Consider the following 57671-nt stretch of genomic DNA (forward strand, 5'->3'; position numbering starts at 1 on the left):
GCCCACCGAAGGCATCCAGCCGTCGATCATCAAGGACATGGCACGCACCCTCAAGCGGATCCGCGACGAGAAGGGGCTCTCGATCGTCGTGTCCGAGCAGGTCCTGAGCTTCGCGCTCGATATCGCCGATCGGGTGCTGGTGATCGAGAACGGCGAGATCGTGCGCGATGATCCGCGCGACGCCGTCGATGCCGCGCAGGTCTCGAAATATCTGTCCGTCTAACCAACCGTGTAAAAGGGGAGCTTCTCGATGCCAGAGACACTGATCAAGGTCGACCTCACCAAGTCGGCCTATGAAAACGACATGGTGCACAACCGCTGGCACCCCGACATCCCGATCGTGGCCTGGGTCAATCCCGGCGACGATTTCATCATCGAGACCTATGACTGGACCGGCGGCTTCATTAAGAACAGTGATTCCGCGGACGACGTGCGCGACATCGATCTGTCGATCGTGCACTTCCTCTCCGGACCGATCGGCGTCAAAGGCGCCGAGCCTGGCGACCTGCTGGTGGTTGACTTACTCGATGTCGGTCCGCTCAAGGAGAGCTTGTGGGGCTTCAACGGCTTCTTCTCCAAACAGAATGGCGGCGGTTTCCTCACCGACCATTTTCCGCTGGCGCAGAAGTCGATCTGGGACATCAAGGGCCTCTACACCTCGTCGCGCCACGTGCCCGGTGTGAATTTCGCCGGCCTGATTCATCCCGGCCTGATCGGCTGTCTGCCCGATCCGAAGATGCTGGATATGTGGAACAAGCGCGAGGCCGAGCTGATCTCGACCAACCCGACCCGTGTGCCCGGCCTCGCCAATCCGCCATTTGCGCCGACCGCTCATGGCGGCCGCGCCAAGGGCGACGTGAAGGCCAAGATCGGTGCGGAGGGCGCGCGCACCGTGCCGCCGCGCGAGCATGGCGGCAATTGCGACATCAAGGATCTGTCGCGAGGGTCTAAGATCTACTTCCCGGTCTACGTGCCCGGGGCCGGTCTCTCGATGGGTGATCTGCACTTCAGCCAGGGCGACGGCGAGATCACCTTCTGCGGCGCCATCGAGATGGCCGGTTGGCTGCATCTGAAGGTCGAGGTGATCAAGGACGGCATGGCGAAATACGGCATCAAGAACCCGATCTTCAAGCCGTCGCCGATCACGCCGAACTACAAGGACTATCTCATTTTCGAAGGTATCTCGGTCGATGAAGCCGGCAAGCAGCATTATCTCGACGTCCACATCGCCTACCGCCAGGCCTGCCTCAACGCGATCGAGTACCTGAAGAAGTTCGGTTACTCCGGCGCCCAGGCCTACTCGATCCTCGGCACTGCGCCGTGCCAGGGCCACATCTCCGGCGTGGTCGACGTGCCCAACGCCTGCGCCACGCTGTGGCTGCCGACGGAGATCTTCGACTTCGACGTGATGCCGTCGGCGGCAGGTCCCATCAAGCATATCACAGGCGATATCCAGATGCCGATCTCGCCGGACAAATGACGCCGCGCTCCCTCTCCCCGTGCTTACGGGGAGAGGGTCGGGGTGAGGGGCTGTCTCCGCATGAGCGGTAGCAGTGAGCTGTGTTGAACACGCATTAGGGATGATGCGATGCCGGTCTACGAATATCTCTGTGACGATTGCGGTCCGTTCAAGGATTTGCGCCCGATGGCGGAATGCGACGATCCGCAAAACTGTCCGCATTGCGAGACGCCGGCGCCGCGCGTGATCCTGACCGCACCGAATTTCTTCTGCATGCCGGCGGAGAAGCGCAAGGCGCATGCCGTCAACGAGCGCAGTACGCATGCGCCGCAGACGCTGGCGCAATACAAGGCTGCGCATGGTCCCGGCTGCGGCTGCTGCTCCACGGGCAAGACGACGTCAGACAAGAAAAAGCCCGCGCGTCTGATGACCAAGACCAAGAGCGGCGCCAAGGGCTTTCCCACCGCACGGCCCTGGATGATCAGCCACTAACTCACGCGCCAATCTCCAACAGAGCAGAGGAGCAATTCAAATGCTTCACGGTGATATTTCCAGCAGCAACGACACCGTCGGCGTTGCAGTGGTCAACTACAAGATGCCCCGCCTGCACACCAAGGCCGAGGTGCTCGACAACGCCCGCAAGATCGCCGACATGATCGTCGGCATGAAGCTCGGTCTGCCCGGCATGGACCTCGTGATCTTCCCGGAATATTCCACCCAAGGCATCATGTACGACTCCAAGGAGATGTACGAGACCGCCTCGGTCGTGCCCGGCGAAGAGACCGCGATCTTCGCCGAGGCCTGCCGCAAGGCGAAAGTGTGGGGCGTATTCTCGCTCACAGGCGAACGCCACGAGGAGCATCCGCACAAGGCGCCCTACAACACCCTGATCCTGATGAACGACAAGGGCGAGATCGTGCAGAAATATCGCAAGATCATGCCGTGGGTGCCGATCGAGGGCTGGTACCCCGGCAATTGCACCTATGTCTCCGACGGCCCGAAGGGCCTGAAGGTCAGCCTGATCATCTGCGATGACGGCAACTATCCGGAGATCTGGCGCGACTGCGCCATGAAGGGCGCCGAACTGATCGTGCGTTGCCAGGGCTACATGTATCCGGCCAAGGAGCAGCAGGTCATGATCTCCAAGGCGATGGCCTGGGCCAACAATGTCTATGTCGCGGTCGCCAACGCGGCCGGCTTCGACGGTGTCTATTCCTATTTCGGTCACTCCGCGATCATCGGCTTCGACGGGCGCACCCTCGGCGAGTGCGGCGAGGAGGAATACGGCATCCAGTATGCCCAGCTCTCGAAACATCTGATCCGCGATGCGCGCCGCAACGGTCAGTCGCAGAACCATCTCTACAAGCTGGTCCACCGCGGCTATACCGGCATGATCAATTCCGGCGAGAGCCCGCGCGGCGTTGCGGCCTGCCCCTATGATTTCTACAAGAACTGGATCGCCGATCCCGAAGGCACGCGCGACAGGGTCGAGGCGATGACACGCTCGACGCCGGGGACCGAGGAGTGCCCGATCGATGGCATCCCGAATGAAGCTGCGGCGTCCAACTACTAGCCATTGGCGGCAGAACAGGCTGAGCGGAGCTTGATGCCGGGATGATCAGCCATCGATGTGAATGGCCATCCATAGGCGTCGACGTTCTGACATGTCTGCGCATGCGCGGAATGGGAATAGCGCCCGGCAAAACCGTGGCGCGGTTGCCACATGGACCGTTGAATCGGCCCAAGTTGCGGTCCCGTTGGCGGATTCTCGATGCCCCGTAGTTCTACCGGCCATCCTCATGGCCTAAGTTCCACGCGGCGCCGCTGGGGAGCGCCGCGGGTGCGGGGAAGAGCGTGGGGGCTTGGTTGCCATCGAGTGGGCAGGGTTGCTCGCGCCGGAGCACCACGGCCATTCGCGCGGTGTTCTGGGTGAGCCTTACCTTGGGCGCGACTGTCGCGACGAGCTCCGCCGGCGCCCAGCAATTCTTCAACGGATCGCAGACCACGCCGAACGGTGCCGTCAATGGCGGCGGCGGTGTCTGGGACGCAACCACCACCAATTGGACGGACTCCTCCGGTTCGATCAGCACTGCTTACGATCCGTCGTCATCGTCTGGCACCGTGTTCGGCAGCGGGGGTCCCTCGACGCCGGCAACAGGCGGCACGGTGACGGTCACGCCAGGCGGCGTGCAACTCACGACCCAAGTGGTCTTCGACCTCACCGCCGACGGTTCGATCTATACGATTAAGGGTGGCGACCTCAGGCTGGCCCCTGGCGGCACCACGTTCTTCACCAACGATGTCACCGGCACCGGCGATCCCTCGGCCGCGATCGCGTCTCGCATCACCGGCAGCGGCGGCATCTCCGTGCAGGGACCCGGCTTCCTGGCGTTGCTCGGCGCCAACACCTATACCGGCGGCACTTTCATCTGCAACTGCGGCTCATTGCAGCTTGGCGACGCGACCCATACGGCCAGCATTGTCGGCGCCGTCACCAACGAGGGCCTCTTCAGAATCGTCAACGCCGACATGTCGAGCGTCACATCGCTGGTGAACGACTTCTCGGGCCTGACGATGTTTCTCAACGCGACCTCCGCCAGCTCGATGGTCATCACCAACAGCGGCCAAGTGTATTTCGGCGATCCGGCCGGGGGCGGGACCGACACCGCGACGGCTGGGCGGGCGACCATCGTCAATGACGGCGGCCTGACCGGCTTCTTTGCTCGGAGCAGTGCAGGCACGGCCAGCATCACCAACCAGAATGGCGGCGGCGCGGCGTTCCTCGAGCAGTCCTCGGCCGGCTCGGCGACCATCGTGAACAATGATCTCAGCGGGACCGTGTTTGGTACGCTGAGTGGATCCGACACCGCGACCGCGGGCAACGCGACGATCACCAACGAGTCCGGCGGCCGGACCAATTTCAGCGCGTTCACCACGGCCGGCAATGCCACCATCGTCACAAAGGACGGCGGCAAGACCGAGTTCTTCGACAACTCCACCGGTGGCAACGCGCGCTTCATCACCACCGGGACAGGCATTGTCGATTTCGGGGTCAGCGTTGGCCCGAACAGCGACGGCCGCATCACGGCTGGTTCGATCGAAGGCAGCGGCTTTTACTACATCGGCGGCGGCAACACCCTTGTCGTCGGCGGCAACAATCGCTCGACCGAAGTCAGCGGCGTCATCGGCGATTTCGATCCTTGTGGTTGCGGTCCCGCCGGTCCGGGTTCGCTGGAGAAAGTCGGCAGCGGAACGCTGATCCTCTCCGGCACGAATACCTACACCGGGACCACCACGGTGAATGGCGGCATCCTGCGGGTCGATGGCGATATCTCCCAATCGAGCCTGACGACAGTGAATGCGGGCGGTGCGCTGTTCGGCGCAGGAATCGTCGGCAACACCACCATCGCTGCCGGTGGCATCTATGCGCCTGGTGATGGTGGCCCGGGCTCGCGCATGCTGGTTCTGGGTGACCTCGCTTTCCAGTCCGGTGCGGTTTACCTCGTGCAGACCGGCAGCGGAGCCAGTGCGAGCTTTGCCAATGTTCTCGGCAACGCCACCCTGAATGGCACCGTTGGCGTCTCGCTGCATGCCGGCAGCACTGTAGTGCCGCAATATAAGATCATGCAGTTCTCCGGCGGTGCCACCGGCAACTTTGCCGGGGTCGCCGCTCCCGGCGGCCTGATTGGCACAACGACGGTCGGTCCCGCTGGCGTCGTCTATCTCAATTTCACACTGGACTATGGCGCGAAGTACGCTCTCAACGTCAACCAGAAGAACGTCGCCACGACGCTTCAGAATTTCTTCAACAGCAATGGCTTCCTGCAAGCCGAATTCGCGGGTCTCGGCCCCAATGGCTTGACGCAGGCCTCCGGCGAGCCGGCGACGGGATCGCAGCAGACGACATTCAACGCGATGAACCTGTTCCTCGGTCTGCTGACCGATGTCTACGGCGCGGGACGCAGCGGCACTCCAGGTGCGACGCCATATGCCGATGACGCGAGCGCAAATGCTCATGCCGCGGCCGGCAAGTCCCCGCGTGACAAGAGCGCGCGCGACGCATTCGCGTCCATCTACCACAAGGCACCGGTCGCGACTTTCGAGCAGCGCTGGGACGTGTGGGCGGCCGGCTACGGCGGCTCGCAGACCACCGACGGCAACGCCGGCCTCGGCTCGAACAACACCACCAGCAGCGTCTACGGCACGGCCGTTGGTCTCGACTACCGTTTCTCGCCGTCGACCGTCGCCGGCTTCGCGCTTGCCGGCGGCGGCACCAGTTTCGGCGTCAACGGCCTCGGCTGGGGCCACTCCGATCTGTTCCAGGCAGGTGCCTTTGTTCGTCACACCTCCGGACCGGCCTATATCACGGCTGCGCTGGCCTATGGCTGGCAGGATGTCACCACCAATCGCGTCGTTACCGCCGCCGGGGTCGACCAGCTGCGCGCCCAGTTCAATGCCAACGCGTTTTCGGGCCGCGTCGAGGGTGGCTATCGCCATGCGATGTCGTGGATCGGCCTTACGCCTTATGCGGCGCTCCAGGCCACCATGTTCAGCCTTCCGAGCTATTCAGAGTTCGCTGTGGTCGGCAGCAACCTCTTCGCTCTCAACTATGCCGCCAAGGACGTGACCAGCACCCGCACCGAGCTCGGCCTGCGCGCGGACAAATCGTTTGCCGCAGCCGGCGGTTTGATGACCCTGCGCGGCCGCGTCGCCTGGGCACATGATTACAATCCGGATCGCACCATCGGCGCGGTGTTCCAGACGCTGCCGGGAACGGCGTTTGTCGTGAACGGCGCCGCGCAGGCGCGCGATTCCGCGCTGACCACGGCGTCGGTACAGATGAACTGGATGAACGGTTGGTCCGCGTCGGCGACCTTCGAGGGCGAGTTCTCGAACGTCACCCGCTCCTACGCCGGCAAGGGCGTCGTCCGTTACGCGTGGTAGGCGCTGCCTATAGGCCACGGTGGGACTGCCATCCTCCCCCTGAAGGGGGAGGATCGGTTCGCATGGAGCGGAGCGCAATGCGAACCGAGGTGGGGTGACAGTCTCTCCGTATTTTTCACTGCCCGAGTTGAGAGATCACCCCACCCCGCTCGCGCTGTGCGCGATCGACCCTCCCCCTCCAGGGGAGGGTAAGGAAGAGATCACCGCTGCTGCTCTGGTCTGCGCGGCGGTCGCGGCGCCACGGGCGTTCCCGCCATCTTGTTGGCGGTCTCGCTGATATCGAGCAGCGAGCGGCGGATGTCCTCGAGGTACCCCGCCGATTTCTTCTTCATGGTGTCGGCGAGCTCGTGCAGCCCCTGTATCTTCTCGAACAGCTCGTCGGCCTTGCCATTGACGAAGCCGGGCACCACACCCTCGATCTTCGTGACCGCCTTGTCGAAGCCAGCGAAGGCGCTGTCGACCTTGGTCATGACCGAGTCGATTTCGCCGCCCTTGCTCCTGAGATCGGCAGTATGGTTCTCGAATGTGCGCAGGCCCTCCTTGATCGCAGGGGCGTTGCTCACGATCGTACGGTCGACACTGTGCAGGGTCTCCACGATGGACTCGGCGTCGCTGAGATCGGCGGTCAGTATGGGAATGCCGTCCGAGTCCAGCGGCACCGGCGGCGCGGAGGGGGCGCCCCCGATCAGCGAGATCGCGGCAACGCCAGTCAGACCCTGGAACTCGATGCCAGCGACGGTGTCCTTGCGGATCGGTGCGGTGTTGTCGAGCATCACGAGCGCCACGATCCTGCGGGGACTGTCCAGCTTGATCGACAGGATCTGGCCTGCAGGCACGCCGTCGAAATTGACCGGCCCGCCGCGACGCAGTCCGCTGGCGGAGCCACCTTCGAACACCACGCGCAACTGGCTGCGGCTTTGGATGGTGCGCCATTTCTGCACGCCGAGCAGGCCGCCGAACGCCACGGCGATCACCGCCAGCGTCGCCGTTCCGATCACAAGATTGCTCGCGCGTGCCATGCAGGGCGATTTTACGGCCAAAGCGGGGAAGTTGGAAGAAGCCGGGATGGGCCTTGGCCGCTATACTAGGGCAGGCGGGTTAACGACTTGTCTGCCGTGGCACGAAGTGCGAAGCGGAAGCATAACCCGCCACTTACGCACTTGCTTCACTCAATGCCCGGCCGCGCGCTTTGCCGCAGCGTTATTCAGGACAATGAGGGCATCGACGGCGACGCCTGTCTTGGTGTTGATCAGAAACGGGTTGATGTCGATCGAGGCGATCCGGTCGCCGGCATCTGCGATCAGGCTGGAGAGGCCGACGAGCGCCTTCACTGCGGAGGTCTCGTGCAGTACCGGCCTGCCGCGATAGCCACGCACCTTGATCCCGGCCTTGGTGCGGCCGATCAGCAGCCGCGCCTCGGCCTCATCAAGCGGCGCGCCGGCGAGTGCGACGTCCTTCATCAGCTCGATATCGATGCCGCCGGTGCCGAACAGCACGACCGGCCCCATCTCGGCATCGAGCGAGGCGCCGACCACGAGCTCGAGTTCGGCCTTGACCTGTTGCGCGATCAGGATGCCGTCGAGCTTCGGCTTGCCCTTCAGTTTCGCCACCCGCGCGGTGATGTCGGCGAACGCCTTCTTCACCTCGGCGGCATTATTGAGGTTCAGCACCACGCCGCCGATGTCGGATTTGTGCAGGATCTCGGCGCTGACGACCTTTGCCACGACCGGGAATCCGATCTGCTTGGCGATCTTCGCGGCTTCCGCCGCCGTCTGCGCAATTGCTTCCTTCGAGATCGGGATGCCATATGCCTTCAGAAGCTTCTTGGAGGCAACCTCGTCGAGCGCCGCGCCGTTCGCCGATTTCAGCGTCTTCTCCAGCACGGCACGTGCGGCCGGTTTCGAGGGTAAGGCGATGTCCGGCACTTCCTTGCGCAGCTTCGCATAGTCGAGCAGCGACTTGATCGCGGTCACTGCGCGGTCCATGCCCTGCATGACTGCCAGATGCGGCAGCGACTTGCGCAGAGTCTTGGTGAATTCAGTGAAGCCGATCGACATCGCGCTGATATAGATCACGGGCTTTGCGGCCCTGCTCGCCATCTCGTTGACGATGCGCAAATTGCGCTCGCGAAGCTCATGCGGCGCCTTCGGCAGCTCGGCGTCGATGATGACGACGTCGATATCGGGATCGTCGATCATCAGCTTGATCGACTTCATATAGACCGAGGGATCCACCACGGCGGCAAAGCCTGCGTCGAGCGGATTGCCGACGATCGATCCGGCGCCGAGCATCGTTGCCAGCTCCGAGCTGACATGCGGGCTCAGCGGTGCGAAGTTCAGGCCCGCGGCATAGAAAGCGTCGATCAGCATGCCGCGTTTGCCGCCGGAGAGCGTAACTGCGGCGAGCCGGTCGCCTCTGGGTGCCACGGCGTGGACGAAGCACTCGGTGCTCTCGATCAGCTCGTCAAGCCCACCGACCCGAATGACGCCTTCGCGCGTTGCAATGGCATCGAACGTCTCGATCGATCCGGCAAGCGCGCCGGTATGCGCCATCGCCGCGGCGCGGCCGCCCTCGGACGAGCCGAGCTTGAGCGCGATCACGGGCTTGCTCGCGGCGCGCGCCGCCTTGCAGGCGTCGCGGAACGCTTTGGTGTTGCGCACGCCTTCGAGATAGACGACGATCACCTTGATGCTCGGATCCTCGGCGAAATAGCGCATCAGATCCGGCGTCTCCAGCCCGGCTTCGTTGCCGGTCGTCACCATGTAGCCGACGCCGACACCTCGATCTTCCAGCGCCTGGCGAATCGCCATCACGATGGCGCCGGATTGTCCGGCAATCGCCACCGCCCCCTGCTCCATGGTGACGACACGGTCGTCGATGTTGGTGAAGAGCTTCTCGCCGGCACTCAGATTGCCGAGACAGTTTGGTCCCGTGACCGCAAGTCCGGTCTCGCGCACGGCGGCCTGCAATTCGGCGGCGAGCTTCTGGCTCTCCTCATCCTGCAATTCGCTGAAGCCCGAGGTGACGATGGTGGCCGAACGTGCGCCGGCCGCAGCGGCATCGCGGATCACCTGCACCGCAGAGCGTGCCGGCACCAGCACCAGGACGTGATCGGGCCTTTCGGGGAGGCTGGCAAAGTCCTTGTAGCAGGGGACGCCCCAGATGGTGTCGCGCCTGGCGTTGACGGGATAGAGTCCGCCCTCGTAGCCGTACTTGATCAGATTGTTCCAGATGCGCTCGGCATAATTGCCGGGCTTGTCGGTCGCGCCCACCAGCACGATGTTGCGCGGGTGCAGCATGGCATGGATGCCCTTGACCACGTCGCTGGCGTCATGTGACGGAGACCATGGGCGCGAAGAGAGGGATGCAGCAGATACGCGAGCTTCCATGGCGTGACCTCACCTGTTGTTCTTCTTGGTGGCGCGTCACTCTGTTCTATGGCGAGTTCTTCGCAGTAGCAACCACATGGTATGCCGCGTGATGGAATGAGCGATGCATCGCCGTCATTCATCAGCTCCAATCAGGACGCCATGCAGGACATAGCGCTCGGGACCGGACGTGACAGCGTCGAACGGCCAGCAGGTCGCGAGCACCAGCTCGAAATCCTCTGTCGCGGGATCGATGCCCGATGCGTCGAAACGGACGACGGCCGAAGAATCCGCGCGATAGCGGAAATGCTTGCCGTCGCGGCGGGTGATTTCGATCACGTCTCCAATGGCAATATTGCGCAAGAAGCGGAAATGCGTGTCACGATGGGCGGCATAGACGGCAATGCCGCGTTCGCCGGCATCGGCCGTCCGCTCGACATGGCCGGGTCCGAAAGCGAGCGCCTGACCGCTCGAGCCCTCCAGCACGATCGCGCTGGCGCCGATCCGCTTCACCTCGATTCGTGCGACCGGCCAGGTGTCGGCCCATGACCATGGCTTGACCAGCTCTCCCGTCGCGACGCTTCGGTCGAACGCGCGCTCCAGCAGCACCTGGGCGAGCCACGCCTTGGCATGGATATAGGCGCCGTCGCCAAACAGGATCAGGCCGATCAGCGCCAGAGACAAGGGAGACATAAGGCGGGGCATTGTGTTTCGTTTCCCGTCATTGCGAGCCACCGGATCCGCGCGAAGCGCGGCCCGATGACAGGCTCCGCGAAGCAATCCAGACCGTCTTCGGAGCGGTAGTCTGGATTGCTTCGTCGCTTCTTCTCCTCGCAATGACGATCCAAAAAAAGGCGCGCGCGGCCGTTGGTATGGGACGGGCAGCCGCGCGCGCTAACAGAGGAGTTCGGGGTGGCTCCTCTCTCAAGCGACATCAGTGAGCAAGGGCTGACGCCGATTGAACACGAACAGGATCAGGGCGAGCACGATCAGGATCAGGCCCGCGATCATCTTCAGCTCGGCCGAGGTTGCGGTCTTGGGCAGACGGATCGCATCGGGCGCAGCAGGTGTCGGCCGCCTCGCCGCCGGCTGATTGCGCGCGTCGGCATGGCGCTCACGCAGCTGTGCCGGCAATTGCTGTCGTTCGCCAAACACCTTCTCGAAATCCCAGCCGGCCGGCAGGTTGATCGGCAATTCGCTGAGCTTGAGCGGCTCGCCTTCGGGGCGGCTCGGCGTCTTGTCGACCGCGACCAGGCTGGTCAGCCGCGTGACGATCTGATGGTCGAGCGCCAGCGCCAGGATCGCCTTGTCTGATTCTTCTGGCGTCATCTCGCGCAGGGTGCGCGCAACTTCAGCATCGCCGATCTTGCGCCTGGCCCAGAGTTTCGACAGGCCCTTGCCTTCGGCCGCGTTTTGCAACGGCAGCGTCACCGACCACGGGCGATCGCCGACGCGGCCCTTGATCTCGAGCCAGCCCGCGAGCTTGTCGAGTTTTGCCGCCAGCACCAAGGGCTCGTCGCGATAGACGTCGGGAATGATCGCCGGGGTGATGTCGGCCTTGGCCTCCGAGAATTTTGCGCTGAGACCGGTCACGGCCGGATTTTCCAGCTTGGCGAACAGGCCGCGCATGCGCTCCTCCACCTGCTCGACGGAGCCGATATGGGTGAAGGCGCCGCGGCCGAGCTCGGAAGCGCGGGTCATCAGATAGGTGTTGGGCGCGGACCCGATGCCGACCATGAACACGCGCGAGCGCCCGCGCATCGCCGTGATGGTTTCGAACAATTGCTGCTCATTACCGATCGCGCCGTCGGTCAGGAATACGACCTGGCGAACCAAGCTGGTGTCGCCGAGCTTGTCGGTCAGCGCCGCGCGCATCGCCGGCACCATCTCGGTGCCGCCGCGCGCCTGCAAGGCACTGACGAAGGAGGTGGCTTCACCGACATGGGCGGCATCCGCCGGCACGGAAGCCGGAAACAGCACGTCCATGGTGTCGTCGAAGCGGATCACGTTGAAACGGTCGGTCGGGTGGAGACGAGAGAGCGCGTAAGTCAGGCTGGCCTTGGCCTGAACGATCGACGTGCCGCCCATCGATCCCGAATTGTCGATTACGAACACCACCTCGCGTGGCAGCGGTTTCTGCGTCGCCTGCTCGGCGGTCGGCGGGGTGACGAAGGCGAGCAGGTAATCGGCATCGCCGACATGCTCTCGGAACAGGCCGACCGATGGCGCTTTCGCCGCGGCCGGCTTCCAGGTCAACTCGAAATCGCGATCGGCCGGTACGGCGCCCTCGGTGAGCGTGACGACGCGCGTTGTGTTGTCCGGGCTCTCGACCTTGACGTTATGGTGGAAGCTCTTGACCTCGCCGAGCGCAAAGCCGGCCTTCAGGCGGACCGTGATGCTGGTCGGATTGACCGGCGCATTCTTGGCAGGATCCAGCACGGGAGGCGAGATACGGTCGCGGTCCGCAACCGGGTCCGAATGGGTCGCGCCCCAGCCCGAGCCGTCGTTGCGGAAGTCGACGCTCTGCACGATCGGCGCCGGATTGTAGCGCGGTGCCACCACCAGCGGCAGGCGCAGCGAATATTCGTTGCCGGATTGATGCACCGGCTCCTGGTATTCGATCTGCACCAGCACGGTTTCGCCGGGACCGATATTGGCAACCGAGTTGGTAAAGATGTTCGGCCGCTCCTGCTCGGTGAGCGCGGCCTTCTGCCCGGCGCGGCGCGCCTCTTCGTAGATCACGCGAGCCTGCTGCCGTTCCTTGATGTCGCCGACGATGACACGGTCGCCGACCACCATCTTCAGCGTGTCGACAGCGCCGTCGGTCGCGAGCGGATAAACATAGGTTGCTTCGACCCAATCCTTGGTCGGGTTGCGGAAGACCTGCGTGACCCGGCCGCGCAGCGTCGGACCGGACACTGTGACATCGATGTCGATGCCGAGGCGGATTGCTTCGGTGTAGGCGCCGTCCTGCTTCAGGAGCAGGCTTCCGGACCTGGCATCGCCGGGCTGGAGCAGGCTTGCTTGCTCCGTCGTTGCCGACCAACTCGTCCCAAAGCTGACGAGCAGGGCCACGAAAGCCATCAGCATCACCGCGATGCCCTGCGCGAGAAGAAACAGTCCGAGTTTGATCAGCCGGTTCAACATGGGGTGATCGTCGTGGTCGCCTATGCCGTAGATATCCATCTGGCCTGCTCCCGAAGGACGTTTGCTGGCTCTCAGCATCCGCCGGGAGGGCCTGATTTCGTGAGCAGAATGATCGGCAATGTTCCGCCGCGACCGGCCCCGGCTCATCGCCGCCGGGCGGCCATGTGCGGTTTTGTGCTGGTTTGTCCGCCCTGCTAGAATGGCCGTCCTGGAGCAGGGGCCACGATGCAGACGCAGGATAAACTCACCGACAAGCAGCTTTCGGACGAGCAGAGCCGCGAGATTGCCGAGACCGTTCGCGAAGAACTCGCCAGACGCCGGATCTCCCGCCAGGCGCTGGCCGAGCAGGCCAAGCTCAGCCTGTCGACGCTGGAGAAGGTGCTCGGCGGCCGGCGGCCGTTCACGCTGGCGACGACGGTCCGGCTGGAGCAGGCGCTGGGTGTCTCCTTGCGCAAAAGTGCCGTCGTGGTGACGCCACCGGCCGCAAACGATGTCGCGCCCGACAGCCTCGGCTCCTATGCGCATCGCGCGGTGACCTGGCTCGAAGACGTCTACATCACCCTGCGGCCGTCGTTCGGCGACAAAGACGCGATCTTTGCCTATCGCACCGAGATCGTGTGGGAGCCGAAAGTCTCTTCGCTGGTCTTTCGTGAGGGCGATCGCACCGATGCCGCCTATGAGCATACCGGCGAGGTCGCCGTTCCCCACCAGTCCGGCTTCATCTACCTCGTCATCATCAAGCACGGCCAGCACCGCGTGATCACGGTGTCGCGGCCGACCGTCGCCGGCGAGATGTACGGCATCATCTCGACGCTCCGCGCCGGCCCTGGCTCGCAACTCACGCCGATCGCGGCGCCAATTGCCTACGTGCCGCTCAAAAACGTTCCGAAGCCGTCTTTGGGGCGGGTAGGGCCCGATGACGCCAGCCATGCCTTGTATCGAAAGCATCTGCGCCGAACGGTGGAGGAGCCCTTTGCGCTCTTCCTGCCGGGATAGCGGCCTCTTCGGCCGCTATCTTGCTTGGGCATGTTGAGCGGATGCGGGCTAGCCGCCCGTTTCCGCGCTGATGATGTCGCCGAACAATTCCCACTGACCAGCCTTGAACCGGATCATCTTGAGCTGCTCGATCGGCGCGAAATCGTTGGCGCCGGTGTTGATCTTGATGCCGGGGATCAGCGTATCCGGCGCAAAGCCCTTCAGGCTGGCAGCCTGCTTCATCACGTTCTCCCGCGTCAGCACATCCCCGCACTGCTTCAGCGCCTGGACCAGGGTCTGCGCGGCGGCGTAGCCGTAGACGAGGTTGGTATCGGAGATGTTGGCGCCGGGCATGTACTTGTCGATGAAGGCCATGAACTTCTTCATGCCCTCGTCGTCCTTCCATTGCGGGTCGGACGCGTCCTTCAAATAGGTCGCCGACAGCACGCCTTCCGAAGCATCGAGGCCGGCGGGCTTCATCACCGCACCGATCGAGATCGACACGTCGGTCATCACATGCATCGGCTTCCATTCGAGCTCGGCGATCTTCTTGATCGCCTGTGCCGCGAATTTCGGCGTCGAGATGTTGACGAGGACATTGGCGCCGGTGCCCTTCAGCTTGACGATGTGGGAATCGATCGACGGCTCGGTGGTCTCGTAGCTCTCTTCCGCCACGATCAGCGAAGAGGCTTTCTCGCCAAAGATCTCCTTGATGCCGGCGACGTAGTCTTTGCCGAAATCGTCATTGGCATAGAAGATCGCGACCTTGGCATCGGGCTTCGCCTGCAAGATATACTTTGCGAAGATCCGCGCCTCGACGCGGTAGCTCGGCTGGAAGCCCATGGTCCAGGGAAAACCCTTCGGGTCGTTCCACTTGCTGGCACCGGTGGCGAGGAACAGCTGCGGCACCTTCTTGGCGTTGTGATATTTCTGCACGGCGGTCTGGGTCGGCGTGCCCAGCGCGTTAAAGACCAGGAACACCTCGTCGCTCTCGATCAGCTTGCGCACCTGCTCGACGGTCTTGGGCGGCGAATAGCCGTCATCATAGGAGATCCAGTTGATCTTGCGGCCGTTGATGCCGCCCTGGTCGTTGATCATCTTGAAATAGGCTTCCTCGGTCTTGCCGATGATGCCGTAGGCGGAAGCCGGGCCGGAATAGGCTTCGACATTGCCGATCTTGATCTCGGTGTCGCTGGCACCGGTGTCGTATTTCTTTTGCGCGTAGGCGCCTTGTGCTGAGAGCAATGTCAGCGCCGTTGCCGCGGCGAGCAGGGCGAGTTTCTTGTTCTTCATGGCAATTTCCTTGGGGTTTCTTGTGGGTTGGAGCAGGCACTTCGAAAAGAAAAAGCGCCCGCGAGGGCGCTTCGGTCAGGCACTGGCGACCTTGTTGTCGACTTCGGAAGCCACCGAGAACTCCTTGCGCAAGGTCGGCTTGTGGATCTTGCCGGTGGCGTTGCGCGGCAGCGCCTCGACGAAGCGGATCTGGCGCGGGCATTTGAAGCGCGCGAGATTGGCCGCGCAATGCGCGAACACATCAGCCTCGGTCAGCTTCTGGCCCGGCTTGACCGCAACGATGGCAAGGCCGACTTCGCCCCATTGCGGATCGGGAATGCCGATCACGGCGGCTTCCGCGATGGCGTCGAGCTGATGCAGGACGTTCTCGACCTCGGCCGGATAGACATTCTCGCCGCCGGAAATGTACATGTCCTTCCAACGGTCGGCGATGTAGTAAAAACCTTCCTCGTCGACGCGTGTGGCATCGCCCGTATGCAGCCAGCCGTCGGTGAATGAGGTCTTGTTGGCCTCGGGCCTGTTCCAGTAGCCCGGCGTGATGTTCGGGCCCTTGACCCAGAGCTCGCCGAGCTCGCCGATATCGGCATCGCTACCGTCGGGCCGCACGATGCGTACCTCCGTATGCAGCACCGGCTTGCCGGCGGAGCCAGCCTTGCGCGCCGCATCCTCGCGGTCGAGCACCAGCACAGCCGGCGACGTCTCGGTCATGCCATAGCCCTGCTGAAGCGCGACGCCGCGCGCTTCCCAGACTTTCAGCAGCGGCACCGGCATCGGCGCGCCGCCGACACCGCCGACGATCAGCCGGCTGAGATCGGTGGTTGCGAAGGCTGGATGCTGCGCCATGAACTGGTAGATCGCGGGCACGCCGAAGAAGACGTTGATGCCCTGCGCGGGGTCGTTGATCAGGCCGAGCGCCGTGCCGGGATCGAAGGTGCGCATGATCATCACGGTGCCGCCGGCATGCAGCACCGGATTGGTGTAGCAATTGAGACCACCGGTGTGGAACAGCGGCAGCACGGTGAGCAGCACCGACGATGGTCCGATGCAGGCGGGGCCGCCGAGATTGACGCAATTCCAGAACGTCATGCCATGGGTGATGGTCGCGCCCTTGGGATGTCCGGTCGTGCCCGACGTGTACATGATGGTCGAGACGTCATCGAGCGTGACTTCTTCGGCGCGGTCGAGCGGTTTGGCGGCGGCGATGCCGGCCTCATAGGACCCGCCGGGGCCGAGCAGCAGGCTGGTCGCGACACCGCAAAGCTTCGCCACGCTCAGCGCCGTCTCGGCCAGGTCGGCATCGTGGATCATCACCTTCGGCGCGCAGTCGCTGGTGATGAACTGGAGCTCGGGTACAGTGAGGCGGGTGTTCAGCGGCACGAAGATGGCACCTAACCGCCCGCAGGCGAACTGCACCTCCAGCGTATCGGTCGTGTTCAGCGCCAGCACCGCGACGCGGTCGCCGCGCGAGACGTTCAGCGTGTGGCGCAGGAATGAGGCGAGGCGCGAGACGCGGACATCGAGCTGCGAATAGGTGAAGCGGCGCTCGCTTGCGAGGTCGATGACCGCAACCTTGCCAGGTGTGCGCCGGCCATGATGAGCGATCCAGTCGTAGTAACGAACGGCCAAAAATCCCTCCCTCGGCGGTCTTGCCCCGCTGTGTTACTTATTGCCATGCACCAGGCCGGCGTGGCCCTGGTGGGCCAGCCGGAGTTTTGTGCACCATCTTTTTTGATCCGGAGTTGGCCTGCGAGGAGCGAAAATCGTCTTGCGTTCAGTTGCTGGGCTTACGGCTTCACGCGAACTGACCCATCCGGCCAGCCACTTGGCGCAAGTGAAACCAACAAAGTTCCGTCCATGGTGGCCGAGACGAATCCGTACGAGGCGAGAGTGCCATGAAGAGCCCATTCTATACCGCCGAGCACGATGCCTTCCGCGAAATGATGCGCCGCTTCGTCGAGAAGGAGATCACGCCCTTCGCTCATGAGTGGGACGAGGCCGGTGAATTCCCGCGCGCGCTCTATCGCAAGGCGGCCGCTATCGGCCTGTTGGGGCTGGGATTCCCTGAGGAATATGGCGGCATCGCCGCCGACCAGTTCATGAAGATCGTGGCGAGCCAGGAGCTCGCACAGGCCGGCGCCGGCGGTGTCAGCGCCAGCCTGATGAGCCACACCATCGGCTCGCCGCCGATCGCCCGCGCGGCTCGCCCCGAGGTAAGGGCACGCGTGCTGCCGCAGGTGCTATCAGGCGAAAAAATCTCCGCACTCGCGATTACCGAGCCGGGCGGCGGCTCCGATGTCGCGAACCTGCGCACCCGAGCGCGACGCGATGGCGATCACTACGTCGTGACCGGCGAGAAGACCTTCATCACCTCAGGCGTGCGAGCCGATTATCTGACCGTTGCGGTGCGTACCGGCGGCGAGGGCGCCGGCGGCGTCAGCCTGCTCCTGATCGAGGGCAACACACCCGGCCTGTCGCGCACCAAGCTGAAGAAGATGGGCTGGTGGGCCTCCGACACCGCGACGCTACATTTCGACGCGTGCCGCGTGCCCGCCGAGAATCTGATCGGCGAGGAAGGTCAGGGCTTCAAGATCATCATGCAGAACTTCAACAGCGAGCGCATGGGCATGGCCGCGAGCTGCACCGCCTTCGCCCGCGTCTGTCTTGATGAGGCGATCGCCTACGCTAGGGAACGCAAGACGTTCGGCAAGCCGCTGGCCCAGCATCAGGTGATCCGCCACAAGATTGTCGACATGGCGCAGAAGGTCGCCGCTTCGCAAGCGATGCTGGAGATGCTGGCCTGGCGGCTGGAGCAGGGCGAAAGCCCGGTCGCCGAAATCTGCATGATGAAGAACCAGGCGACGCAGACCATGGCATTCTGCGCCTCGGAAGCCGTGCAGATTTTTGGCGGGGCCGGCTTCATGCGCGGCATCAAGGCCGAGCGCATCTACCGCGAGGTCAAGGTCAACGCCATCGGCGGCGGCACCGAGGAGATCATGAAGGATCTGGCCTCGAGGCAGATGGGATTGTGAAAGTCTCCTCCGTCATGCCCGGGCTTGTCCCGGGCATCCACGTTCTTGCTGCCGGGTGACGAAGGCGTGGATGGCCGGGACAAGCCCGGCCATGACGAGCACATCAGAGATACCGAGAGCTGAGCTGACAAAAATGCTATTCACCGCCGACCACGACGACATCCGCCGGTCCTTGCAGAAATTCATCGCCAATGAGATCAACCCTCACGTCGATGACTGGGAGAAGGCCGACATCTTCCCGGCGCATGAGCTGTTCAAGAAGATGGGCAGCCTCGGCTTCCTCGGCCTGAACAAGCCCGTGGAGTTCGGCGGCTCCGGCCTCGATTATTCCTATGCGCTGATGATGGCGGAGGAGCTCGGGGCCATCACCTGCGGCGGCGTTCCGATGGCGATCGGGGTGCAGACCGACATGGCGACGCCGGCGCTGGCGCGGTTCGGCTCGGACGAGGTGCGGCGCGAGTTTCTGGCGCCGTCGATTTCCGGCGACTATGTCGCCTGCATCGGCGTCTCCGAACCCGGCGCCGGGTCGGACGTGGCTTCGATCATGACCAATGCGCGTTCCGACGGCGACGATTACGTCATCAATGGCGGCAAGATGTGGATCACCAACGGCACCCAGGCCGACTGGATCTGCCTGCTCGCCAACACCGGTGACGGTCCCGTTCACCGCAACAAGTCGCTGATCTGCGTGCCCATGAAGAGCAAGGGCGTCACCGTCGCGCGCAAACTCGACAAGATGGGCATGCGCTCGTCAGACACTGCGCAGATCTTCTTCGACAATGTTCGCGTGCCCAAACGCAACCGGATCGGCGAGGAGGGCAAGGGCTTTACCTACCAGATGATCCAGTTCCAGGAGGAGCGGCTCTGGGGCGCGGCCGCCTGCCTCAAGGCGCATGAATACATCATCGATCAGACCATCGAATACACCCGCAACCGAAAGGCGTTCGGGAAGTCGATCCTCGACAACCAGGTCGTGCATTTCAAGCTCGCGGAGATGCAGACCGAGGTCGAGCTCTTGCGCGCGCTGATCTATCGGGCCGCGGAGCAACTGGTCGCCGGCGAGGACGTGACGCGGCTTGCGACCATGGCCAAGCTGAAGGCCGGGCGACTCGGCCGTGAGCTCACCGACGCCTGCTTGCAATATTGGGGTGGAATGGGCTTTACCAACGAGACGCCGGTCAGCCGCGCCTATCGCGACAGCCGCCTGACCTCGATCGGCGGCGGCGCCGACGAGGTCATGCTGATGGTCCTGTGCAAGATGATGGGCACGCTGCCCGGCAGCAAAGGAAGTGCTTGATGATTACGCTCTATCACTGTGACGCCGCGCGCTCGTTTCGGCCGCTCTGGATGCTGGAGGAGATGGGGCTGTCCTATGAATTAAAGATGCTGCCGTTCCCGCCGCGGGTGTTCGCCAAGGACTATCTCGGCATCAATCCGCTCGGCACCATCCCCTTTCTGATCGACGGCGAGACGCGGATGACGGAGTCATCCGGCATCTGCCACTATCTCGGCATCAAATATGGTCCGACGCCGCTGATGGTGGGACCTGAGGATCCTGCCTATGGCGCGTTCCTGAACTGGATGTACTTCAGCGACGCCACGTTAACCTTCCCACAGACGCTGGTGCTCAGATACACCCAGCTCGAGCCGGAGGAGCGCCGCAATCCGCAGGTCGCCGGCGACTATGCGAAATGGTTCTTGGGACGCTTGCGCGCCGTCGAGGCAGCCACCGCAAATGGCGAAACCTTGTGCGCCGGCCGCTTCACAGCCGCTGACATTGTCATCGGTTATGCGCTCCGCCTCGCCGACAACATTGGGCTGGCCAAGGATTTTGGGCCAAATGTCGCAGCCTATTGGGCGCGCTTGCAGCAGCGCGACGGCTTCAAGCGCGCAGTTGCTGCGGAGCAAAAAGCCGGCGCCGAGCAGAACGTGGCGCCCAGGGTGCGGGCGTAGTTGTCGTCCCGGCGAAGGCCCTAGGGCATGCACATATCTGGTGCGGCGGATTGACTCGGATCGGCCTGGGAGGATTCCAGAATCAGAGTTCTGTGTGATTCGTATTGCGGCACTCCATGATTTGGACGGGGTGCCGCGATGTTGTCACGGATTGACTGGACGCTGGGCCGGTTCGGGGATCGTCGTCTCGATAAAGGGGGGCGGCGTTCGTCGAACGCATGGTTGTGGGCAAAACTGTCTGCCTTCGGCAGCTCTCCAGGGGGAACCGCGCGCTGGAAGTGCGGTTCAACCGCTTTCTTGGCCATGACAAGGTGACGGTGGAGCGGATCATCGAAAGCTGGAGCGAAAGCACGGTCGCTGCGGTAGAGGGCCGCCACGTGCTGGCCATCCAGGACACCAGCGAGATCCACTTCAACACCACACCGCAACGCCGGCGCGGGCTCGGAGAAATCGGCAAAGGCAATAACCACGGCGTGCTGCTGCATCCGCTGCTGGCTGTGGATGCCGATGACGGCAACTGTCTTGGACTTTTGAGCGGGCAGATATGGACGCGCACAGGTCGCCGCACGACCTCGCACGACGATCGGGAGTTATCGGACAAGGAATCGCAGCGCTGGATATCCACTGCCATGGCGGCCAAGCCGCTCCTCACCAAGGCCACAGCGGTGACGGTGCTGGGTGACCGCGAGAGCGATATTTTTGCCCTTTATGCCAGCTCGGCCGAGCAACACTTCCACGTCATCGCGCGCAGCATGCATGATCGCAAGCTTGCCGACCGCAGCGGCTTGTATGAGGTCAGCGATGCCATGGCCGCGGTGGATCGGCGTGCGATCCAATTGCCTGCGCGCGCCGCGCGGCCCGCCCGCCTGGCTCACCTCGAACTTCGCTTTGGCGCAATCGAGCTCGCCCGCCCACAGAGTAAGTTCCTGCGCCATCTGCCGGAAAGCTTGCCATTGGCGGTGGTCGATGTGCGCGAGATCAATGCCGAAACCGGGGTAGAGCCGCTGCACTGGCGGCTTCTCACCTCTCACGAGGTTACCGGCATCGAGGACGCCTGGCGCATCGTCCAATGGTACAAGCAACGCTGGATCATCGAGCAGTTCTTCCGCATCCTGAAGACACAAGGCTTCAAGCTCGAAGACAGCCAGATCGGAACCGCCGATCGCCTTCTCAAGCTGGTCGCGATTGCCGCTAAGGCGGCCGTCATCACAATCCAACTTCTGCAGGCCCGCAATGGCAGTCGCCAACCCATTCTCGCTGCCTTCGACAACGGCCAAATTAACGTGCTCACCGCCCTCAACCGTCAACTCGAAGCCGGGAGCAAGCGATTAAAGAACCCACATCCGCCCGATAGCCTCGCTTGGGCCGCCTGGATCATTGGTCGCCTCGGCGGCTGGGACGGCTACCCATCGTCCAAGCCGCCGGGCCCGATCACCTTCAAGAACGGCCTCGAATACTTCCACGCCGTCGCAGCAGGATGGAGCCTCAGAGATATGTGCATGCCCTAGGGCGAAGGCCGGGACCCATACTCCCCGAAACATGTTTTGCGAAGATTGGTCGTTCGGGATTGATATCGCCTACATCGATAGACCTCGCGGTATGGGTCCCGGCCTCCGCCGGGACGACCAAGAGTTCCGGGTCTGTCTTTGCCCTCCGGGAACGCCGATCTTTGCGCGTCAATGACAGCGCTATCTCACCGTGACAGCGCTCAAATTTCCGCTAAGGTGACCTCCGTCCGCAGCGGCCAGAGAGCCGCGCGAGGAGGATCCCCATGGAAGATAAAGGTCGCGAATCCGACCATTTGATGCTGATCACGCCGGAGCGGGTGTTCTATGCCGGCCTGCTCGGCCGCCCCCGCAAACGGACCCCCGGCTGCTGCCACGTCTATGTGGCGGTGAAGGGCAATCTGCATCTGACGATCGACGATGTCTTCGCCACCGGCGAGCTGTTCGTCACCCTGCCGAACCAGCGGCATTCCATCGCCAGCGACTACCGCACCGCAATCAGCGTGACGCTCGAACCCGAGAGCATGCCGGACGGCGTGCTGGAGGCCTTGGCCCAGCGGCTGACCGGACCGGACAGTGCCGTCTATGCCCGCAAGATCCTCGCCGCCTATGCGCTGCTGCGTCAGCGCCGCTACGGTGACATCACCACCGCCGAGTTCGACGAGATGTGTTTTGGCGAGGCGCTGCCGCGCCGCGTGCTCGACCCGCGGGTGACGCGCGCGGTTGCCCGCATCGAACGCTTCTCCGGCGAGCCGGTCACGGCCGATACCTGTGCGGCCGAGGCGGGCCTCTCGGCCTCGCGCTTCCTGCACTTGTTCAAGGAAGAGACGGGCATCTCGTTCCGGTCTTTCCGCGCCTGGAAGCGCGCGCGGCATTTGCTGCACTTCGCCAACCAGGATCTCAACCTCGCTCACCTCGCGCAGGACATCGGCTATCCCGATTCCACTCATTTCAGCCACTCGATCCGCCGCTTCTACGGGCTGAAGCCGCGCGCCATCTTCGTCGGCTCACGCGATCTTGCGATCTATCGCAGCACCGAGACGGTGCGGCTCGCGGAGGCTTCGTAGGGTGGGTTAGCGCCGCTCTCGTAGGGTGGGCAAGCGAAGCGTGCCCACCATTGTCACCAAGCACCGAGATGTGGTGGGCACGGCGCAAAGCGCCTTTGCCCACCCTACGATAGCTCGTCCTTAGCTAGCTTCTCCGCGCAAGAAGCCGCATGCCGCCCATCACATGATCGCAAGCGTTGAATTCTCAACCTGCGAGACATCCAAGTCATGAGCGTCAAGGCATGAGCGACAAGGCCGTCATCACCTGCGCGCTGAACGGCGTGCTCACCGATCCGAAGCAGCACAACGTGCCTGTGACGCCCGAAGAGATGGCGCGCGAGGCCAAGGCTGCGTTCGATGCCGGCGCGTCCATCATGCACATCCATCTGCGCCAGCAGGCGCCGAACAAGGGACATCTGCCGTCCTGGGAGGTCAGTGTCAGCAAGGAGATTCAGCAGGCGATCCGCGAGGCCTGTCCGGGCGTGATCATCAACCACACCTCGGGGGTGTCAGGGCCGAACTACTCAGGCGCGCTCGACTGCATCCGTGAGACCAGGCCGGAGATTGCGGCCTGCAATGCCGGCTCGCTGAACTATCTGAAGGTCAAGGCCGACAACACCTGGGCCTGGCCGCCGATGATGTTCGACAACGCGGTCGAGAAGGTGAAGGACTATCTCGACGTCATGAACGCGGTCGGCACCATCCCCGAGTTCGAATGCTTCGACGTCGGCATCGTCCGCTGCGTCGGCATGTACCATCAGGTTGGCATGTACAAGGGGCCACTCGAATATAACTTCGTGATGGGCGTCGCCTCGGGCATGCCTGCTGATCCCGAGTTGCTGCCGATCCTGATCAAGCTGAAGCGGCCCGAAGCGAATTTTCAGGTCACCGCCATTGGCCGCGAAGAGATCTGGCCACTGCACCAGCGTTGCGCCGAGCTCGGCGGTCATTTGCGTACCGGCCTCGAAGACACCTTCTATCTTGCCGACGGCAAAAAGGTGACGTCGAACGGCCAGCTGATCGAAGCCGTCGCCGCCTGCGCCCGCCGCGCCGGCCGCGAGATCGCAAGCCCCGCCGAGGCGCGGAAGATCTTTGGGACGAATCGGTAAGGTATCGCCTCACGGTCATTGCGAGCGCAGCGAAGCAATCCAGAATCTCTCCGCGGATGCAGTCTGGATTGCTTCGTCACATCAGCGCAAAATTGCTTCGCAATTTTGTCGCGAGCTCCTCGCAATGACGAGCAGGATCAAGTCATGTCTGTCATTGAAAACACCATTTTCCCCGGCAGCGCCGCCTACCACGCCAACCGCGACGGCATGCTTGCGTTGATCGACCGCATGCGCGCGCTGGAAGAGCGCACGCGTGCGGCGTCCGCCGCAGCAAAGGACCGCTTCCACAAGCGCGGCCAGCTGCTGCCGCGCGAGCGCGTCGCGCTGGTGCTCGATCCCGGCGCGCCCTTCATTGAGCTGTCGACGCTCGCCGGCTACATGTTCGACGTTTCGGATCCGGCCAAGAGCGTGCCCGGCGGCGGCGTCATTGCCGGCATCGGCTTTGTTTCGGGCGTCCGCTGCATGGTCAGCGCCAGTGATTCCGGTATCGATGCCGGTGCACTGCAACCCTACGGTCTCGACAAGACGCTGCGGGTGCAGGAGTTGGCACTGGAGAACAAGCTGCCATACGTCCAGCTGGTCGAGAGCGCCGGCGCCAATCTGTTGCGTTATCGCGTCGAGGATTTTGTCCGCGGCGGCAACATCTTTCGCAATCTCGCACGGCTCTCGGCTGCGGGATTGCCCGTCGTCACCGTGACGCATGGATCGTCCACCGCCGGCGGCGCCTATCAGACGGGTCTCTCCGACTACATCGTCATGGTCCGCGGCCGCACCCGCGCTTTCCTTGCGGGGCCGCCACTCCTGAAAGCTGCGACCGGTGAGATCGCGACCGAGGAAGAGCTCGGCGGCGCCGAGATGCATACGCAGGTCTCCGGTCTCGGCGACTATCTCGCCGAGGACGATCGCGACGCACTTCGCATCGCGCGCGAGATTATGGCGGCGCTACAATGGGAGCGGCCGGGCAGGGTGGCTGCGCAGTTCAAGCCGCCGCGCTACGACCAGGACGAGCTGCTCGGCATCATGCCGATGGACCACAAGCGCCCGGTGGACATGAAACAGGTGATCGCGCGCATCGTCGACGATTCCGACTTCACCGAGATGGCGCCGAACTACGGCCCCGCCACTGTCTGCGGTCATGCCCGCATCGAGGGCCAGGCGATCGGCATCATCACAAACAACGGTCCGCTCGATCCCGCCGGCGCCAACAAGGCGACGCATTTCATCCAGGCCTGTTGCCAGACCCGCACGCCGTTGCTCTATCTGAACAACACCACCGGCTACATGGTCGGCAAGGCCTATGAAGAAGCCGGCATGATCAAGCACGGCTCGAAGATGATCCAGGCGGTGACCTCGGCGACGGTGCCGCAGATCACCATCTATTGCGGTGCCTCGTTCGGCGCCGGCAATTACGGCATGTGCGGGCGCGGCTTCCATCCGCGCTTTTGCTTCTCCTGGCCGAACGCCAAGACCGCCGTGATGGGCGGCGAGCAGGCTGCAGAAACCATGGCGATCGTGACCGAGGCCGCCGCTGCGCGCCGCGGCAAACCGGTCGAGAAGGACAAGCTCGAGGCCATGAAGGCGCAGATCATCGGCGTGTTCGACGGCCAGATGGACGTGTTCTCGACCAGCGCGCGCGTGCTCGACGACGGCGTGATCGACCCGCGCGACACCCGCGCGGTCCTGTCAGAGGTGCTCGCAATCTGCCGCGAGGGCGATGCACGCACACCCCAGCGCATGCAGTTCTCGGTGGCTCGCCCATGAGGAACGGATCAGTGCAGCACCGGCCGTTCTTCAAGGTCCTGATTGCCAACCGCGGCGAGATCGCGCTACGCGTGATGCGCAGCGCGCGGCAACTCGGCCTCGGCGTCGTCGCGGTCTATTCGGATGCCGATCGCGATGCGCTCCACGTGCGGCAGGCGGATCAGGCCGTGCGCATCGGCGAAGCGGTGCCGGCGCACTCCTATCTCAACATCCCCGCGATCATCGCCGCAGCCAGAGCAAGCGGCGCGGACGCCGTGCATCCCGGCTACGGCTTCCTCGCGGAAAACGAGGATTTTGCGAGAAGCTGCAAGGAGGCCGGCCTCGTATTCATCGGACCGTCGCCGCAGGCGATCGAGGCGATGGGCAACAAGGCGGGCGCCAAGGACATCATGAGGAAGGCGGGCGTGCCGGTCGTGCCTGGCTATCAGGGCGTCGACCAGGGTGACGAGGTGATGCTGTCGGAGGCCAAAAAGATCGGCTTCCCCGTGATGATCAAGGCGGTGGCCGGCGGCGGTGGACGTGGCATGCGGCTCGTCACCGACGCCGCATCTTTCCCCGATGCCCTGCGCAGCGCAAGGTCGGAGGCGAAGGCCGCGTTCGGCGATCCCACGGTCATCCTCGAACGGGCCATCCTGAACCCGCGCCATATCGAGATCCAGGTGTTCGGCGACAGCCACGGCAACGCGATCCATCTCGGCGAGCGCGATTGCTCGGTGCAGCGGCGGCACCAGAAGCTGATCGAGGAGGCGCCGTCGCCCGCGGTCACGCCGGAGCTGCGCGCGAAAATGGGCGAGGTCGCGGTCGCCGCCGTGAAGGCGCTGCGCTATGAGGGCGCCGGCACGCTGGAATTCCTGCTCGATGCGAGCGGCGAGTTCTACTTCATGGAGATGAACACGCGGCTCCAGGTCGAGCATCCCGTGACCGAGGCGATCACCGGGCTCGATCTCGTCGAGCTGCAGCTGCGCGTTGCGCGCGGCGAGCCGCTGCCGGTGAAGCAGCAGGACATCCGGTTCTCGGGCCACGCCATCGAGGTGCGACTCTGCTCGGAAGATGCCGCACATGATTTCATGCCGCAGTCCGGCCGCATGGCGCGCTGGCAGGTGCCGGACGGTATCCGCATCGAGCATGCGCTGCAGTCGGATACGGAGATCCCGCCGTTCTACGATTCCATGATCGCCAAGGTGATCAGCCATGGCACCACGCGTGAGGAGGCGAGGGGGCGGTTGATCGTCGGCCTGGAGCAGCTCACGGCTTTCGGCGTGACCACGAACCAGGCGTTCCTGATGTCGTGCCTGCGTCACCCCGGCTTTGCCAAAGGCGAGGCGACGACGGCGTTCATCGGCGCGCATCGCGACGAGTTGTTGGCGCCGCGTGCGAACAGCGCATTCAGCGTCGCGCTCGCGGGCCTTCTGCTCTACGTCACCAGCCCGCAGGCACCATCGTGGCGTGATGGACGGAGCCTCGCGGCAACGTTCCCACTGCCGGCGAAAATCGAGATCGCCGGCCAGATACACGAACTCGAAGTCACCCGCGAGCGCGACGGCAGCTACACAATCGCTACCGACGCCCGGGAAGACAAATTCGAAATCGATGAGCTTGATCCCGACGCCATCCGCTTCCGCCATGACGGCGTAATGGACAGCGCAAGATTCCTGCGCGATGGCGACCGGCTCTACCTCCAGCATCGCGGTATCCCGCTCGCGGTAAATGATCTCACGCTAGCCGCGCCGAAGGCTGCCGCAAGCAATGGCGGTGACGGCAAGGTCCGCGCTGCCCTGAATGGCCGCGTCGTCGCCGTCCTGGTCAAGCCGGGCGATCGCGTTACTGCCGATCAACCGGTCATGACGCTGGAAGCGATGAAGATGGAGCACGTCCACAAGGCCGGCATTGACGGCGTGGTTGAGGCGATCGACGTCGCCGAGGGCGAGCAGGTGACCACGGGCAGGATCGTGGTGGAGATCGGGGCGGGTTAGGGCAGCGAGTGCAGCATCGTAGGGTGGGCTAAGGCGCATAGCGCCGTGCCCACCGTCGTGCGGCGGTTGCGTCTGGGATGGTGGGCATGCATCGCTTTGCCCGCCCTACGGATCTTCGCCGGGACGACATTAGAGAGGTCGCCCCGTCCCCTCATTGAGCAAACACGCCACCCGATGTCCGCCAGCCGCCTCCACCAGCGCCGGCCGCTCCGTCTTGCACCGCTCCATCGCAAACCGGCAGCGGGTATGAAATGCGCAGCCCGAGGGCGGATTGACCGGGCTCGGCACGTCGCCATCGACCAGCGGCGCAAGTTTCTTCGCGAGCGGATTGGCGACCGGTACCGAGGCGAGCAGCGCCTGCGTGTAAGGATGCCGCGGGTTGCGGAACAATTCGTCCTTGTCGGCGATCTCGACGATCCGCCCGAGATACATCACCGCGACGCGGTGGCTGATATGCGCGACCACGGCGAGATCGTGCGCGATGAAGAGATAGGAGAAGCCGTGCCGGCGTTGCAGGTCGATCAAAAGATTGATCACTTGCGCCTGGATCGAGACGTCGAGCGCGGAGACCGGCTCGTCGCAGACGATCAGCCGCGGCTCCAGCGCAAGCGCCCGCGCGATGCAGATGCGCTGACGCTGGCCGCCGGAGAATTGATGTGGGAAGTTGCGCATCTGGTCGGGTCTTAGGCCCACCTGCTCGAACAGTCTCGCGACGCGCGCCTCCAACGCCTTGCCGGTGGCGAGCCCATGCACAGCCAGCGGCTCGCCGACGATGTCGCCCGCGGTCATGCGCGGATTGAGCGAGGCGAACGGATCCTGGAACACGATCTGCATCGAGCGGCGGTGCGGCCGCAGCGCCGTCTTCGAGAGATGGGTGATGTCCTCGCCTTCCAGGCGGATCTGGCCGGAGGTCGGCTCGACCAGCCGCAGCACGCTGCGCGCCACGGTCGACTTGCCGCAGCCGGATTCGCCGACGAGGCCAAGCGTCTCGCCAATACCAAGCGCGAACGAGACACCATCGACCGCGTGCACGGTGCCGACCTGCCGGCGCAGCACGCCCGCACGCACGGGATAGTGCTTGATCAAGTCCGTGACCTCGAGCAGCGCCTCGCTCATGCCACCTCCGCCACTTCCTCCGCGCGCCAGCAGGCCGCGAGATGGCCGCCGCCCCAATCGGCGAGCGGCGGATATTCGTCCTGGCAGCGCTTGATCGCGAGCGGGCAGCGCGGCGCGAAGGCGCAGCCTTTCGGCAGCCGCACCAGCGACGGCACGGTGCCGGGAATTTCGTTCAGCCGCGGCGGCGCGGCGACGCCGGACGCCGGCACGGCTGGAATCGAAGCCATCAGCCCCCGCGTATAGGGATGCTTCGGCGCGGCAAACAGCGCTTCGACGCTGGCTTCCTCGACCTTGCGGCCCGCATACATCACGATCACGCGCTGCGCGGTCTGCGCGACCACGCCGAGATCGTGCGTGATCAGCACGAGCCCGGTGCCGAGCTCCTTCTGAAGGTCGAGGATCAGCGCCAGAATCTGCGCCTGGATCGTGACGTCGAGCGCGGTGGTCGGCTCGTCCGCGATCAGCAGCGCCGGCCGGCACGCCAGCGCCATCGCGATCATCGCGCGCTGGCGCATGCCGCCGGAAAGCTGGTGCGGATATTCCCGTGCGCGCCGCGCCGGCTCGGGAATCCGCACCAGCCGCAGCATCTCGACTGCGATATCCGCGGCCTCCCTGGCCGACAAGTTCCGGTGCAGCCGCACCGCCTCGACGATCTGGTCGCCGATCCGCATCACCGGATTGAGCGAGGTCATCGGCTCCTGAAAGATCATCGAGATGCGGTTGCCCCTGACGGCACGCATCTTCGCTTCATCCAGCGCCAACAGATCGGTGCCTTCGAGCGTGACGGAGCCGCCGACAATGCGGCCCGGCGGATCAGGCACCAGCCGCATCAGCGACAGCGCCGTGACGCTCTTGCCGCACCCGGATTCGCCGACGATCGCCAGCGTCTCGCCGCGCCTCACGGTGAAGGAGACGTCGTCAACCGCCTTGAAGAGTCCCGAATTGGTGAAGAACACCGTCTTCAGGTTCTTCACGTCGAGCACGAGGTCGGATTTGTCTGCCATCAGCCGCGCTGCCGGGGATCGAGGATATCACGCAGGGCGTCGCCGAACAGATTGGCACCGAACACGGCGAGGCTGATGGCGATGCCCGGGAAGATCACCAGCCACGGCGCAGTGCGGACATATTCGGCAGCCGATTCCGAGAGCATACGCCCCCACGACGGATAAGGTTCGGGAATGCCGAGGCCGAGGAAGGACAGCGAAGCCTCGGTGAGAATGGTCGAGCCGAGCTGGGCAGTCGCCAGCACGATCAGCGGCGCCAGCGTATTCGGCAGCACGTGGCGCAGCGCGATCCGCATCTCGCTCATACCGATCGATTTTGCCGCCTCCACGAAGGGCTGCTCGCGCAGTGCCAGCGTGTTGGCGCGGATGACGCGCGCGACGGTCGGAATCAGCGGAATGGCGATGGCGATGATCACGTTCGGCAGCGACGGGCCAAGCGCGGCGGTCATCACCAGCGCCAGCACCAAGAGGGGCAGCGCCTGGAGAACGTCGGAGACGCGCTGGAACACGAGGTCGACCCAGCCGGAGAGATAACCGGAGGTGAGGCCGACGATCACGCCGATCGAGCCGCCGAGCGCTGTGGAGCCAAGCCCGACCGCGAGCGAGATCCGTGCACCGTGGATGATGCGGCTGAACACGTCGCGGCCGAACGAATCGGTGCCCATCCAGTGCGCGAGGCTCGGGCGGGCCAGCGCGCGGGCGGAATCGACCGTCAGTGGATCGTAGCGCGCGATGAAGTCGGCGAAGATTGCGGTGAGCACGAACACCGTCATGATGACGAGCCCGGCCGCGCCAAGCACGTGCCGCTGCGCCATGAACAGCACGCGCCGCCAGCCGCCGGTCGCATGCGCCCCGGCCCGCCTCAGTTCAACGTCGAAGTCGATCGTGGCCATGCTGCTACCTTCCCCCTCGCCCCGCTTGCGGGGAGAGGGTCGGGGTGAGGGGGGCTCTCCGCGGGGGAGGTGAGAGTTGGACTCGCGGAGAGTCCCCCTCACCCGGATCGCATCTAGCGATGCGATCCGGCCTCTCCCCGCAGGCGGGGAGAGGCGAAGAATGCGCATGCGCTGAGCTGGCAAACATCATGTGGCTAATCCGTGTACCTGATGCGCGGGTCGAACACCGCGTAGAGCATGTCGACGGTGAAATTCGCGAACACGACCACGACCGCGATGAACATCACGAGGTTCTGCACGATCGGATAATCGCGCCAGCGGATCGCCTCGACCAGGAAGCGGGCGACGCCGGGGATGTTGAACACGGTCTCGGTGACGATCAGGCCGCCGATCAGGAACGCCGCCTCGATGCCGATCACGGTGATGACCGGCAGGATCGCATTCTTCAGCGCGTGGTGATAGTTCACGGCGGCATCGGATGCGCCCTTGGCGCGGGCGGTGCGGATATAATCCTGCCGCAGCACCTCCAGCATCGAGGAGCGGGTGATGCGCATGGTCAGCGCGGCGCTGCGGAAGCCGACGGCGGCGGCCGGCACGGCATAGGTGGCAAACGCCTCGAGCCAGGTCTGCGGATTGGGATTGAAGATCGGCATCTGGCCGAACATTGCCACCGATGCGGTGAGGATCAAAAGGCCGAGCCAGAACGAGGGCAGGGACAATCCGCTGAGGCTGACGACACGCAGCGCATAGTCGAGCCGGGTGCCCTGCTTCACGGCGCTGATGACGCCGAGCGGGATGCCGATGGACGCCGAGAACAACAGCGCGAGGCCAGCAAGCCGCGCCGTGATCGGAATCCGCGGCAGGATCTCCTGAAGCGCCGGCTTCTCCGAGACGTAGGAATAACCAAAGTCGCCGCGCAGAAGACCGCTGATCCAGTGCCAATATTGCACGATCAACGGCTGGTCGATGCCGAGCTCCTTCTCCAGATTGGCCTTGTCGGCGGGATCGACATAGCCGGCCGCGGCGAACAGGATGTCGACGATGTTGCCGGGGACGACGCGCAGCAGGAGGAAGATGACGATCGAGATCCCGAACAGGGTCACGAGCATCAGGAACAGGCGTCGCACCAGATAGGCAAACATGCACCGCCTCCTGTCGAACGCCTCAGCCGCCCGCGTTACTTGTCGAGCCAGACGTCCTCATAGCGAAAGCCGTTATAAGAGCTGTTCGACATGATCGTGATCCCCTTGACATAGGGCTGCCAGCAGGTGCCGGCCCGCGCATGGAAGATGATTGGGCGGGCGACATCCTCCTGCAGCTTCTTGTCGATGTCCCAGACCAGCTGCTTGCGCTTGCCAACGTCGATCTCCTGCGACTGCACGTCGAACAGCTTCTCGATCTCCTTGTTGCAATAATTGGTGTAGTTCCGCTCCGAGCCGCAAGAGTAGTTCTCGTAGAATGACTGGTCGGGATCGTCGACGGAATTTCCGGTCAGGTTCAGGCCGAGCATATAATCCTTGCGTGCGACCTTCGGGAACCAGTTCGCGGTTTCCACGACGTCGAGCTCGCCGTCGATATAGATGCTCTTGAGCTGGTCGATCAGAATCACCGCGGGATCGCGATATTCCGCGAGATTGCGTGTCGAGACCTTCACGGCGAGGTGCTTGTCGGGGCCGTAGCCGGCCTTCTGCATCAGCTTTTTCGCCTCCTCCCGGTTCGCGTTCACGTTCGGGCCATAGCCTGGAATGGTCTGAAGCTTGTCCTTGGGCATGCCCCAGATGCCCTGCGGCGGCGGCAGCATGGTGCCGCCGATATCGGCCTGGCCTTCGAACAGAATGTCGACGAAGGCCTTGCGGTCGAGCGCGAGCGCCATCGCCCGGCGGATGTCGATGTTGTCGAACGGCGCGGAAGTCGAATTGACGATGATGTTGGTCGAAACGTTGGTCGGCTCGACTGCGCAGATCGCGTTTGGCGCCTGTGACTTGATATCCTTGAGGAGCGGGATGGTGATGTGCGTCGGGAAGGTCATGTCGAACTTGCCGGCGACGAAGGCGAGGATCGCGGTCGAGCGGTTCGTGATGATCGTGTACTCGATGCCGTCGAGATAGGGCAGGCCCTTCTTCCAGTAGTCCGGGTTTCGCGTCAGCTTGATCGATTCATTGGCCTTGAATTCGACGAACTTGAACGGGCCGGTTCCGACCGGATGGGTGCGCATGTCGGCCGGCGAGACGTGACAGGGGTAGATCGGCGTATAACCGGATGCGAGCATCGCCAGCAGCGACGGTTGTGGCCGCTTCAGGTCGAAGGAGACCTCGAAATCGCCGTTCGGCCTGACGTCGTTGACCTCATTGTACCAGGCCTTGCGCGGATTCTGCCGCAGCTTCTGCTGCGATTTGCCCATCAGGAGATCGAAAGTGCATTTGACGTCGGCCGACGTGAACGGCTTGCCGTCATGCCATTTGACGCCCTGGCGCAGTTTGAAGGTCAGCTTCTTGTTGTCGCCGCTCCAGGACCAGCTCTCGGCCAGCTCTGGCCTCAGGGTATCAGGGCTGTTCTGCGCGATGTGCTGGTCATAGATGACCAGATTGTTGAACACCCCCATGAAGGGCACGTTGATCGAATAGGTCGCGCCCTCGAGGATGGACGCATTGGCCGGGCTGTCGCGATGATACATCCGCAGGATCCCGCCCTGCTTGGGCTCGCCGGCAAGCGCAATGGTCGAAAACGCCAGCAAAGATAGCGCCGCCGTCGCGGCGAGCGCCCGCACGCTCCGCATCCTCGTCCTCCCTGGACATCGGCCTTTTGGCCTGTTTGAGGGGACGATAGCGATGGGCGTGGAGGGAGGCAACCGGCAAGGCCGTCCACGCTCTCGACAATTCGGATGACGGAAGGCCGCAGGGTTCATTCTCTCACGATGTGAGAGTGCAGGTGCGAAAGGACGGTTCCTGTATCGATGTTGGGGCGCAAGCCACATCAACAAACTCCGGTGTCGTCCCGGACAAGCGCGCCCCAAGCGCGCGCCGATCCCGGACCCATAGCCACCGGGAGTGGTTTGGCGAAGACTCGGAGTTGCCTGCTCGCGCGACGATTGTTCCCTTTGGCTATGGGTCCCGGCGACCTCGTCGCGCCCCGGGACGACGGCTGAGTGTGGCTGCGCCTCACACGATCCGCGATGCCTTGTTCCCCCAGTACCTATCCCGCAGCAACCGCTTGTACAGCTTCCCCGTCGGTAGCCGCGGCAATTCCTTTTCGAAATCGACCGAGCGCGGCACCTTCTGCCGCGACAGCGATTTTGCGCAGAACGCGATCAGCTCTTCCGCCAGCGCAGGGCCCGGCACCACGCCCGGTATCGGCTGCACCACCGCCTTCACCTCTTCGCCGAGATCGGCATTGGGCACGCCGAACACCGCGGCGTCGGCGACCCTTGGGTGGGTGATCAGCAGATTCTCGCATTCCTGCGGGTAGATGTTCACGCCACCGGAGATGATCATGAAGGTCGCACGATCGGTGAGGTAGAGGAAGCGGTCCTTGTCGACATAGCCGACGTCGCCGACCGTGCTCATGCTGCCGTCCGCCGAGCGCGCCTCCCGGGTCTTCTCCGGGTCGTTGAAATATTCGAACGGCGAGGCGGTCTTGAACCAGACCTGGCCCGGCGTGCCGGTCGGGCACTCCCTCATGTTCTCGTCGAGGATGTGGAGGTCGCCGAGCAGCACCTTGCCGACGGTGCCGCGATGGGCCAGCCACTCCTCGCTGTTGCAGGCAGTGAAGCCGAGGCCCTCGGTAGCGCCGTAATATTCATGGATGATCGGGCCCCACCATTTGATCATGTCGTCCTTGACGAGGGCCGGGCAGGGCGCCGCGGCGTGGATCGCGATCTCCAGCGAGGAGAGGTCGTAGCGCTTTCGCGCCTCCTCCGGCAGCTTCAGCATGCGCGAGAACATCGTCGGCACCAGCTGGGTGTGGGTGATGCCCCATTGCTCGACGAGCTCAAGGTAACGCTCCGGATCGAAACTCTCCATGATGATCACGGTGCCGCCCATACGGATCGTGAGGTTCACGGCAGCTTGCGGCGCAGAGTGATAGAGCGGAGCCGGCGACAGATAGACCATGCCCTCGCGGTAGTGCCAAAGTTTCGTCAGGAAATCGAACAGCGGCAGATTGTGCCTTGGCGGCTCCTCCGGCAGCGGCCGCAGGATGCCCTTGGGCCGTCCGGTCGTGCCCGACGAATACAGCATCGCGGTGCCGAGCCACTCGTCTGCGATCGGCGTCGTCGGCAGATCGGCGGTCACCTCCGCAAGACCGACGATGCGGTCGCTCTCGCCCGGGCCATCGGCAACGATGCAGAGCTTGACGTCGGGGCAGGCCTGGATCGCCTCGCGCGCGATGTTGAGCTTCGCCACCGATGTGATCAGGATCTTGGATTGGCTGTTGACGAGGAGATAGGCGAGCTCGCCCGGTGTCAGGAAGGAGTTGATGCAGGTGTAGTAGAGGCCAGAGCGCTCGCCTGCGCCGCAGGCTTCGAGATAGCGCGAATTGTTCTCCATGAAGATCGAATAATGATCGAGCCGGTTCAGGCCGTGCCTGCGAAACAGATGCGCGAGGCGGTTGCTGCGTGCCTCCAGCTCGCGATAGGTAACGGTCTCGCCCGTCGCCGCCATGATGAAGGCAGGCTGGAGCGGCCGTAGGCGGGCATGCTGACCTGGGTACATCAGTCCTCCGGCTTTTGGATCATGCGGCAAGAAGCAGGATTTCACGCACCTGCGCCGGGCTGTCGATCCTGCGCGGATTGTGCGGGATCCAATTCGTCCGCATCGCCTGTTCGGCGATGGCGTCGAAATGCTCCGGCGACACGTTCACCTCGGCGAGGCTGCGCGGCATGCCGAGCGAGCGGATGAAGGCATCGAGCACGTCGGCGGCATTTCGGCCGGGAAAGCCCATGGCGGCCGCGACGATCATCTGGCGCTCCGCATTGTCGGGCGCATTCCAGCGCATCACCGCCGGCAGCATGACGCAGGAGGTGTAGCCGTGCGGCACGTCGAAGGCGGCGCCCAGCGCGTAGCCGATGCCATGGCTCGCGCCCATCGGTACGCCCGCTGCGAGTGCGCCCATCGACAGCCAGGTACCGATCTGCGCATCCATCCGCGCGTCGAGATCGGCAGGATCGGCCTTCACCCGCGGCAGCGCGTCGGCGAGCATGGCGAGGCCCTTCACCGATTGCGCATCGGCATAGGGGTGCGTCTCGCGCGAGCAGATCGCCTCGACGCAATGATCGACGGCGCGGACGCCGGTGGACAGGAACAGCCATTCCGGCGTGTGCACGGTGATCGCGGGATCGAGGATGGTCGCGCGCGGTACCATGAGCGGATGCCGTAGCATCTGCTTCACATTCGTGCTGCGGTCGGTCACGCCCGCGATCGCGCTGAACTCGCCGCCGGCGATCGTGGTCGGCACGCTGATCTGGCGCACTGTCGGCGCGGTCATCTCGGGTGCGACGCCCTTGTGCACGCGGATGCGCTCGATGCCGCCGATATCATCGATGCCGTTGGCGAGGCACAGCTGCACCGCCTTGGCGCCGTCGGTGATGGAGCCGCCACCGACGGTGACGATCAGATCCGCGTTCACCTCGCGCGCCGCATGGGTAGCGGCGATCACCGCCTCGCGCGGCGTATGCGCCGGCATGGCGTCGAACAACCCGGCGCAGCGCTCGCCGAGCGCCTCCCTGATCTTCGTGATCTCGTCGGTCTGCCGGTTGAGCGTGCCCGAGACCATCAGAAAGGCGCGGCGTGTTCCCAGCCGGTCCATCTGCGCGACGATGGCCTCGGCTGCGGGATGGCCGAACACGACCTCCTCGATCGCGCCATAAACGACACGTCCCTGGTGCACGCTTGTCCTCCCCGGACAATTCGTCTTGTTTTTGTAAGGGTAGTCTAGACGAGCAGTTGCGGCCCGTCATGCGCGAAGACGCTGGGCCTCTTCTTAACCCTCCCTGGAGGGGGAGGGTCGGCTAACATTGAGCGAAGCGAAAATGTGTGCCGGGGTGGGGTGACGGTCTCTCCGCGATGAACAGCGCCCGAGTGGAGAGATCACCCCACCCCGCTCGCGCTGCGCGCGATCGACCCTCCCCCTCCAGGGGAGGGTGAACGCAGCGTGGACCTCGCCTCCTCCATTCATGAGCCCCGCGAATAAGTCCAATCGAATTCCGCCCGCCAATCATCGCGTGCGAGGCCGGCTAATCCCCCTGTCAACCCGCCATCCGGTCAGGGCATGCGGCCGGGCATTGCGCGTGCATTGGTCTTGAAGAGTTCATCATTGCCGCCCATGTTGTGTCCCCCGCGAGTGGGCGCTTATCCTGCATTTTCCGCGGCTTTTATGCGAGGACCTGGGATGACTGGACCGGACGGAAGCGAGCAGTTTGTCAAAAAGCACGATTTCGTTCAGCACAGCGCAATCGCCGGGCTCCTCGCCGCGGCATTTGCCCTGTCCGGCTGCGACAAGCCGGCGTCACAGGCCGCTGCCCCGCCGCCGGCGCCGGTGACGGTCGCCCAACCGGTCAAGCGCACTGTCACTGATTGGGACGAGTTCACCGGTCGCTTCGAGGCGGTCGAGGAGGTGCAGGTGCGCCCCCGCGTCGGCGGCTTCGTCAACTCGGTCGAGTTCCAGGACGGCGCTATCGTGCGCCAGGGCGATTTGCTCTACGTGATCGATTCCCGTCCGTTCGAGGCGGTGGCCGCGCAGGCGGAGGGTCAGCTGTCGGATGCGCGGGCCAAAGTGGAGCTTGCCAAGCGCGAGCTCGACCGCGGCCTCAACCTGGTGCAGACCAGCGCGGTCTCGGAGCAGGTCGTCGATCAGCGCCGCCAGGCCTTGCAGGCCGCGCATGCGGCCGAGACGCAGGCCGAGGGCGCGCTGAAGGCCGCCAAGCTCAACATCGAGTTCACGCATGTGACGGCGCCGCTGACCGGTCGCGTCAGCCGCCACCTCGTCAGTCCCGGTAATCTCGTGCAGGGCAGCGACACCGGCACCTCGACGCTGCTCACCTCGATCGTCGCGCTCGATCCGATCTACGTTTATTTCGACATGGATGAAGCGACCTTCATCAAATACAGCAAGCTGTGGTTCGAGGGGCGGCGCCCAAGCTCGCGCGACACCGCGAACCCGGTGCAGGTGACGCTGGCCGGTGAAACCAAGCCGTCGCATGAGGGCACCGTCAACTTCCTCGACAACCGCCTCGATGTCTCGACCGGCACGCTGCGCAGCCGCGCGGTGGTCAAGAACACCGACCTGTCGATCCTGCCCGGCCAGTTCGGGCGCGTCCGCCTGATCGGCAGCGCGCCCTATGAGGCGCTGCTGATCCCGGACGTCGCTATCGCGACCGACCAGTCTCGCAAGATCGTGTTCGTGGTGAAGCCCGATGACACGGTCGAGGCGCGTCCGGTGGTGCTCGGGCCGCTCGATGACGGCCTGCGCGTGATCCGCGAAGGGTTGAAGGCGGAGGACCGCGTCATCGTCAACGGCATCCAGCGCGCCCGCGTCGGCGCCAAGGTCGCGCCGCAGACCGCGCAAGCCCCGGCCGGTGGCAAGTCATGAATCTTGGCCGCCTCTCCATCAACCAGCCCATCCTGGCGATGGTGCTGTCGATCGTGCTGCTGATTGTCGGCGCGATCGCCTACACCACGCTGCCGGTCTCCGAATATCCGCAAGTGGTGCCGCCCACCGTGGTCGTCACCACGCAATATCCCGGCGCCTCCGCGCAGACCGTATCCGACACGGTCGCAGCTCCGATCGAGCAGGAGATCAACGGCGTCGAGGACATGCTGTATCTCTACAGCCAGGCGACCTCGAACGGCCAGCTCACCATCACCGTCACCTTCAAGCTCGGCACCGATCTCGACAAGGCCCAGGTGCTGGTGCAGAACCGCGTCGCCATCGCGCAGCCTCGTTTGCCGGAGGAGGTGCAGCGCAACGGCGTCACCACGCGCAAGAACTCGCCCGACATCCTGATGGTCGTGTTCATGCTGTCGCCCGACGACACGTTCGACCAGCTCTACATCTCGAACTATGCGCTGCTCCAGGTCCGCGACCAGCTGCTGCGTCTCGACGGTGTCGGCGACATCCAGATCTTTGGTGCACGCGACTATTCGATGCGGCTGTGGCTCGATCCTGACCGGATCGCCAATCTCGGCCTGACCTCGGCCGAGGTGCTCGCGGCGATCCGCGCCCAGAACCTGCAGATCGCCGGCGGCCAGATCGCCGAGCCGCCGATCGCCGACCGCGCCTTCCAGCCGAACCTCACCTTCACGGGACGCCTGAAAGACCAGAAACAGTTCGAGGACATCCTGATCAAGGCCGGCTCCGACGGCCGGGTCGTTCGTTTGCGCGACGTTGCCCGCATCGAGCTAGGGGCCCTGGCGTATTCCACCAATAGCTTCCTGCTGCGCAAATCGGCGGTCGCCATGCTGGTGACCCAGCGGCCCGGATCAAACGCGCTCGCGACGGCGAAAAACATCTCCGACACGATGACGAAGCTCAAGGCGAGCTTCCCTCGCGGACTTGACTACAATATCGGCTACAACCCGACCGAGTTCATCGCGCAGTCGGTCCACGAGCTGATCAAGACTATCTACGAGGCCATGCTGCTAGTGGTCGTCGTCGTGCTGGTGTTCCTGCAGGGATGGCGGCCCGCGATCATCCCGATCATCGCGATACCGGTGTCGCTGGTCGGCACCTTCGCGGTGATGGCGGCGCTGGGCTTCTCCATCAACAATCTCACGCTGTTCGGCCTCGTGCTCGCCGTCGGTATCGTGGTCGACGACGCCATCGTCGTGGTCGAGAATGTCGAGCGGCATCTCGAGCACGGCATGAGCCGGCGCGATGCGGCGCTGAAGACGATGGAAGAGGTCGGCGGCGCGCTGGTCTCGATCGCGCTGGTGCTCTGCGCGGTGTTCGTGCCGACCGCGTTCCTGGGCGGCATTTCCGGCCAATTCTTCCAGCAATTCGCCGTCACCATCGCGGTCGCGACTGCGATCTCCTGCTTCTGCTCGCTGACGCTGTCGCCGGCGCTGGCCTCGCAGATCCTGGTGCCGCACGAAGAGAAGAAGCCGCCGGCTGCCTGGAATGTCATTGCGCGAGGCTGGGATGCCTTCACTGGCGTGTTCAACCGCGTGTTTGAGCGGCTGGCGCATGGTTATGCCGGTCTTGCCAATTTCGTGATCCGCCACTCCGTTGTGATGCTCCTGATCTACGTCGTGCTCATCGGCAGCGCCGGCTGGCTGATCGTGACCACGCCGCAGGGCTTCATTCCGGCGCAGGATCGCGGCTACGTCATCGTATCCGTGCAATTGCCGGGTGCGGCGTCACTGGCACGTACCACCGAGGTCGTGCGCGAGATCGAGCGGATCTCGCTGGATACGCCGGGCATCGTCCGCGTTGCGGCCTTCGCCGGCTTCTCCGGCGCCACCCGCACCCAGGCCGGCAATGCGGCGGCGCTGTTTCCAGTGTTCGACGAACCGGAGGCGCGGCTGAAGAAGGGGCTGTCCGCCAACGCCATCACGGCCGAGCTGCGCAAGCGCCTGTCCGCGATCCAGGGCGCGTTCATTATCGTGATTCCGCCACCGGCCGTGCCCGGCATCGGCACCGGCGGCGGCTTCACCATCCGCGTCCAGGATCGCCAGGGTCGCGGGCCTGAAATGCTCGCCGCCGCGACCGATGAGCTGGTCGCCGCCGCGCGCAAGGCGCCAAGTCTCACCTCGGTGTTCTCGCCGTTCACGGCCAACACGCCGCAGCTCTTCGTCGACATCGACCGCACCAAGGCGCAGAAGCTCGGTGTTCCCATCTCCAACATCAACGACACGATCCAGACCTATTTCGGATCGACCTATGTCAACGACTTCAATCTGTTCGGCCGCACCTACCACGTCACCGCGCAGGCCGATTTCCCCTACCGCAAGGAGCCCAGCGATCTCGCACGCCTGCGCACGCGCAACGCCTCCGGCGACATGGTGATGCTCGGCAGTGTGGTCGAGTTTAGGGATGTCTCGGGTCCCGACCGCGTCGCGCGCTATAATCTTTACGCGGCGTCCGAATTGCAGGGCGAGCCGGCGCCGGGCACCAGCTCGACCACCGCGCTCAACACTATCAAGAAGCTCGCGGACGACACGCTGCCGAGTGGCTTCAGCTTCGAATGGACCGACCTGTCCTATCAGCAGGTCACCGGCGGCAATGCCGGTCTCTACGTGTTTCCGATCTGCGTGCTGTTCGTCTATCTCGTGCTCGCCGCCCAATATGGCAGCTGGACCTTGCCGTTCGCGGTGATCCTGATCGTGCCGATGTGCCTGCTCGCTGCCACCATCGGCGTGCGCATCATGGGGCAGGACGTCAACATCCTCACCCAAATCGGCTTCGTGGTGCTGGTGGGATTGGCGGCAAAGAACGCGATCCTGATCGTCGAGTTTGCGCGCGATATCGAGAACGAAGGCAAGCCGCGGCTCGAGGCCGTCATCGAGGCCTGCCGATTGCGCCTGCGGCCGATCCTGATGACGTCCTTCGCCTTCATCCTCGGTGTCTTGCCGCTGGTGATCTCGAGCGGCTCCGGCTCGGAGATGCGGCAGGCCGTCGGCGTCGCCGTGTTCTTCGGCATGATCGGCGTCACGCTGTTCGGACTTCTGTTCACGCCGATCTTCTATGTGGTGGTGCGCAACCTGGCGGAGGGGCGGCGGGATAAGAAGGCGGAGGTCGCGGGCTGACCATCGTCGGGAGTCCATCAGCGTAGCCACAATCACGCTGTCGTCCCGGACAAGCGCAAGCGCAGATCCGGGACCCATAGCCACAGGATCGAGTTTGGCGAAGACTCGCGGTGACCAGCTGCGCGCGATAACTGCTCCCTGGGGTTATGGGTCCCGGATCTACGCGCGCTTGAAGCGCGCTTGTCCGGGACGACAGCATTTGTGTGGAGCGCGCCCATACTAACGGCCTACGCCGAAATGGATGGGCACGCCTGGGGTTCTTCACTACTATCCGCGCGATTTCACAACAGAAGACTGTCGGGAGATAACATATGAAATCAGCATTCTTGGCCGCCGCGGCCTCGGTCGTATTGTTGGCGGTGCCTGCCTCGGCGCAGGGCGTCAAGATCGGCATCCTCAACGACCAGTCCGGCGTCTATGCCGACTACGGCGGCAAATGGTCGGTCGAGGCCGCCAAGATGGCGATCGAGGATTTTGGCGGCGAGGTGCTCGGCCACAAGATTGAGCTCGTCACCGCCGACCACCAGAACAAGCCGGATCTCGCCAGCTCGATCGCGCGGCGCTGGTACGACGTCGAGAACGTCGACATGATCACGGAGCTGACGACCTCCTCGGTCGCGCTCGCGATCCATGAGCTTTCCAAAGAAAAGAAGAAGATCGATATCGTCGTCGGCGCCGCGACCTCGCGCCTTACCGGCGATGCCTGCCAGCCCTATGGCTTCCACTGGGCCTACGACACCCGCGCGCTCGGCGTCGGCACCGGCGGTGCGCTGACCAAGGCCGGCGGCGACACCTGGTTCTTCCTCACCGCGGACTATGCCTTCGGTTACGCGCTGGAAAAGGACACCAGCGAGATCGTCACCGCCAACGGCGGCAAGGTGGTCGGCTCGGTGCGCGTGCCGCTCAACTCGTCGGACTTCTCCTCCTTCCTGCTCCAGGCGCAGAGCTCGAAGGCGAAGATCGTCGGCCTTGCCAATGCCGGTCTCGACACCACCAACTCGATCAAGCAGGCGTCTGAGTTCGGCATCGTCGCCAGTGGCCAGAAGCTCGCGGGCCTCCTGATGACGCTCGCCGAGGTGAACGGCCTCGGGCTTCAGGCCGCGCAAGGCCTGGTGCTGACCGAGGGCTATTACTGGGATCTCAACGATAAGACCCGCAATCTCGGCGAACGCTTCTTCAAGCGCACCGGGCGGATGCCGAGCATGATTCACGCCGGCACCTATTCGGCGACGCTGAGCTATCTCAAGGCGGTCAAGGCCGCCGGCACCAAGGATCCGGACGCGGTCGCCAAGAAGCTGAAGGAGCTGCCGGTCAACGACGACTTCGCGCAAGGCGGCAAGGTGCTCGAGAACGGCCGCATGGTCCACGACATGTATCTGTTCGAGGTCAAGAAGCCCTCGGAATCGAAGAAGCCCTGGGATTATTACAAGCTGCTCGCCACCGTCCCCGGCGACAAGGCCTTCTTCACCGCCAAGGAAAGCGGCTGCCCGCTGACGAAGTGAGGCGGAGGTTCAACAAGCACAATGTCGTCCTGGCGAAAGCCAGGACCCACTACCCCGGCTCCTAAATGTTGAAACAAGCTGTGGCCACATCGTGCCCATAACCACGTCCTGTGGTTATGGGTCCTGGCCTTCGCCAGGACGACACCGAGTGTGTGGTGTCGCCCTCGGCTTCACACCAGCCGCAACACCACCGCCCCCAGCGCCCCCGCCCACAGCGCCATGGCGGCGAGGGCTTGGATCGCAAATCCCGGGCTGCGCTTTGCCGCCGCCTTGGAATAGCCGATGAAATAGACGATGCGGCCGATGATCCAGACGACGCCGATGCCAGCTGCGATGGCGTCGCTGATGTAGGTCGCGAACAGCCACAGCGCCGGCAGGAAGATCGGCATCCATTCCAGCGTGTTCATCTGGATGCGGAAGGCGCGTTCGAAATCCGGATGGCCCGACATCGCCGGCACCTTGACGCCGGTCTTGTCGCGCGACCGCGCGACGTTGATACAGGTGAAGAAATAAAATGCGATCGCCAGCAGCGTGACCAGGGCGGTGAGATGATACATCGTTGGTTCCTTCGCAGAGATCGCGCTTCAATAGCCGGTCAGCTCGAGATAGCCAACGCCGTCATGCGTGCCGGAAAAGCTGATCGGTCCCTCCCAATAGGAGAAGCCGGTCCCCATCCAAGCCCTTGGATTGAGTGGCTTGCACAGGATCGAGAACGATCGCGAGGGGATTGCGATCTGCCATTCCACCGGCAGCTTGCGTCCCGCAACGTCCGCGGTTGCCTTCGGAATCATCTGGATCTCGCCCCCTGCAATCATCTGCGCCTCGCCGGCGGCGCGGATCCAATTGCCGAACGGATAGTTTTGGCCGTCCTTCTGCCGCAACCGGTACAGCATCAGCTTGTCGCCGGATGCGAGATGCAGCGACAGCCAATCCCAGCCGGTCTGGTCGGCATCGAGCGGCTGACTGCTCCATTCGCGGTCCATCCAGGCCTGGCCCGACACCTCGACCGGTTTATCATCGATTGTGAGCGTGCCGCGCGCGCGGTAGAACGGCTGGCTGTAATAGTAGGACGCCTGCCCGCGCTCCGACTTGCGGCTATAGCCGCCGTCGCCCTGCAACACCACCGGACGGTCGGCCTCCAGCGTCAGTGCGTAGCTGAAGTCGATGGCGGAGGCCTTCAGCGTCAGCGGCGCCAGCGTGCGATCATCGGTGCGCTCGAGACCCTTCATCTCCCAATCATCGATCCAGGCATCGAACGGCTTGGCCGTGACGCCGGCCTGCCCCACGCCACCGCGTGAAAACGTCTCGTTGAAGCGATGGGTGTCGGCGCGCGTCACCGCGGCATGTCCCATCCACACCTGCTGATTGGCCCACCCTTCGGCTTGCGGGCCCGGCTGCGCCGCCTGGCGGAACAGCGTCCATTGCAGGCCGCAAGCCGCGCCGCTGGCATCGACGAGGTTGGCCGTGAGATACCACCACTCGATGCGAAATTCCGGATGCGGCCCGTGATCGCTCGGAAAGGTGAAGACCTTCCCCGGCGTCACCTTGGCATAGCCATCAGCGGTCTCGCCGAGCCCGGCATAGCCTTGCGCGCGTGCACGGCGCGCGAGGGCGAGCGCGGCAAGGCCGCCGGCGAACGCACGCCGTGAGATCCGATCAGCGCTCATTGGCGAACACCTTGACGAGGCTTGCCGGCTGCATCCGCGCCAGCCGTAGCATCGGCAGCAGTGCGGCAATCAGCGAGGCGAGCAGCGCGACCGCGACCAGCTCGGCCAGCTGCAGCGGAAACACATGGAACGGCAGCCGCCAGCCGAACGCCTTTACGTTCACGATCGCGATCAGGCACCACGCCACCAACAGGCCGAGCGGCACCGCCAGCAGCGATGTGAACAGCGCCACCGACAGTGTCTTGGTCAGCTCGATCGCGGCAAGGCGCGGCCGGGTGAGCCCGATCGCCCACAGCGGCGCGAGCTGCGGCAAGCGGGAATTCGCCAGCGTCAGCAGGCTCGTGAGCAGAGCGATGCCGGCGACGCCTAGGGTGAAGGCATTCAGCGCGGAGGTCACCGCAAAGGTGCGGTTGAAGATGCGGATCGATTCCGACTTCACCGTGGCCTGGTCGGCGACGCTGCGATCGTCGAGCGAAAACTGCTTCTGCAAGGCCGCGATCAGGCCGGAGATATTCTCCTTCGCGACGATGAGCCCGATCCGCGTCTGCGGCGTCTGCGGAAAGTGCCGGATCAGCGCCGCGACATTGACGGCGAGCTGTCCCTTGGGGTTGCCGTAATCGGCATAAATGCCGACAATGTCGAGCTCCCAGGTCCCGCCCGGTGCCGGTACCTCTAAGACGTCGCCGACGCGGACATTCAGCCGCCGGCTCAATTGCTCGCTGATGAAGGCGGCATTGCCCGGCACGAGCCGGGTCCAGGCACGCGGCGCGACCTCCAGCAGCGGCCAGCGCTCGCGATAGAGCGCGTGGTCGGGCAGGCCGAGCAATTCCACCGGTTGTCCCTGAACTTGCGCCTCCGCACGTCCGCCCGAGAGGATCGCCTGGACATCGCTACGCTCGCGCAGCCAGTTCCGGATCGCAACGGCTTGCGCATTGTCGGACGCGCTGATGTAGACGTCGGCCGCCAGCCGTCCATTGAGCCAGCCGATGAAGGTCCGGCTGAACGTCTCCACCATGGTGGACACTCCGACATTGACGGCGAGTGCAAGCAGCAGCGCCATCAGTGCCAGCGACAATCCGGAGAGTTGTTGCCGGCTGTCGGCCCAGAACCACAGTGCGAGCGGCTTTCGCGCGAAATGCTGGCCGAGGAGCAGGATGAGTTCGAGAAATGCCGGCAGGATCAGTGCCGCGCCGAACATCAGCGCCGCCAGCACGCCAAAGCCGGCGATCAGCGATTGCCCATAGTGAAGCAGCAGCAGCGCGACCGCGAACACCATGCACGCCGCAGCACTTTGCAGGATCAGCCAGCGGCGCTGCCGCTGCTGCCAGGCGCGCGGCTGCGCCGTTGCCAGCACCGGCATCCTGATCGCCTTGATCAGGCTGGTCGCCGCCGCCACCAGCGCGCCGGCAATGCTGATGCCGATACCGGCCAGCCACCATTCGGGACGCAGCGTCAGCTGCCCCGGGATCTGCGCGCCATAGAGCCCGCGCAGCGACGCCGCGACGTCGGGCAACAGCGCGGCCGCGATGAAATAGCCGCAGACGAGCCCGATCAGCCCGGCGACCAGCGCCAATACGACCAGCTCGACCACCAGCACCGTGTTGACCAGCCGCGCCGACGCGCCGCAGGCGCGCAACGTCCGCAGCATCGGCAGCCGCTGCTCGAAGGCGAGGCCGACGGCCGAGTTGACGATGAAGAGCCCGACGAAGAACGACAGCAGACCGAAGGCGGTGAGATTGAGGTGAAAACTGTCGGTGAGGCGCTCCAGCTCCGTCTCCGCATTCGGCTCGACCCGCTGCAGCTGCTCGCCGATAACACTCGCCAGCGGCGCGGGCTTGCCCTTCGCCTTGCCGAGCAGGAGCCGCGACACCTGGTCCGGTTTGTTGAGCAGCCGCTGCGCCACGCCGATATCGACCACGAGCACGTCGGGCACGAGCTGCGGCAGCACGCGCAGTGGCGGCAACTTCGCGCCGCTGCTGATCGCCGGCGCCGCGCCTTCTATTTCCTGCAAGTCGGCCAGCGTCTCCCGCGCCACCAGCGTCTGGCCCGGCGGCGCAACGAAGCTGCTCAAATCAGATGCACCAAGGCGCGGTGCATTGCCGACGTCGGCCGGCAGCGTCACCGGCTCGATGCCGAGCAGCCGCACCGAACGTCCATTGATCTGGACGCGTCCCTCCAGCACCGGGGAGACCGGCCAGCCCGCGCGTCGGAGTCTTATGAACAGCTCTTGGGAAAAGGTCGCGGTATCAGGCGCCACCAGCATCGCGGTGCGAACGCCGCCAAAGGTTGCGGCGGCGCGGTCATAGGCGCTGCGGGCCTGCTGGTTGATCGCCTGCACGCCGCTCCACAGCGCGGTCGCCGCGATCAGTCCGATCAGCAGCGTTGCGAACTGCATCCTGTGGCGCCGCCAATGGCTCAGCAGTACGGCGAGGACCCACAGCGCGCGCCTCATGCGATGCGCCCCCCATGCAAAGTGAGATGGCGGTCGAGCGTTGCTGCCAGATGCAGGCTGTGCGTCACCATCAGGAAGCCGCAGCCGGTGCGCGCCACGAGATCGCGCGTCAGCGCCAGCACGTCCTCGGCGGTGGTTTCGTCCAGATTGCCGGTCGGCTCATCCGCCAGCAGCAGCGAGGGCCTTGTTGCCAGCGCCCGGCCGATCGCGACCCGCTGCTGCTGTCCGCCCGATAATTGCTCTGGATAACGTTTGAGCAGGCTGCCAAGTCCGAGCCGTTCGATCAGCTCTTTCGTCCAGGCCGCATCATGCCGGCCCGCGATCCGGGCCTGGAAGGCGAGATTGTCTGCGACCGACAGGCTCGGGATCAGGTTGAATTGCTGAAACACAAGGCCGATCCGGTCGCGTCGCAGCTCCGCGCGTCCTGCATCTGACAGCTTGGTGACCTCGATATCCACCAGCCGGATCGAACCGCCATCGGCAGCATCGAGGCCGGCGATGAGGTGCAGCAGCGTGCTCTTGCCGCTGCCTGATTCTCCCGTCAGCGCGACGCGCTCGCCGGCCCGGAGGTCGAGATCGACGCCACGCAGCACGTGGACCGGCTCGCCGGCCGAGAAGAAGGTCTTGGATAGATTCTTGATGCTCAGCACGGGCCTGCCATTTTTTTCACCTCTCCCGTCGGGAGAGGTCGCGCCGAAGGCGCGGGTGAGGGGTTAAGGCCTGTCGTGGGACCTGAACCCCTCACCCGATTTGCTGCGCAAATCGACCTCTCCCCGGTGGGGAGAGGTAAGAATGCTGCGTAGCACACTTGCTGCGGAAATGCCGGGTTGCGTTGGTCTCGAACCCGTTGTTAGCTCCCAAGACGGCCAAATCAAAAAAGTGCCGCAAAGACATAAACGGGGAGATTTATGAGCGCTCAGGGAACGCCGTCCGCGGCGAGCAAGCCGACCGGGACGCCGAAGGGCGCCTGGACCATCACTTTTCTCCTGTTCCTGTTCATGCTGGTGAACTTCGCCGACAAGATCGTCGTCGGCCTCGCCGGCGTGCCGATCATGGCGGACCTCAAGCTCACGCCGGAGCAATTCGGCCTGCTCGGCTCTTCGTTCTTCTTCCTGTTCTCGATCTCGGCCATCGTGGTCGGCTTCATCGTCAACAAGGTGCCGACGCGATGGGTGCTGTTGGCGCTCGCGGTGGTCTGGGCGCTGGCGCAGTTTCCGATGGTCGGCACCGTCTCCTTCACGACGCTCCTGATCTGCCGCATCGTGCTGGGCGCCGGCGAAGGTCCGGCCTTCTCGGTCGCCGCGCACGCCATCTACAAATGGTTCCCCGACGAGAAGCGCACGCTGCCCACCGCGATCCTGTCGCAAGGCTCGGCCTTCGGCGTGATCATCGCGGTGCCGGCGCTGAACTGGATCATCGTCAACCATTCCTGGCACTATGCCTTCGGCGCTCTCGGCGTCATCGGCCTGATCTGGGTCTGTGCCTGGCTCGCGCTCGCCAAGGAAGGCCCGCTGGAGGACACGCAGACCCTCGCCGCCACCGAAACGAAGATTGCCTACATTCAGCTTCTCACCTCGCGCACCTTCCTCGGCTGCGTCGCCGCCACCTTCGGCGCCTATTGGGCGCTGTCGCTCGGACTGACCTGGTTCACGCCGTTCATCATCAAGGGTCTCGGCTTCTCGCAGAGCCAGGCCGGCTGGATCTCGACCCTGCCCTGGATCTTCGGCGCCACCATCGTGATCCTGACCGGCTGGATCTCGCAACTGATGATGGTCCGCGGCTCGACCACGCGCGTCGCCCGCGGCGTGCTCGGCTCCGTGCCGCTGGTCGTCGGCGGCCTGATCCTGGCCTCGATGCCGCATGTCCAGGGCGCTGGCCTTCAGCTCGCGCTGCTCGTGGTCGGAACGGGCCTGTGCGGCGCGATCTATGTCGTCTGCCCGCCCATGCTCGGCGAGTTCACGCCGACCTCGCAGCGCGGCGCCATCCTCGCAATCTATGGCGCGCTCTATACGCTCTCGGGCATCATCGCACCCGCCGTGATGGGCACCGTGATCCAGCATGCCGGCAGCATGCTCGACGGCTACATGACCGGCTTCACCATCAACGCCGCGATCATGGTCGGCTCCGGCCTGCTCGGCCTGCTCCTGCTGTGGCCGAACACCGAACGCGCCAGGCTGACCGGTGGTGCCCCGCAGGCGGGCGCGCTGAAGAGCGCGGTGTCGCCGACGTAAGGGGGGCTCTCTCTCACCCTCCCTGGAGGGGGAGGGTCGATCGCGCGAAGCGCGAGCGGGGTGGGGTGATCTCTCCACTCGGGCAGTGTTCGATGCGGAGAGACCGTCAGCCCACCCCGTCTCACATTTCGCTGTGCTCCATGTGAGCCGACCCTCCCCCTCCAGGGGAGGGTAAGCCAGCAATCACCGTGGCTAATCCACCCCCTGCGCGCCCCGAATCAGCTTCCCCGGTCGGCGCCCCGTCGCGTCACCCTGCCGCCGCGTCACGACGCCCGACACGATCGTCGCCTCGTAGCCGTCGACATCCTGCAACAAGCGCCGGCCGCCGACCGGCAAATCGTAATGCACCTTCGGCGGATGCAGATGCAGGCGGTCGTAGTCGATCACGTTGACGTCGGCCTTGTAGCCGGGCGCAATCAATCCGCGATCGGTGAGGCCGACCGAGAGCGCGGTCTTGCGCGACTGCGCCGCGACCACGAACGGGATCGACAGTTTCTTGCCGCGCTTGCGGTCCCGCGTCCAGTGCGTCAGCAGATAGGTCGGGAAGCTGGCATCGCAGATGATGCCGCAATGCGCGCCGCCGTCGGACAGGCCGGGCACCGATTGCGGATCGATCAGCATCTCGCGCGTCGCATCCAAGTTGCCGTCGGAATAGTTGAGGAAGGGCACGTAGAGCATGCCGCGGCCTTCGTCCGACAGCATCGCATCGTAAGCGAGCTCCTCCGGCTGCCGGCCCTGCCTGCGCGCCTGCGGCCCGAGCGCATTCTCCGGCGACTGCTCGTAGTCAGGGGGATCGCCGAGCAAGAACATCTTGTCGTAGTTCGGCCGGAAGAACAGCGGATCGTCGGTCGCGGTCGCCGTCTCGCTCAGGATCGCCTTGCGCACATCAGACTGATGCAGCCGCGCGAGGCGCTCCTGCAGCGGCAGATGCGCGATCGCCTTGTAGCTCGGATGGGTCTGGAACGGGTTGCGCGACAGCTCGAGCCCGAGCAACAGGCCCACCGGGCGCGCCGCGATCTGCGCGGTGATGGAGAGGCCGCGCTGTGCGGCCGCATTGATCTCGTCCAGCGTCTGGCGCCAGCGCTGCGGCGCCTTGTCGTTCTGGGTGATCGAGAACGAGATCGGGCATTTGGTGGCATCCGCCACCCGCAGCATCATCGGCAGATCTTCGTGGATGGTGGAGAGATCGAGCACGAATTGCAGCACGCTGCGGCCCTGCCGATGCATCGCGCCGGCGATCGCGGTGAGCTCGTCCTCGCCCGCCTTCAGCGTCGGCGTGAAATCGCCGGTCGAGGTGCGATGATTGAGCGTGCGCGAGGTGGAGAAGCCGAGCGCGCCGGAGCGCACGGCCTCGCCCGCGAGCCTCGCCATCGCCGCGTTGTCCTCGGCGGTCGAGGGATCGCGGCGCGCGCCGCGCTCGCCCATGACGTAAACGCGCAGCGCCGCATGCGGCAGCTGCGCGCCGACGTCGATGTCGAAATCGCGCTTCGACAACCAGTCCATGTAGTCCGGAAAGCTCTCCCAGGCCCAGGGAATGCCGGCGCTCAGCACCGGCTCGGGAATGTCTTCGACACCTTCCATCAGCTGGATCAGGCGGGTGTGGTCGGCAGGCCTGCACGGCGCAAAACCGACGCCGCAATTGCCCATGATCGCGGTGGTGACGCCGTTCTGCGACGACGGCGTGATGTCCTGGCTCCACGTGACCTGCCCGTCGTAATGGGTGTGCACGTCGACAAAGCCCGGCGTCACCAGTTTTCCGCGCGCGTCGATCTCCTCGCTGCCTGTGCCTGCAACCTTCCCGACCTCGCTGATCCTGCCGCCGGTGATGGCGACATCGGCCTCGAACAATTCGCCGCCGCGCCCATCCGCAACGGTGCCGCCGCGGATCACGAGATCAGGGGTGCTCATGGTGTTTCTTCCCGTTTTGTTTTGTTGTTGCTGTCGTCCCGGCCTCCGCCGGGACGACAGTTATAGTTGTCGCTACGAATCGCTTTGCTGCTTCCGCTCCGTGAACGGTGACAGCACCACCGTCGCCACCATGAAGATCACGGAGGCGCCGAACACCCAGTGCGGCGCACTCTGGTCCATGATCCAGCCAAACAGCAACGGGCTGATGATGCCGCCGAGATTGAATCCGGTGGAGACGATGCCGAAGGCGCGCCCGGCAGCGCCGGCAGGCGCGGCATTGCGGACCAGCATGTCGCGCGAGGGTGCGATCACGCCGCTGAGGAAGCCGGCGGCCGTCATGGCAGTGGTGAGAGCCCAGCCGGGCAGCGTGGCGAGTGCGATCAGCAGCACGATCGCCGCATTCGCGGCAAAGCAGGCCGCGGCGACTTGGCCGTGCCGCTCGGTCCGGTCGGCGAGGAAGCCGCCCGCGAGCACGCCGATGGCGCTGGCGCCGAGGAACGCCGTCAGCGCGACATTGGCGGCCGAGTAGGAGGCGCCGTAGCCGCTCATCAGCGCCACCACGCCAAAATTGTTGATGCCGGCGACCGACAGGCTCAGCAGCATGAACAGCGCGGTCAGCGTGATCAGCGCCGGCGTGATGACGGCCTGTCTTGGCGCGTTCGCGCTGCCGGGCTTCTTCTTATGCGCGCCGGCGTCGGGAATGTTCATGGCGATCAGCAGCAACGCCACCGCAACACCGATCGCGCCCGAGGCGATCAGCGCCCCAGTGCCACCGGACAATGTGACGAGCGCCGCCACGATAGCCGGTGCGACGGCGCCGCCGAGAAAGCCGGCAAAGGTGTGGATCGAAAAGGCGCGGCCCATGCGCGCCTCGTCCATGTGTTCGGCCAGGATCGCGTAATCGGCCGGATGATAGACGCTGTTGGCGAGGCCCAGCAGCACGGCGCAGGCGATCAGCGAGGCGTAACTGAGGTGCAGGCCGAGCAGGATCAGCGCGACGCCGCCGAGCGCGAGCCCGGCCAGCAGAATTCGCCGCGCGCCAAAATGATCGACCAGATAGCCGGTCGGCGCCTGCGTCAATCCCGACACCACCGCAAATACGGTGAGGGCGAAGCCGAGCTCGATATAGCCGACGCCGAGCTGGCTCTTGAGGAACGGGAACAGCATCGGCAGCACCAGCAGATGGAAATGGCTGACCCAATGCGCGATCGAAATCCCCGTCAGCGTGCGCAGCGCGCTGTCCGCCTTGCCTTGCTGCGCTGCGGCGAGAACATCGACCATTGCAGTTCCGTCTTGCGTCCGAAAGGGAGGCGCAAACTATCGGGCAGAGCGGTTATTTGTCCATGAACGCAGGCGCATGGCAGGTAGTGCGGGCGGTGGACGTGAGAACGCCTCCCTATCGTCGTCCTGGACAAGCGCAGCTCCTGACAACGCGCAGCATTGTCTGGAGCGGAGCGCCGATCCAGGACCCATTACCCCAGGGAGCAGTTTGGCGAAGATTCGGAGTTGCTTGCTCGCCCCACCATTCCGCGCTGGGGTAATGGGTCCTGGCTTTCGCCAGGACGACGGCGGAGGGTGTGACGCCAGTGCGCCGTCAAACTCAACCTGGCACGGCCCTCACAACGGTTCGTCGTCCGGCCCGTAGCGGTCGCGCTTCGGCGTTGCGATGTCGCCGTCCTCGTAGTCGTCGTCGATCTCGCGCGGCGGCGGGGGCTTTTTCGCCTTGTCGCTCGGCGTCCTGTCGTCCGCGATTTTGGGCGGCTGGCTCGGCTTGCCGGTCTTGGCCATGACTGGTTCCGGATGGTGATGCTGCACCCGATCCTATCCGGAAAATATGTGCGGTACCTGACCTATCGCAAGAAGGGGCGGCCGTTCAGTGCATCACCGGCCCGCCCGCCTTCTTCCAGGCATCCAGGCCGCCGGCGATATGGGCGGTGTTGGAAAGGCCGGCTTCCTTGGCGGCGGCCACCGCCATCGCCGAACGTTCGCCGAAGGCGCAGAAGAACACGACGCGGCGGCCGGTGGCGGCCGCGACCTCGCGCAGCATGCCGCCGGGCTTGAGGCTCTCCTCCACGGATTGATAGGGCGTGTGCAGCGCGCCTTCGAGCATGCCGTGCTTCGTCCGCTCGTTGCTCTCGCGCAGATCGACGAGCAGGACGTCGGGCCGGCCGAGGATGCGGATCGCCTCGATCGCGCTGAGCACGCGGCCCTCTTTCTCGAGCTCCTCCTGATGCAGGCCGACATGCATGTTGGCGGGGACCGCCACATCCATCATCTTCGGATTGGGCAGCTTCAGATTGGCCATCAGCTCGATATATTCATCGACCGAGCGCACCTGGAGCCGCGGATTGTAGCGCTTCTCCTCGCCGATGGTGGAGACGGTGTCGCCCTTGTAGTCATGCGCCGGGAACACCATCGTCTCGTCCGGCAGCTTGAGCAGGCGGTTGAAGATCGAGTCGTATTGCGCGCGCGATGAGCCGTTCTGGAAATCGGTGCGGCCGGTGCCGCGGATCAGAAGCGTGTCGCCGGTGAAGACGCGGTCGCCCATCAGATAGGAGTAGGAATCGTCGGTGTGGCCGGGCGTGTACATCACGTCGAGCGACAGGCCCTCGATCGTCACCTTGTCGCCGTCGGCGACCCGCATCGCCACAACGTCGGCCTTGGTCTGGTCGCCCATCACGGTCATGCAATGGGTGCGGTCGCGCAGCTCGCCGAGACCGGTGACGTGGTCAGCGTGCAGATGGGTGTCGACCGCCTTGACCAGCTTGAGGTCGAGCTCGCGCAGCAGCTGGCAGTAGCGATCGACCTTCTCCAGCACGGGATCGAGGATCAGCGCCTCGCCGCCTGGACGGCTCGCAACGAGATAGCTGTAGGTGCCCGAAACGCTGTCGAAGAGCTGGCGGAAGATCATGGCAGGACCCGGCGTGGAACTGATTTCGAGGATTCTACTACGTCGGGGGCCAGGAAGAGAAGCAATTCACTGTGTAGACAAGAAAATTTGGAAGATTTTTATTGTGCGTGAGGTGGGGACAGGCGCCACAAATTCGGTGTCGTCCCGGCGCAGGCCGGGACCCATACTCCCAACGAGGAGTTTGGCGAAGACCAGTCGTTCGGTACTCCCACCGCCCCTCTCGAAAGATCACGCGGTATGGGTCCCGGCCTTCGTCGGGACGACCCCGGGAGGGTGTCGGGGGCGCAGCCTACGGCCGCACCACCGTGTACCCGTTCTCCGCCAAAAACAGGATCTGCCCGACTCCGACCTGCACCGGTGTCGCAGCTTGGATGAACTCCGGCCGCTTGCCCGTCTCCCGCTCGAGCGTGTCGACCGTGTTGAGGCAGATGTCGAAGCGCACGCCCTGTGCGATCAGGCTCTCGACCTGCTTGCGGCGCTCGCTGCCGGACAGCAGCAAATCGATGCCGGGACCGAATGCCACCACCTCGATCGCGATCTTGTCGGGGTCGTAAGCCTTCAGCAGATTGTTGGCGACGCTCAAGACCAGCGCCTGCTTCCTCGCATCGCCGTCGGAGAGCTGAAGCACGATCTTGTGCTCGGCGAACGGCTTGTCCTGCAGCGGCACCTGCTGGGCAGAAGCCTGTGGGATCGCTGCCCAGACGAGCACTGCCAGAAGCATCGCGGATAAGTGTTGCGACCGCATCATCCCTTTGCTGCAATGCCTGGATTGCCCTCGACCCCTTTCAGCGTCACGCCGGAGCCGAGCCGCTCCTGAAACATCCGGCCCGAGCGCAGATATTTGCCGACGACGTCCCACACCGGCGCGCCCTGCTGGCCGTTGATCGAGGCCCAGCCTGCGACCTTGTAGCGATGGCTGGCGCTGAGCGCCTCGCCGCTACCGAGCTTCAGCTCAGAGATGCGGCTGCCGATCGCGGCGTCCAGTGTGCAGGTGTAGCTGAGCCCGCCGGCGCGCACCATGTCGCCACCCTGCTGGTAATAGGGATCCGCGTTGAAGAGGTTGTCGCAGATGTCCTCCAGCACGTCCTTGATCTGTGCGCCGGTCATCTCCTGCACATAGGTCTCGGGATAGCTGATCGCGGTTTCCGCGAGCAGATCCTCCATGGTCAGCGCCTGGCCTGACAGCGCGGTGATGCCCCAGCGGAAGCCCGGCGACAGCGCGATCTCGGCATCGAGCTCGGTGCGCAGCGCCGTGCAGATCAGCTCGTCGACGGGCCCGGAGAAATTGCCGCGGCGGTAGAGCAGGCGATCGGGCGTTGCGATCTTCTCCGACCAGTCGGTCACGTGCGGCGCGCGCAGCCGGCCGATCAGCTCGGCCATCCCGGGATCCGGCTTCAGCAGCTCGGAAAAGACCGGCAGCAGATGATAATGAATGTCGCTGACCTTGCCCTTGCCGATCGCGAGATCGAGCACGGCCAGAAATTTTCCGTTGGAGCCGGCATTGGTGACGAGCGTGGTGCCACTAGCATTCTTCACGGGAATCGGCTGCGGCACCGCGTCATGGGTATGGCCGCCGAGGATGACATCGATGCCGGTGACGCGGCTTGCGAGCTTGAGGTCGACGTCCATGCCGTTGTGCGACAGCAGGATGACGGCATCGACCTTGTCGGTGCCGCGCAAGGCATCGACATGCTTCTGCAACTCCTCCTCGCGGATGCCAAAGGTCCAGTCCGGCGTGAATCGCTTGGGATGCGCGATCGGCACATAGGGGAAAGCCTGGCCGACGATTGCGACGCGATGGCCACCGAGCTCCTTGATGATTGACGGCTTGAACACGCGCCCGCTGGCCTTGTCGAAGGCGGGGGCGTCGTTGAATGCGGCCTCTTCGCTCAGGAACACGTTCTGCGCCAGAAACTCGCCCTTGAAGCGCTCGAGATTGTCGCGCAGCGCCTGCTCGCCATAGGTGAATTCCCAGTGCCCGGTCATCGCCTCGATGCCGAGCAGATTGGCGACCTCGACCATGTCGCGGCCCTGCATGACGTTGGCGAGCCCCGTGCCCTGCCAGAGGTCGCCGCCGTCGACGAGCAGCGAATGCTTTTCCCCGGCGTCGGCGCGCAAGCGGTCGACCAGCGTCTTCAGATGGGCAAAGCCGCCGAGCTTGCCGAAGCGGCCCGCGGATTTCTCAAACTCGAAGCAGGTGAAGGCATAGGCATCCGCACTGTCGGACCGGATGCCGAAGCGCTCCAGGAAGGCGCGCCCGACCAGATGCGGCGGCCGCCCCGCCATCTCGCCGATGCCGATATTGACGCTGGGCTCGCGAAAAAAGACTGGGTTGAGCTGCGCATGCGTGTCGGTGATGTGCAGAATGCGCGCATTGCCGAAGCGCTCGATGTCATAGATGCTCGCGGTGTCGGCGCCGCGCGCGAGCCGCGGCAGCCCAACAGATGCGACGGCAAGACCTGCGCTCTTCAGGAAATCGCGGCGCCGGATAGCCATCTCAAATTCTCCGCGCCCCCGACGCTGTCGACTGTTCCACAAGCATGATCCGTGTTAGCGCAAAGTGTGGTGCGGCTTTCCGACAAGATCGTGCTCAAAGAATGATCTGGAGCAACGATGTTCTCGCGCGCCAAGCCCAGTCTAGCGGATTTCCATCGCCTTCCAGGCCTCTTTTTCGGAATTTGCCTGAAAGATCGACGCCTTCGCCAGCGCCTCGGCCTCTTTCGCTGCGGCAAATGCGCGGTCGAAATCGCCCCCATCGGCCGCCTTCTTCGCCGCCGCCAGGGTCGAGACCGTCGTGGTCCATTGGTGACGCAGGCTGGCCGCCTCCTTGGCTGCGGCTTCCGCGGCGGCATAGGCGGCCTTGTAGTCCGCTTCCGTTGCCGCGTGCGCCGAGGGCAGCGCGATGGTCAACGCAAGCAATATGGCGAGGAGACCGGTCCGCTTCATGGCCGCGCTCCCGGCCCCGAGATCGGCAGGCCGTTGGCGACGTAGGAGAGGAAATATTCGACGTCGCGATATTCGTCCGATTGCGGCTCCAGCGGAACCGCGCGGGTCTGGCTGTTGCAGGTGACGAAGCGGCGGCTGGTCGTGCCCATGCCGCTCCATTCGGACCGGTAGATCGGCATCGCGTTGAGGATGCCGAGCGCCGGCGCCAGGGTCTCGGCACGGATGCGCTCGCCCGGGCTCTGCACGTGGCAGCTCGCGCAGGAGAAGTTCATCTGGCCGCGGCGCGTGTAGAAATAGCGCTTGCCGTTCTCGAAGGCTGCGAGCGCGCGGGGATCGTCGGGGATCTTGATGTCCATCGGCTTGCCGCGCGAGGTGAAGGCCATGTAGGCCGTCAGCGAAGCCATCTCGTCCTTGACGTAGGAATAGGGCGCCTCGCCATTGGCCTCGCGGCAGCGGTTGAGCGCGAGCTCCAGCGTGACGACCTTGCCTTCCTTCGTGTCGAAATAGGGATAGTTCTGACGGATGCCGATGCCGCCATTCGGGAAGCAATCGGCGTAAGTCTTGCCGTTCTTGAACGGGGTGGCGAACATTTCCTTGCCGGCGTCGAGCGCGAATTCATAAGGAGGAAATTCCTCCTTCTCCTGCCACTGCCGCTTCATGTCCTCGTTCATGGAATAAGGACCGTTGACGAAATCCTCGTGCTTCACGTTCGGAAACTTCTGGAAGAAGAAGTTCTGGAA

Annotated in this window: 43 protein-coding genes (2 of these 43 cut by a window edge); 18 read left to right on the forward strand and 25 right to left on the reverse strand. The window is 64.3% G+C overall.

Going from position 1 to position 57671, the window contains the following annotated elements:
- The 5 genes from urtE to ACR9YP_RS07135 form a co-directional block, all read left to right on the forward strand.
- Positions 1-223 carry the end of an urea ABC transporter ATP-binding subunit UrtE gene (gene urtE / locus ACR9YP_RS07115; protein ID WP_438103481.1) on the forward strand. Its footprint begins 467 nt before the window's first position, so 223 of the gene's 690 nt are visible here — the last part of the coding sequence; its start codon lies off the left edge, out of view; it ends in the stop codon at positions 221-223.
- A 27-nt stretch (positions 224-250) separates the two neighbouring features.
- Positions 251-1480, forward strand: coding sequence for a formamidase (gene fmdA, locus ACR9YP_RS07120; RefSeq protein ID WP_438103480.1), 1230 nt, complete (start codon positions 251-253; stop codon positions 1478-1480).
- Positions 1481-1588: 108 nt separating this feature from the next.
- Complete coding sequence (locus ACR9YP_RS07125; RefSeq protein WP_249759155.1) at positions 1589-1951, forward strand: FmdB family zinc ribbon protein; 363 nt, start codon at positions 1589-1591, stop codon at positions 1949-1951.
- 40 nt (positions 1952-1991) lie between these two features.
- A complete protein-coding gene (locus ACR9YP_RS07130; RefSeq protein ID WP_438103479.1) occupies positions 1992-3032 on the forward strand; it encodes an aliphatic amidase in 1041 nt (346 codons plus the stop codon).
- Positions 3033-3388: 356 nt separating this feature from the next.
- A complete protein-coding gene (locus ACR9YP_RS07135; protein ID WP_438103478.1) occupies positions 3389-6403 on the forward strand; it encodes an autotransporter outer membrane beta-barrel domain-containing protein in 3015 nt (1004 codons plus the stop codon).
- A gap of 200 nt (positions 6404-6603) precedes the next feature.
- Here the strand turns inward: ACR9YP_RS07135 and ACR9YP_RS07140 are convergent, their stop codons facing one another.
- The 4 genes from ACR9YP_RS07140 to ACR9YP_RS07155 all read right to left on the reverse strand — a co-directional run bounded on the left by ACR9YP_RS07140 (position 6604) and on the right by ACR9YP_RS07155 (position 12957).
- Positions 6604-7422: an MlaD family protein gene (locus tag ACR9YP_RS07140; protein WP_370987516.1), complete on the reverse strand. Its 819-nt coding sequence runs from the start codon at positions 7420-7422 to the stop codon at positions 6604-6606.
- 150 nt (positions 7423-7572) lie between these two features.
- On the reverse strand, positions 7573-9792 hold the full coding sequence (locus tag ACR9YP_RS07145; RefSeq protein ID WP_438103476.1) for an acetate--CoA ligase family protein: 2220 nt from the start codon (positions 9790-9792) through the stop codon (positions 7573-7575).
- Between the two features lie 114 nt (positions 9793-9906).
- A complete protein-coding gene (locus ACR9YP_RS07150) occupies positions 9907-10476 on the reverse strand; it encodes a class GN sortase (protein WP_438103475.1) in 570 nt (189 codons plus the stop codon).
- 219 nt (positions 10477-10695) lie between these two features.
- Positions 10696-12957 (reverse strand): marine proteobacterial sortase target protein, encoded by a 2262-nt coding sequence (locus tag ACR9YP_RS07155; RefSeq protein ID WP_474219273.1) that lies wholly within the window; start codon positions 12955-12957, stop codon positions 10696-10698.
- A gap of 186 nt (positions 12958-13143) precedes the next feature.
- On the opposite strand from ACR9YP_RS07155, the gene ACR9YP_RS07160 reads away from it, so the two are divergent.
- Complete coding sequence (locus ACR9YP_RS07160; RefSeq protein WP_474219274.1) at positions 13144-13914, forward strand: helix-turn-helix domain-containing protein; 771 nt, start codon at positions 13144-13146, stop codon at positions 13912-13914.
- Positions 13915-13962: 48 nt separating this feature from the next.
- Here the strand turns inward: ACR9YP_RS07160 and ACR9YP_RS07165 are convergent, their stop codons facing one another.
- Both ACR9YP_RS07165 and ACR9YP_RS07170 read right to left on the reverse strand, forming a co-directional pair.
- On the reverse strand, positions 13963-15186 hold the full coding sequence (locus tag ACR9YP_RS07165) for an ABC transporter substrate-binding protein (protein ID WP_438103474.1): 1224 nt from the start codon (positions 15184-15186) through the stop codon (positions 13963-13965).
- A gap of 75 nt (positions 15187-15261) precedes the next feature.
- Positions 15262-16812, reverse strand: coding sequence for an acyl-CoA synthetase (locus tag ACR9YP_RS07170; RefSeq protein ID WP_438103473.1), 1551 nt, complete (start codon positions 16810-16812; stop codon positions 15262-15264).
- Between the two features lie 266 nt (positions 16813-17078).
- On the opposite strand from ACR9YP_RS07170, the gene ACR9YP_RS07175 reads away from it, so the two are divergent.
- The 8 genes from ACR9YP_RS07175 (at position 17079) to ACR9YP_RS07210 (ending at position 27562) form a co-directional block, all read left to right on the forward strand.
- Positions 17079-18215, forward strand: coding sequence for an acyl-CoA dehydrogenase family protein (locus tag ACR9YP_RS07175; RefSeq protein ID WP_438103472.1), 1137 nt, complete (start codon positions 17079-17081; stop codon positions 18213-18215).
- 133 nt (positions 18216-18348) lie between these two features.
- Positions 18349-19512 carry an acyl-CoA dehydrogenase family protein gene (locus tag ACR9YP_RS07180; protein ID WP_438103471.1) on the forward strand — a complete coding sequence of 388 codons (1164 nt, stop codon included), beginning with the start codon at positions 18349-18351 and terminating at the stop codon, positions 19510-19512.
- Positions 19512-20168 carry a glutathione S-transferase family protein gene (locus tag ACR9YP_RS07185; protein ID WP_438103470.1) on the forward strand — a complete coding sequence of 219 codons (657 nt, stop codon included), beginning with the start codon at positions 19512-19514 and terminating at the stop codon, positions 20166-20168. The genes ACR9YP_RS07180 and ACR9YP_RS07185 overlap by 1 nt, the downstream gene beginning before the upstream one ends.
- A 218-nt stretch (positions 20169-20386) precedes the next feature.
- Complete coding sequence (locus tag ACR9YP_RS07190; RefSeq protein ID WP_438103448.1) at positions 20387-21676, forward strand: IS4 family transposase; 1290 nt, start codon at positions 20387-20389, stop codon at positions 21674-21676.
- A gap of 263 nt (positions 21677-21939) precedes the next feature.
- Complete coding sequence (locus tag ACR9YP_RS07195; RefSeq protein ID WP_128930813.1) at positions 21940-22740, forward strand: helix-turn-helix domain-containing protein; 801 nt, start codon at positions 21940-21942, stop codon at positions 22738-22740.
- Positions 22741-22961: 221 nt separating this feature from the next.
- Positions 22962-23828, forward strand: coding sequence for a beta-keto acid cleavage family enzyme (locus tag ACR9YP_RS07200; RefSeq protein ID WP_438103466.1), 867 nt, complete (start codon positions 22962-22964; stop codon positions 23826-23828).
- A gap of 144 nt (positions 23829-23972) precedes the next feature.
- Positions 23973-25589 (forward strand): acyl-CoA carboxylase subunit beta, encoded by a 1617-nt coding sequence (locus tag ACR9YP_RS07205; RefSeq protein ID WP_438103465.1) that lies wholly within the window; start codon positions 23973-23975, stop codon positions 25587-25589.
- Positions 25586-27562, forward strand: coding sequence for an acetyl/propionyl/methylcrotonyl-CoA carboxylase subunit alpha (locus tag ACR9YP_RS07210; protein WP_474219276.1), 1977 nt, complete (start codon positions 25586-25588; stop codon positions 27560-27562). Before ACR9YP_RS07205 ends, ACR9YP_RS07210 begins: the two co-directional genes overlap by 4 nt.
- 129 nt (positions 27563-27691) lie before the next feature.
- Here ACR9YP_RS07210 and ACR9YP_RS07215 read toward each other — a convergent pair whose 3' ends face one another.
- The 7 genes from ACR9YP_RS07215 to ACR9YP_RS07245 form a co-directional block, all read right to left on the reverse strand.
- On the reverse strand, positions 27692-28678 hold the full coding sequence (locus ACR9YP_RS07215) for an ABC transporter ATP-binding protein (RefSeq protein ID WP_438103463.1): 987 nt from the start codon (positions 28676-28678) through the stop codon (positions 27692-27694).
- Positions 28675-29682, reverse strand: coding sequence for an ABC transporter ATP-binding protein (locus tag ACR9YP_RS07220; protein ID WP_438103462.1), 1008 nt, complete (start codon positions 29680-29682; stop codon positions 28675-28677). The genes ACR9YP_RS07215 and ACR9YP_RS07220 overlap by 4 nt, the downstream gene beginning before the upstream one ends.
- Complete coding sequence (locus ACR9YP_RS07225) at positions 29682-30575, reverse strand: ABC transporter permease (RefSeq protein ID WP_370987502.1); 894 nt, start codon at positions 30573-30575, stop codon at positions 29682-29684. Before ACR9YP_RS07225 ends, ACR9YP_RS07220 begins: the two co-directional genes overlap by 1 nt.
- Before the next feature lie 194 nt (positions 30576-30769).
- Complete coding sequence (locus ACR9YP_RS07230; RefSeq protein WP_438103461.1) at positions 30770-31717, reverse strand: ABC transporter permease; 948 nt, start codon at positions 31715-31717, stop codon at positions 30770-30772.
- Between the two features lie 35 nt (positions 31718-31752).
- Positions 31753-33351 carry an ABC transporter substrate-binding protein gene (locus ACR9YP_RS07235; RefSeq protein ID WP_438103460.1) on the reverse strand — a complete coding sequence of 533 codons (1599 nt, stop codon included), beginning with the start codon at positions 33349-33351 and terminating at the stop codon, positions 31753-31755.
- A 382-nt stretch (positions 33352-33733) separates the two neighbouring features.
- Positions 33734-35284, reverse strand: a complete 1551-nt coding sequence (locus ACR9YP_RS07240) for an AMP-binding protein (RefSeq protein WP_474219277.1) — start codon at positions 35282-35284, stop codon at positions 33734-33736.
- Positions 35285-35303: 19 nt separating this feature from the next.
- Positions 35304-36458: an iron-containing alcohol dehydrogenase gene (locus tag ACR9YP_RS07245; RefSeq protein ID WP_438103458.1), complete on the reverse strand. Its 1155-nt coding sequence runs from the start codon at positions 36456-36458 to the stop codon at positions 35304-35306.
- A gap of 501 nt (positions 36459-36959) precedes the next feature.
- Between ACR9YP_RS07245 and ACR9YP_RS07250 the strand changes: the two genes are divergently transcribed.
- The 3 genes from ACR9YP_RS07250 (at position 36960) to ACR9YP_RS07260 (ending at position 42816) form a co-directional block, all read left to right on the forward strand.
- Positions 36960-38159 (forward strand): efflux RND transporter periplasmic adaptor subunit, encoded by a 1200-nt coding sequence (locus tag ACR9YP_RS07250; protein ID WP_438103457.1) that lies wholly within the window; start codon positions 36960-36962, stop codon positions 38157-38159.
- On the forward strand, positions 38156-41314 hold the full coding sequence (locus tag ACR9YP_RS07255; RefSeq protein ID WP_128940896.1) for an efflux RND transporter permease subunit: 3159 nt from the start codon (positions 38156-38158) through the stop codon (positions 41312-41314). The genes ACR9YP_RS07250 and ACR9YP_RS07255 overlap by 4 nt, the downstream gene beginning before the upstream one ends.
- Positions 41315-41625: 311 nt before the next feature.
- Positions 41626-42816 carry an ABC transporter substrate-binding protein gene (locus ACR9YP_RS07260; protein ID WP_438103456.1) on the forward strand — a complete coding sequence of 397 codons (1191 nt, stop codon included), beginning with the start codon at positions 41626-41628 and terminating at the stop codon, positions 42814-42816.
- Between the two features lie 170 nt (positions 42817-42986).
- Here the strand turns inward: ACR9YP_RS07260 and ACR9YP_RS07265 are convergent, their stop codons facing one another.
- The 4 genes from ACR9YP_RS07265 to ACR9YP_RS07280 are packed head-to-tail and all read right to left on the reverse strand — an operon-like array spanning position 42987 to position 47585.
- Positions 42987-43373, reverse strand: coding sequence for an MAPEG family protein (locus ACR9YP_RS07265; protein ID WP_438103455.1), 387 nt, complete (start codon positions 43371-43373; stop codon positions 42987-42989).
- Positions 43374-43400: 27 nt separating this feature from the next.
- Positions 43401-44483 carry a lipocalin-like domain-containing protein gene (locus ACR9YP_RS07270; RefSeq protein WP_474219280.1) on the reverse strand — a complete coding sequence of 361 codons (1083 nt, stop codon included), beginning with the start codon at positions 44481-44483 and terminating at the stop codon, positions 43401-43403.
- Complete coding sequence (locus ACR9YP_RS07275) at positions 44473-46935, reverse strand: ABC transporter permease (protein ID WP_438103454.1); 2463 nt, start codon at positions 46933-46935, stop codon at positions 44473-44475. The genes ACR9YP_RS07270 and ACR9YP_RS07275 overlap by 11 nt, the downstream gene beginning before the upstream one ends.
- Complete coding sequence (locus tag ACR9YP_RS07280) at positions 46932-47585, reverse strand: ABC transporter ATP-binding protein (protein WP_438103453.1); 654 nt, start codon at positions 47583-47585, stop codon at positions 46932-46934. Before ACR9YP_RS07280 ends, ACR9YP_RS07275 begins: the two co-directional genes overlap by 4 nt.
- A gap of 258 nt (positions 47586-47843) precedes the next feature.
- Here ACR9YP_RS07280 and ACR9YP_RS07285 point away from each other — a divergent pair, with 258 nt between their 5' ends.
- Complete coding sequence (locus tag ACR9YP_RS07285) at positions 47844-49166, forward strand: MFS transporter (protein WP_438103452.1); 1323 nt, start codon at positions 47844-47846, stop codon at positions 49164-49166.
- Positions 49167-49358: 192 nt separating this feature from the next.
- Here the strand turns inward: ACR9YP_RS07285 and ACR9YP_RS07290 are convergent, their stop codons facing one another.
- The 8 genes from ACR9YP_RS07290 to soxA all read right to left on the reverse strand — a co-directional run.
- Complete coding sequence (locus ACR9YP_RS07290; protein ID WP_474219282.1) at positions 49359-51074, reverse strand: N-acyl-D-amino-acid deacylase family protein; 1716 nt, start codon at positions 51072-51074, stop codon at positions 49359-49361.
- Positions 51075-51146: 72 nt separating this feature from the next.
- The gene (locus ACR9YP_RS07295; protein ID WP_438103450.1) at positions 51147-52355 is read right to left on the reverse strand and encodes an MFS transporter; all 1209 of its coding nucleotides are present in this window, start codon (positions 52353-52355) and stop codon (positions 51147-51149) included.
- A gap of 336 nt (positions 52356-52691) precedes the next feature.
- The gene (locus ACR9YP_RS07300; protein WP_370990406.1) at positions 52692-52862 is read right to left on the reverse strand and encodes a hypothetical protein; all 171 of its coding nucleotides are present in this window, start codon (positions 52860-52862) and stop codon (positions 52692-52694) included.
- 85 nt (positions 52863-52947) lie between these two features.
- Positions 52948-53985 (reverse strand): MBL fold metallo-hydrolase, encoded by a 1038-nt coding sequence (locus tag ACR9YP_RS07305; RefSeq protein ID WP_438103449.1) that lies wholly within the window; start codon positions 53983-53985, stop codon positions 52948-52950.
- Between the two features lie 289 nt (positions 53986-54274).
- On the reverse strand, positions 54275-54733 hold the full coding sequence (locus ACR9YP_RS07310) for a DsrE family protein (protein ID WP_438103447.1): 459 nt from the start codon (positions 54731-54733) through the stop codon (positions 54275-54277).
- Entirely contained in the window at positions 54730-56481 is a 1752-nt protein-coding gene (gene soxB, locus ACR9YP_RS07315) for a thiosulfohydrolase SoxB (RefSeq protein WP_474219283.1), read from the reverse strand. Before soxB ends, ACR9YP_RS07310 begins: the two co-directional genes overlap by 4 nt.
- Positions 56482-56622: 141 nt before the next feature.
- Positions 56623-56931 (reverse strand): hypothetical protein, encoded by a 309-nt coding sequence (locus ACR9YP_RS07320; protein ID WP_438103445.1) that lies wholly within the window; start codon positions 56929-56931, stop codon positions 56623-56625.
- Positions 56928-57671: the 3' portion of a sulfur oxidation c-type cytochrome SoxA gene (gene soxA / locus ACR9YP_RS07325; RefSeq protein WP_438103444.1), read on the reverse strand. It continues 120 nt past the right edge of the window; the window shows 744 of its 864 coding nt (coding positions 121-864); its start codon lies off the right edge, out of view; the stop codon is at positions 56928-56930. Before soxA ends, ACR9YP_RS07320 begins: the two co-directional genes overlap by 4 nt.

It is taken from the genome of Bradyrhizobium sp. BR14999 (genome assembly GCF_056106085.1).

Coding starts and splice junctions, on each gene's coding strand:
- fmdA (WP_438103480.1), top strand. CDS start 251: ATGCCAGAGACACTGATCAAGGTCGACCTCACCAAGTCGGCCTATGAA.
- ACR9YP_RS07125 (WP_249759155.1), top strand. CDS start 1,589: ATGCCGGTCTACGAATATCTCTGTGACGATTGCGGTCCGTTCAAGGAT.
- ACR9YP_RS07130 (WP_438103479.1), top strand. CDS start 1,992: ATGCTTCACGGTGATATTTCCAGCAGCAACGACACCGTCGGCGTTGCA.
- ACR9YP_RS07140 (WP_370987516.1), bottom strand. CDS start 7,422: ATGGCACGCGCGAGCAATCTTGTGATCGGAACGGCGACGCTGGCGGTG.
- ACR9YP_RS07145 (WP_438103476.1), bottom strand. CDS start 9,792: ATGGAAGCTCGCGTATCTGCTGCATCCCTCTCTTCGCGCCCATGGTCT.
- ACR9YP_RS07150 (WP_438103475.1), bottom strand. CDS start 10,476: ATGCCCCGCCTTATGTCTCCCTTGTCTCTGGCGCTGATCGGCCTGATC.
- ACR9YP_RS07155 (WP_474219273.1), bottom strand. CDS start 12,957: ATGGATATCTACGGCATAGGCGACCACGACGATCACCCCATGTTGAAC.
- ACR9YP_RS07160 (WP_474219274.1), top strand. CDS start 13,144: ATGCAGACGCAGGATAAACTCACCGACAAGCAGCTTTCGGACGAGCAG.
- ACR9YP_RS07165 (WP_438103474.1), bottom strand. CDS start 15,186: ATGAAGAACAAGAAACTCGCCCTGCTCGCCGCGGCAACGGCGCTGACA.
- ACR9YP_RS07175 (WP_438103472.1), top strand. CDS start 17,079: ATGAAGAGCCCATTCTATACCGCCGAGCACGATGCCTTCCGCGAAATG.
- ACR9YP_RS07180 (WP_438103471.1), top strand. CDS start 18,349: ATGCTATTCACCGCCGACCACGACGACATCCGCCGGTCCTTGCAGAAA.
- ACR9YP_RS07185 (WP_438103470.1), top strand. CDS start 19,512: ATGATTACGCTCTATCACTGTGACGCCGCGCGCTCGTTTCGGCCGCTC.
- ACR9YP_RS07190 (WP_438103448.1), top strand. CDS start 20,387: ATGGTTGTGGGCAAAACTGTCTGCCTTCGGCAGCTCTCCAGGGGGAAC.
- ACR9YP_RS07195 (WP_128930813.1), top strand. CDS start 21,940: ATGGAAGATAAAGGTCGCGAATCCGACCATTTGATGCTGATCACGCCG.
- ACR9YP_RS07200 (WP_438103466.1), top strand. CDS start 22,962: ATGAGCGACAAGGCCGTCATCACCTGCGCGCTGAACGGCGTGCTCACC.
- ACR9YP_RS07205 (WP_438103465.1), top strand. CDS start 23,973: ATGTCTGTCATTGAAAACACCATTTTCCCCGGCAGCGCCGCCTACCAC.
- ACR9YP_RS07210 (WP_474219276.1), top strand. CDS start 25,586: ATGAGGAACGGATCAGTGCAGCACCGGCCGTTCTTCAAGGTCCTGATT.
- ACR9YP_RS07215 (WP_438103463.1), bottom strand. CDS start 28,678: ATGAGCGAGGCGCTGCTCGAGGTCACGGACTTGATCAAGCACTATCCC.
- ACR9YP_RS07220 (WP_438103462.1), bottom strand. CDS start 29,682: ATGGCAGACAAATCCGACCTCGTGCTCGACGTGAAGAACCTGAAGACG.
- ACR9YP_RS07225 (WP_370987502.1), bottom strand. CDS start 30,575: ATGGCCACGATCGACTTCGACGTTGAACTGAGGCGGGCCGGGGCGCAT.
- ACR9YP_RS07230 (WP_438103461.1), bottom strand. CDS start 31,717: ATGTTTGCCTATCTGGTGCGACGCCTGTTCCTGATGCTCGTGACCCTG.
- ACR9YP_RS07235 (WP_438103460.1), bottom strand. CDS start 33,351: ATGCGGAGCGTGCGGGCGCTCGCCGCGACGGCGGCGCTATCTTTGCTG.
- ACR9YP_RS07240 (WP_474219277.1), bottom strand. CDS start 35,284: ATGTACCCAGGTCAGCATGCCCGCCTACGGCCGCTCCAGCCTGCCTTC.
- ACR9YP_RS07250 (WP_438103457.1), top strand. CDS start 36,960: ATGACTGGACCGGACGGAAGCGAGCAGTTTGTCAAAAAGCACGATTTC.
- ACR9YP_RS07255 (WP_128940896.1), top strand. CDS start 38,156: ATGAATCTTGGCCGCCTCTCCATCAACCAGCCCATCCTGGCGATGGTG.
- ACR9YP_RS07260 (WP_438103456.1), top strand. CDS start 41,626: ATGAAATCAGCATTCTTGGCCGCCGCGGCCTCGGTCGTATTGTTGGCG.
- ACR9YP_RS07265 (WP_438103455.1), bottom strand. CDS start 43,373: ATGTATCATCTCACCGCCCTGGTCACGCTGCTGGCGATCGCATTTTAT.
- ACR9YP_RS07270 (WP_474219280.1), bottom strand. CDS start 44,483: ATGAGCGCTGATCGGATCTCACGGCGTGCGTTCGCCGGCGGCCTTGCC.
- ACR9YP_RS07275 (WP_438103454.1), bottom strand. CDS start 46,935: ATGAGGCGCGCGCTGTGGGTCCTCGCCGTACTGCTGAGCCATTGGCGG.
- ACR9YP_RS07285 (WP_438103452.1), top strand. CDS start 47,844: ATGAGCGCTCAGGGAACGCCGTCCGCGGCGAGCAAGCCGACCGGGACG.
- ACR9YP_RS07290 (WP_474219282.1), bottom strand. CDS start 51,074: ATGAGCACCCCTGATCTCGTGATCCGCGGCGGCACCGTTGCGGATGGG.
- ACR9YP_RS07295 (WP_438103450.1), bottom strand. CDS start 52,355: ATGGTCGATGTTCTCGCCGCAGCGCAGCAAGGCAAGGCGGACAGCGCG.
- ACR9YP_RS07300 (WP_370990406.1), bottom strand. CDS start 52,862: ATGGCCAAGACCGGCAAGCCGAGCCAGCCGCCCAAAATCGCGGACGAC.
- ACR9YP_RS07305 (WP_438103449.1), bottom strand. CDS start 53,985: ATGATCTTCCGCCAGCTCTTCGACAGCGTTTCGGGCACCTACAGCTAT.
- ACR9YP_RS07310 (WP_438103447.1), bottom strand. CDS start 54,733: ATGATGCGGTCGCAACACTTATCCGCGATGCTTCTGGCAGTGCTCGTC.
- soxB (WP_474219283.1), bottom strand. CDS start 56,481: ATGGCTATCCGGCGCCGCGATTTCCTGAAGAGCGCAGGTCTTGCCGTC.
- ACR9YP_RS07320 (WP_438103445.1), bottom strand. CDS start 56,931: ATGAAGCGGACCGGTCTCCTCGCCATATTGCTTGCGTTGACCATCGCG.